55 protein-coding genes (2 of these 55 running past the window's edge) are annotated in these 55,565 nt (G+C 70.9%); 29 read left to right on the top strand and 26 right to left on the bottom strand.

Features of this window, described 5'->3' with window-relative positions:
• Nucleotides 1–14, bottom strand: the beginning of a protein-coding gene (locus AC1Z4A_RS07715) for a hypothetical protein (RefSeq protein WP_483677104.1). 172 nt of this gene lie to the left of the window's left edge; only the first 14 of its 186 coding nucleotides appear in the window; it begins with the start codon at nt 12–14; its stop codon lies beyond the left edge, outside the window.
• Between the two features lie 351 nt (nt 15–365).
• On the opposite strand from AC1Z4A_RS07715, the gene AC1Z4A_RS07710 reads away from it, so the two are divergent.
• The 4 genes from AC1Z4A_RS07710 to AC1Z4A_RS07695 all read left to right on the top strand — a co-directional run bounded on the left by AC1Z4A_RS07710 (nt 366) and on the right by AC1Z4A_RS07695 (nt 3,586).
• A complete protein-coding gene (locus tag AC1Z4A_RS07710) occupies nt 366–1,532 on the top strand; it encodes a helix-turn-helix domain-containing protein (RefSeq protein ID WP_483677103.1) in 1,167 nt (388 codons plus the stop codon).
• Between the two features lie 19 nt (nt 1,533–1,551).
• Complete coding sequence (locus AC1Z4A_RS07705; protein WP_483677102.1) at nt 1,552–2,277, top strand: 5-formyltetrahydrofolate cyclo-ligase; 726 nt, start codon at nt 1,552–1,554, stop codon at nt 2,275–2,277.
• Nucleotides 2,274–2,558 (top strand): AAA family ATPase, encoded by a 285-nt coding sequence (locus AC1Z4A_RS07700; protein ID WP_483677101.1) that lies wholly within the window; start codon nt 2,274–2,276, stop codon nt 2,556–2,558. Before AC1Z4A_RS07705 ends, AC1Z4A_RS07700 begins: the two co-directional genes overlap by 4 nt.
• Nucleotides 2,559–3,244: 686 nt before the next feature.
• The gene (locus tag AC1Z4A_RS07695; protein WP_483677100.1) at nt 3,245–3,586 is read left to right on the top strand and encodes a hypothetical protein; all 342 of its coding nucleotides are present in this window, start codon (nt 3,245–3,247) and stop codon (nt 3,584–3,586) included.
• A 604-nt stretch (nt 3,587–4,190) separates the two neighbouring features.
• On the opposite strand, the gene AC1Z4A_RS07690 is transcribed toward AC1Z4A_RS07695, so the two are convergent.
• Nucleotides 4,191–4,889 (bottom strand): HAD family hydrolase, encoded by a 699-nt coding sequence (locus AC1Z4A_RS07690; RefSeq protein ID WP_483677099.1) that lies wholly within the window; start codon nt 4,887–4,889, stop codon nt 4,191–4,193.
• A complete protein-coding gene (locus AC1Z4A_RS07685) occupies nt 4,879–5,745 on the bottom strand; it encodes a GntR family transcriptional regulator (protein ID WP_483677098.1) in 867 nt (288 codons plus the stop codon). The genes AC1Z4A_RS07690 and AC1Z4A_RS07685 overlap by 11 nt, the downstream gene beginning before the upstream one ends.
• Nucleotides 5,746–6,098: 353 nt before the next feature.
• Between AC1Z4A_RS07685 and AC1Z4A_RS07680 the strand changes: the two genes are divergently transcribed.
• Genes AC1Z4A_RS07680 through AC1Z4A_RS07665 form a run of 4 tightly spaced genes read left to right on the top strand, consistent with a single transcriptional unit; the run spans nt 6,099 to nt 9,287 of the window.
• Nucleotides 6,099–6,461 carry an XRE family transcriptional regulator gene (locus AC1Z4A_RS07680; protein WP_483677097.1) on the top strand — a complete coding sequence of 121 codons (363 nt, stop codon included), beginning with the start codon at nt 6,099–6,101 and terminating at the stop codon, nt 6,459–6,461.
• A complete protein-coding gene (gene repSA / locus AC1Z4A_RS07675; RefSeq protein ID WP_483677095.1) occupies nt 6,458–7,873 on the top strand; it encodes a replication initiator protein RepSA in 1,416 nt (471 codons plus the stop codon). Before AC1Z4A_RS07680 ends, repSA begins: the two co-directional genes overlap by 4 nt.
• On the top strand, nt 7,870–8,064 hold the full coding sequence (locus AC1Z4A_RS07670; RefSeq protein WP_483677094.1) for a helix-turn-helix transcriptional regulator: 195 nt from the start codon (nt 7,870–7,872) through the stop codon (nt 8,062–8,064). The genes repSA and AC1Z4A_RS07670 overlap by 4 nt, the downstream gene beginning before the upstream one ends.
• Nucleotides 8,064–9,287: a tyrosine-type recombinase/integrase gene (locus AC1Z4A_RS07665; RefSeq protein ID WP_483677093.1), complete on the top strand. Its 1,224-nt coding sequence runs from the start codon at nt 8,064–8,066 to the stop codon at nt 9,285–9,287. The genes AC1Z4A_RS07670 and AC1Z4A_RS07665 overlap by 1 nt, the downstream gene beginning before the upstream one ends.
• Before the next feature lie 123 nt (nt 9,288–9,410).
• Here the strand turns inward: AC1Z4A_RS07665 and glnA are convergent, their stop codons facing one another.
• Nucleotides 9,411–10,820 (bottom strand): type I glutamate--ammonia ligase, encoded by a 1,410-nt coding sequence (gene glnA / locus AC1Z4A_RS07660; protein ID WP_483677092.1) that lies wholly within the window; start codon nt 10,818–10,820, stop codon nt 9,411–9,413.
• Nucleotides 10,821–11,079: 259 nt separating this feature from the next.
• Here glnA and AC1Z4A_RS07655 point away from each other — a divergent pair, with 259 nt between their 5' ends.
• A complete protein-coding gene (locus AC1Z4A_RS07655; RefSeq protein WP_483677091.1) occupies nt 11,080–11,547 on the top strand; it encodes an RDD family protein in 468 nt (155 codons plus the stop codon).
• Between the two features lie 107 nt (nt 11,548–11,654).
• Here the strand turns inward: AC1Z4A_RS07655 and AC1Z4A_RS07650 are convergent, their stop codons facing one another.
• The 4 genes from AC1Z4A_RS07650 to lipB form a co-directional block, all read right to left on the bottom strand.
• Entirely contained in the window at nt 11,655–12,338 is a 684-nt protein-coding gene (locus AC1Z4A_RS07650) for a DUF4191 domain-containing protein (protein WP_483677090.1), read from the bottom strand.
• Between the two features lie 10 nt (nt 12,339–12,348).
• Nucleotides 12,349–12,609 carry an SCO2195 family GlnR-regulated protein gene (locus tag AC1Z4A_RS07645; RefSeq protein ID WP_483677089.1) on the bottom strand — a complete coding sequence of 87 codons (261 nt, stop codon included), beginning with the start codon at nt 12,607–12,609 and terminating at the stop codon, nt 12,349–12,351.
• A gap of 216 nt (nt 12,610–12,825) precedes the next feature.
• Nucleotides 12,826–13,779, bottom strand: coding sequence for a lipoyl synthase (gene lipA, locus AC1Z4A_RS07640; protein WP_483677088.1), 954 nt, complete (start codon nt 13,777–13,779; stop codon nt 12,826–12,828).
• Between the two features lie 155 nt (nt 13,780–13,934).
• The gene (gene lipB / locus AC1Z4A_RS07635; protein ID WP_483677087.1) at nt 13,935–14,732 is read right to left on the bottom strand and encodes a lipoyl(octanoyl) transferase LipB; all 798 of its coding nucleotides are present in this window, start codon (nt 14,730–14,732) and stop codon (nt 13,935–13,937) included.
• 272 nt (nt 14,733–15,004) lie between these two features.
• Here lipB and AC1Z4A_RS07630 point away from each other — a divergent pair, with 272 nt between their 5' ends.
• Nucleotides 15,005–16,465 (top strand): NsdA family TPR-like regulatory protein, encoded by a 1,461-nt coding sequence (locus AC1Z4A_RS07630; protein ID WP_483677086.1) that lies wholly within the window; start codon nt 15,005–15,007, stop codon nt 16,463–16,465.
• 294 nt (nt 16,466–16,759) lie between these two features.
• Here the strand turns inward: AC1Z4A_RS07630 and AC1Z4A_RS07625 are convergent, their stop codons facing one another.
• Nucleotides 16,760–17,677 carry an SDR family oxidoreductase gene (locus tag AC1Z4A_RS07625; protein ID WP_483677085.1) on the bottom strand — a complete coding sequence of 306 codons (918 nt, stop codon included), beginning with the start codon at nt 17,675–17,677 and terminating at the stop codon, nt 16,760–16,762.
• A 134-nt stretch (nt 17,678–17,811) separates the two neighbouring features.
• Here AC1Z4A_RS07625 and AC1Z4A_RS07620 point away from each other — a divergent pair, with 134 nt between their 5' ends.
• The 3 genes from AC1Z4A_RS07620 (at nt 17,812) to AC1Z4A_RS07610 (ending at nt 20,748) form a co-directional block, all read left to right on the top strand.
• On the top strand, nt 17,812–18,330 hold the full coding sequence (locus tag AC1Z4A_RS07620; protein ID WP_483683533.1) for a DUF4240 domain-containing protein: 519 nt from the start codon (nt 17,812–17,814) through the stop codon (nt 18,328–18,330).
• Between the two features lie 19 nt (nt 18,331–18,349).
• The gene (locus AC1Z4A_RS07615; protein WP_483677084.1) at nt 18,350–19,246 is read left to right on the top strand and encodes a TIGR01777 family oxidoreductase; all 897 of its coding nucleotides are present in this window, start codon (nt 18,350–18,352) and stop codon (nt 19,244–19,246) included.
• A gap of 179 nt (nt 19,247–19,425) precedes the next feature.
• Nucleotides 19,426–20,748, top strand: a complete 1,323-nt coding sequence (locus AC1Z4A_RS07610; RefSeq protein WP_483677083.1) for an NAD(P)/FAD-dependent oxidoreductase — start codon at nt 19,426–19,428, stop codon at nt 20,746–20,748.
• A gap of 61 nt (nt 20,749–20,809) precedes the next feature.
• Here AC1Z4A_RS07610 and AC1Z4A_RS07605 read toward each other — a convergent pair whose 3' ends face one another.
• From AC1Z4A_RS07605 to AC1Z4A_RS07580, 6 genes are all read right to left on the bottom strand, one after another.
• Nucleotides 20,810–21,775, bottom strand: coding sequence for a helix-turn-helix transcriptional regulator (locus AC1Z4A_RS07605; RefSeq protein WP_483677082.1), 966 nt, complete (start codon nt 21,773–21,775; stop codon nt 20,810–20,812).
• 234 nt (nt 21,776–22,009) lie between these two features.
• The gene (locus AC1Z4A_RS07600; protein WP_483677081.1) at nt 22,010–22,633 is read right to left on the bottom strand and encodes a GntR family transcriptional regulator; all 624 of its coding nucleotides are present in this window, start codon (nt 22,631–22,633) and stop codon (nt 22,010–22,012) included.
• A gap of 146 nt (nt 22,634–22,779) precedes the next feature.
• A complete protein-coding gene (gene sucB, locus AC1Z4A_RS07595; RefSeq protein ID WP_483677080.1) occupies nt 22,780–24,573 on the bottom strand; it encodes a 2-oxoglutarate dehydrogenase, E2 component, dihydrolipoamide succinyltransferase in 1,794 nt (597 codons plus the stop codon).
• A 49-nt stretch (nt 24,574–24,622) separates the two neighbouring features.
• Nucleotides 24,623–26,011, bottom strand: coding sequence for a dihydrolipoyl dehydrogenase (gene lpdA / locus AC1Z4A_RS07590; protein WP_483677079.1), 1,389 nt, complete (start codon nt 26,009–26,011; stop codon nt 24,623–24,625).
• A gap of 292 nt (nt 26,012–26,303) precedes the next feature.
• Entirely contained in the window at nt 26,304–27,833 is a 1,530-nt protein-coding gene (locus tag AC1Z4A_RS07585; RefSeq protein WP_483677078.1) for a leucyl aminopeptidase, read from the bottom strand.
• A 144-nt stretch (nt 27,834–27,977) separates the two neighbouring features.
• Nucleotides 27,978–28,775 (bottom strand): adenosylcobinamide-GDP ribazoletransferase, encoded by a 798-nt coding sequence (locus AC1Z4A_RS07580; protein WP_483677077.1) that lies wholly within the window; start codon nt 28,773–28,775, stop codon nt 27,978–27,980.
• Nucleotides 28,776–28,844: 69 nt separating this feature from the next.
• Here AC1Z4A_RS07580 and AC1Z4A_RS07575 point away from each other — a divergent pair, with 69 nt between their 5' ends.
• Nucleotides 28,845–29,582, top strand: coding sequence for a hypothetical protein (locus AC1Z4A_RS07575; RefSeq protein ID WP_483677076.1), 738 nt, complete (start codon nt 28,845–28,847; stop codon nt 29,580–29,582).
• On the opposite strand, the gene AC1Z4A_RS07570 is transcribed toward AC1Z4A_RS07575, so the two are convergent.
• The 4 genes from AC1Z4A_RS07570 to AC1Z4A_RS07555 form a co-directional block, all read right to left on the bottom strand.
• Nucleotides 29,549–30,268: a hypothetical protein gene (locus AC1Z4A_RS07570; protein ID WP_483677075.1), complete on the bottom strand. Its 720-nt coding sequence runs from the start codon at nt 30,266–30,268 to the stop codon at nt 29,549–29,551. The genes AC1Z4A_RS07575 and AC1Z4A_RS07570 overlap by 34 nt on opposite strands.
• Complete coding sequence (locus AC1Z4A_RS07565) at nt 30,265–32,031, bottom strand: phosphatidylglycerol lysyltransferase domain-containing protein (RefSeq protein WP_483677074.1); 1,767 nt, start codon at nt 32,029–32,031, stop codon at nt 30,265–30,267. Before AC1Z4A_RS07565 ends, AC1Z4A_RS07570 begins: the two co-directional genes overlap by 4 nt.
• A gap of 84 nt (nt 32,032–32,115) precedes the next feature.
• Entirely contained in the window at nt 32,116–33,162 is a 1,047-nt protein-coding gene (locus AC1Z4A_RS07560; protein ID WP_483677073.1) for a nicotinate-nucleotide--dimethylbenzimidazole phosphoribosyltransferase, read from the bottom strand.
• Nucleotides 33,163–33,644: 482 nt separating this feature from the next.
• Nucleotides 33,645–34,844 (bottom strand): bifunctional adenosylcobinamide kinase/adenosylcobinamide-phosphate guanylyltransferase, encoded by a 1,200-nt coding sequence (locus tag AC1Z4A_RS07555; RefSeq protein ID WP_483677072.1) that lies wholly within the window; start codon nt 34,842–34,844, stop codon nt 33,645–33,647.
• A gap of 103 nt (nt 34,845–34,947) precedes the next feature.
• Between AC1Z4A_RS07555 and AC1Z4A_RS07550 the strand changes: the two genes are divergently transcribed.
• A complete protein-coding gene (locus AC1Z4A_RS07550; RefSeq protein WP_483677071.1) occupies nt 34,948–35,163 on the top strand; it encodes a hypothetical protein in 216 nt (71 codons plus the stop codon).
• Nucleotides 35,164–35,351: 188 nt separating this feature from the next.
• On the opposite strand, the gene AC1Z4A_RS07545 is transcribed toward AC1Z4A_RS07550, so the two are convergent.
• Together AC1Z4A_RS07545 and AC1Z4A_RS07540 are read right to left on the bottom strand one after the other, a co-directional pair.
• Entirely contained in the window at nt 35,352–36,059 is a 708-nt protein-coding gene (locus tag AC1Z4A_RS07545; protein WP_483677070.1) for a methyltransferase domain-containing protein, read from the bottom strand.
• 86 nt (nt 36,060–36,145) lie between these two features.
• Complete coding sequence (locus AC1Z4A_RS07540) at nt 36,146–36,748, bottom strand: DUF3043 domain-containing protein (protein WP_483677068.1); 603 nt, start codon at nt 36,746–36,748, stop codon at nt 36,146–36,148.
• Nucleotides 36,749–37,035: 287 nt separating this feature from the next.
• On the opposite strand from AC1Z4A_RS07540, the gene AC1Z4A_RS07535 reads away from it, so the two are divergent.
• The 4 genes from AC1Z4A_RS07535 to AC1Z4A_RS07520 all read left to right on the top strand — a co-directional run bounded on the left by AC1Z4A_RS07535 (nt 37,036) and on the right by AC1Z4A_RS07520 (nt 40,489).
• On the top strand, nt 37,036–37,833 hold the full coding sequence (locus AC1Z4A_RS07535) for a PspA/IM30 family protein (protein ID WP_483677067.1): 798 nt from the start codon (nt 37,036–37,038) through the stop codon (nt 37,831–37,833).
• A 43-nt stretch (nt 37,834–37,876) separates the two neighbouring features.
• Nucleotides 37,877–38,155: a PspA-associated protein PspAA gene (pspAA, locus tag AC1Z4A_RS07530; protein ID WP_483677065.1), complete on the top strand. Its 279-nt coding sequence runs from the start codon at nt 37,877–37,879 to the stop codon at nt 38,153–38,155.
• A 328-nt stretch (nt 38,156–38,483) separates the two neighbouring features.
• Nucleotides 38,484–39,803 carry a sensor histidine kinase gene (locus AC1Z4A_RS07525; protein WP_483677064.1) on the top strand — a complete coding sequence of 440 codons (1,320 nt, stop codon included), beginning with the start codon at nt 38,484–38,486 and terminating at the stop codon, nt 39,801–39,803.
• Nucleotides 39,800–40,489 (top strand): response regulator, encoded by a 690-nt coding sequence (locus AC1Z4A_RS07520; protein WP_483677063.1) that lies wholly within the window; start codon nt 39,800–39,802, stop codon nt 40,487–40,489. The genes AC1Z4A_RS07525 and AC1Z4A_RS07520 overlap by 4 nt, the downstream gene beginning before the upstream one ends.
• Before the next feature lie 300 nt (nt 40,490–40,789).
• Here AC1Z4A_RS07520 and nadA read toward each other — a convergent pair whose 3' ends face one another.
• The gene (nadA, locus tag AC1Z4A_RS07515; RefSeq protein ID WP_483677062.1) at nt 40,790–41,980 is read right to left on the bottom strand and encodes a quinolinate synthase NadA; all 1,191 of its coding nucleotides are present in this window, start codon (nt 41,978–41,980) and stop codon (nt 40,790–40,792) included.
• 254 nt (nt 41,981–42,234) lie between these two features.
• Here nadA and erpA point away from each other — a divergent pair, with 254 nt between their 5' ends.
• Nucleotides 42,235–42,591, top strand: a complete 357-nt coding sequence (erpA, locus tag AC1Z4A_RS07510; protein ID WP_004946545.1) for an iron-sulfur cluster insertion protein ErpA — start codon at nt 42,235–42,237, stop codon at nt 42,589–42,591.
• A 90-nt stretch (nt 42,592–42,681) separates the two neighbouring features.
• Here erpA and AC1Z4A_RS07505 read toward each other — a convergent pair whose 3' ends face one another.
• Nucleotides 42,682–44,241, bottom strand: a complete 1,560-nt coding sequence (locus AC1Z4A_RS07505) for a hypothetical protein (protein ID WP_483677061.1) — start codon at nt 44,239–44,241, stop codon at nt 42,682–42,684.
• 141 nt (nt 44,242–44,382) lie between these two features.
• Complete coding sequence (locus AC1Z4A_RS07500) at nt 44,383–44,619, bottom strand: hypothetical protein (protein ID WP_483677060.1); 237 nt, start codon at nt 44,617–44,619, stop codon at nt 44,383–44,385.
• Nucleotides 44,620–44,805: 186 nt separating this feature from the next.
• On the opposite strand from AC1Z4A_RS07500, the gene AC1Z4A_RS07495 reads away from it, so the two are divergent.
• The gene (locus AC1Z4A_RS07495; RefSeq protein WP_483677059.1) at nt 44,806–45,780 is read left to right on the top strand and encodes a carbohydrate kinase family protein; all 975 of its coding nucleotides are present in this window, start codon (nt 44,806–44,808) and stop codon (nt 45,778–45,780) included.
• A gap of 33 nt (nt 45,781–45,813) precedes the next feature.
• On the opposite strand, the gene AC1Z4A_RS07490 is transcribed toward AC1Z4A_RS07495, so the two are convergent.
• Nucleotides 45,814–47,199 carry an aminotransferase class V-fold PLP-dependent enzyme gene (locus AC1Z4A_RS07490; RefSeq protein WP_483677058.1) on the bottom strand — a complete coding sequence of 462 codons (1,386 nt, stop codon included), beginning with the start codon at nt 47,197–47,199 and terminating at the stop codon, nt 45,814–45,816.
• A gap of 305 nt (nt 47,200–47,504) precedes the next feature.
• Between AC1Z4A_RS07490 and ctaC the strand changes: the two genes are divergently transcribed.
• The 4 genes from ctaC (at nt 47,505) to AC1Z4A_RS07470 (ending at nt 51,960) form a co-directional block, all read left to right on the top strand.
• Entirely contained in the window at nt 47,505–48,476 is a 972-nt protein-coding gene (gene ctaC / locus AC1Z4A_RS07485) for an aa3-type cytochrome oxidase subunit II (protein WP_483677057.1), read from the top strand.
• Complete coding sequence (gene ctaD, locus AC1Z4A_RS07480) at nt 48,473–50,203, top strand: aa3-type cytochrome oxidase subunit I (protein ID WP_483677056.1); 1,731 nt, start codon at nt 48,473–48,475, stop codon at nt 50,201–50,203. The genes ctaC and ctaD overlap by 4 nt, the downstream gene beginning before the upstream one ends.
• Nucleotides 50,200–50,598 carry a cytochrome c oxidase subunit 4 gene (locus AC1Z4A_RS07475; protein ID WP_483677055.1) on the top strand — a complete coding sequence of 133 codons (399 nt, stop codon included), beginning with the start codon at nt 50,200–50,202 and terminating at the stop codon, nt 50,596–50,598. The genes ctaD and AC1Z4A_RS07475 overlap by 4 nt, the downstream gene beginning before the upstream one ends.
• A gap of 117 nt (nt 50,599–50,715) precedes the next feature.
• Nucleotides 50,716–51,960, top strand: a complete 1,245-nt coding sequence (locus tag AC1Z4A_RS07470) for a L,D-transpeptidase (RefSeq protein ID WP_483677054.1) — start codon at nt 50,716–50,718, stop codon at nt 51,958–51,960.
• Between the two features lie 25 nt (nt 51,961–51,985).
• On the opposite strand, the gene AC1Z4A_RS07465 is transcribed toward AC1Z4A_RS07470, so the two are convergent.
• Nucleotides 51,986–52,387, bottom strand: coding sequence for a hypothetical protein (locus tag AC1Z4A_RS07465; RefSeq protein WP_483677053.1), 402 nt, complete (start codon nt 52,385–52,387; stop codon nt 51,986–51,988).
• A gap of 256 nt (nt 52,388–52,643) precedes the next feature.
• On the opposite strand from AC1Z4A_RS07465, the gene ctaE reads away from it, so the two are divergent.
• The 4 genes from ctaE to qcrB all read left to right on the top strand — a co-directional run.
• Nucleotides 52,644–53,264, top strand: a complete 621-nt coding sequence (ctaE, locus tag AC1Z4A_RS07460; protein ID WP_099197454.1) for an aa3-type cytochrome oxidase subunit III — start codon at nt 52,644–52,646, stop codon at nt 53,262–53,264.
• Between the two features lie 68 nt (nt 53,265–53,332).
• On the top strand, nt 53,333–54,142 hold the full coding sequence (qcrC, locus tag AC1Z4A_RS07455; RefSeq protein WP_483677052.1) for a cytochrome bc1 complex diheme cytochrome c subunit: 810 nt from the start codon (nt 53,333–53,335) through the stop codon (nt 54,140–54,142).
• Entirely contained in the window at nt 54,139–55,191 is a 1,053-nt protein-coding gene (qcrA, locus tag AC1Z4A_RS07450; RefSeq protein WP_483677051.1) for a cytochrome bc1 complex Rieske iron-sulfur subunit, read from the top strand. The genes qcrC and qcrA overlap by 4 nt, the downstream gene beginning before the upstream one ends.
• Nucleotides 55,188–55,565, top strand: partial view of a cytochrome bc1 complex cytochrome b subunit gene (gene qcrB / locus AC1Z4A_RS07445; protein WP_483677050.1) — the 5' end (the start) only. 1,248 nt of this gene lie beyond the right edge of the window; only the first 378 of its 1,626 coding nucleotides appear in the window; the start codon lies at nt 55,188–55,190; the stop codon falls past the right edge of the window. The genes qcrA and qcrB overlap by 4 nt, the downstream gene beginning before the upstream one ends.

Raw genomic sequence — 55,565 nt, 5'->3', positions numbered from 1 at the left:
GACGTGTCACGCACAGGTGTGCCCAGGGTGAGCCACCTACTCGGGGTGCTGCCGGGTGGCGCGGCTTTCGCACTCACCGCAGATCACCGCCAGTACACCTGCCGACGTGGAACCGTGCATGTCTCCGGCGTCCAGAAATAATCAAGATGAAGGGGCCTTCCAGATCGAGACCGAGGCTCGTAGAGGGGCAGGAGCCGTCACCCGTGGATCCCTATGCGGATCACGACCGGGTGCTCGTCTCCACAGAACTCCTTACCTGCGCACAGAACCAGGGCAGAATTGACGCGCTTGTGCGGCATCCGTGTGGCACAGCTGGGCATGACCTGGGGAGATCCCCTCACGCGCGAGGGCGGGGAGATGACGTCATGGGGCTGAAGCGGCACCGGTTCGTCCAGCAGCGGGAGTCCAGGGGGTTCACCCAGGAGTCCCTGGCGGAAGCCCTGGGCGTGGACCGCTCCACTGTCGTGCGGTGGGAGGGGGGCCGTGGGGCCCCGCAACCGTGGATGCGCCCTCGCCTCGCCCAGACCTTAGGAGTCACCACCGACGAGTTGCGAGATCTGCTGGGTGCCCCGACAACCGGCGCCTCCCTTCGCGACGAGCGTCACGATTACGCTCTCCGGTATCCGGAGAAGTCCGACCTCGGAACCTGCGCGATGCTCCGTACCGACTTCCAGGAGCTGAGCGAGCGCTACGACCGGGAACCGTCCGCCGGCCTCCTCGCCGACGCCGGGCGTCAGCTCAGCCAGGTCGTTCTCCTGGCGAACGAAGCTTGCCGAGGCCGGGTGCAACGCGAACTACGGACCCTTCAGTCCGACCTCGCCACGTTCATGGGCCAGCTCGTGTGGGACGCCTCCCAACGCCGTGACCACGAAACCGCGAAGTCCTTCTACGCACAGAGCCTCAGCGTCGCCCGCTACCTGCATGACCGCATCCTCGAAGGCCATGTCCTTCTGCGCACCGGATACATCGCCCTCTACGGTGCCCAGACCCCACGAGCTGGGCTCGATCTCTTCCTCCAAGCAGCAGCGACAGCCAGGGGTACCAGTCACGCCCTCGCCGGACTCGCCATGCTGCATGCGGGAGAAGCCCATGCCAGGCTCGGAGAGGCCGACGACTGCGAACGTGCCCTCGCGAAGGCGGACGACCATCTGTCGAGGGCCGATGCCACCGACGCGGCGACGGAACTGATCTCGCCCAGCCAGCCTGGCCGGCTCACCGGAGCCTGCTATCTCTCCCTGGGGCAGTATGCGCGTGCTGAGAAGGTCCTTACGACCACAGCGGCCCTGTTGACGGAGCGGAGGAAGTCGCGTGCGATCGTGCTGGGAAACCTCACCCTCGCCCTCATCCGACAAGGGGAAGTCGACGCTGCAGTCGACACCCTCCACGAAGCCGTCGGAGATCTTGAGCTGACACGCGGCGGCGGAGGTATGAACATCGTCTTCGGTGCGGCCCGCGACCTCCGCCCCTGGCGCCAGCAGCCTCGTGTTCAAGACGTCCATGACCGGATGCTGGCCCTCATGGCAGCGACGTAACGGCAAGGAGAACCACCCGGTGTCCATTGCGCACGATGAGGCCAAGCGACAGGTACGACAGGCAGTCTGGGACGCCCTTGACGCCGCCTCCGCCACCTACGATGACACTGCCCACGGGCGCATCCCGAACTTCAAGGGAGCCGACCGGGCAGCGGAGCGCCTGGCTGCCCTACCCGCTTGGCAGAGAGCCACCACTGTCAAAGCAGTACCGGACAAAGCCCAGCTCCCCGTTCGGGCCCGCGCGCTGGAGGAGGGTAAGACGGTCTACATGGCAGCCCCCAAGCTCGCCACGTCGCGCCCGTTCTATCTGCTGGATCCCGCCGCCCTGACCGTCCCGCCGGTCGAGGCGGCGACCAGCCGCGTCGCGGCCATGGTTGCGCCCACCGTCGATGTAGACGGGCTCCGCCCTATCCAGGTCGTGGTGCTGGGCAGCGTCGCGGTCAACAGAGATGGCATCCGGATAGGCAAGGGCGCAGGCTACTCGGACCTGGAGTACGCCCTCTTGACCGAAGCCGGGCTGATCAGTCCCGAGACCCTCGTCGTCACCACCGTTCACCAGCTCCAGGTGATCGACGACACCATCCCTGCCATTGAGCATGACGTCAGCGTCGACCTGATTATCACTCCCGATGAGATCATCACCTGCCCGGCCCCGCACCGCCCGAAGGGCATCCTCTGGGATCACCTGGATGCCGCCAAGGTCGCGGCCATCCCTGCGCTTCAGCGCAGACAGTCGGCTCGATGATGTCCGGACCAACTTTCGAAGAGATAACGTCCTTTATCGGCCCGAACGGTGCTGGGAAGTCCACTGTTCTTCGAGCGCTTGACTGGTTCTTCCATGGTGAGAAAGAGGTTGGGCTCAGCTCCGACGACCTGCACTCGGCAATGGTTGGTGAGCGCATCTCCGTGGAGGTCGAGTTCGATGGCCTGACCACATCCGACTACAAGGCACTCGGCCGCTATGCCCCTGAGAGAGCCGGAAGCGTAAGCGTCTGGCGTACTTGGGAGAAGGAGCGACCTCGGTGACTGCCTGGCCCTCAACCGTGGCCGAGGCCACGTATGCGGTTTTCCGTGACGACCTAGAGACGTATCTCGGCGACGGTCGAATTCACCCGCCGCCGACAACGTACCTTCAGGCCGAGTGGCCCGGATGGGGAATGCGCAACCGGGAGTTGATCAGCTCGGGCGACGGTGTAGCCGGCAAGGACCCGACAACCTACAGGGAGGCAACAGTGACGGCTACTTCTGAGCCGCCGTACCACCTGGTCGCCATGTTGGATGGTGTGCGGAGCATGGCGAGAAGAGGAGTTGTACCGAGCTATTTGTAGCTCGATCGTCGATCCAATGGGACCTGTGATCAGGCCCCCTGCAGACATACTGAGCCCCGTCGGCGCCCAATGGCGCCGACGGGGCTGACAGGAACTCGTTGCAGGCCAGAGGGGCTTACGAGCCCTCAAATCATCCGGTCGCCGGGCTTAGATGTCGAAGAACTGATGCGGCGGCTTCCTGGCCTGCGGTCATGTAATCGATCAACCTGCTGACTTGCGGCTTGACTGTCGACGGTTGTCAGCGTTGGTCGTCGTCGAGCACCCTTCGACGGCCCCAAGACGGCCCCGGCGTGGGCGCGGATGGACTGGTCAGCCGTCTGGGGGAGCCGTGTAGTAGTTTCCGCGAGTTAGGACCGCACGCATAGGTTCTCGCTGGTACGTGTAATGCCCATGGCGAACGGTGATGACCCCATCCAAGAGAGTGTTGAGCAGGCGTTGGCTGGCGTGCAGGGGCAGCCGACAGAAGTCAAAGTGGCTGTAGCGGCCGGTGCTGCCGCCGGAGCGGCCGCCGGAGCGATGATCCCGCCTCCGGCCCCGGCGACAGCGAGTCAGCTATGGCTGGCACTGGTGATCACGCTTTGCGTGATTCTCACTCTCGACCTGGTGGGCATCGTTTACGCGCTGGCCACGCAAAGGAATACTGATGTCCTCTTTGGGATCTTCACGACGGTGCTGTCCGGCCTGCTCGGTCTATTCGTTCGCCCGCCTGCACCCGCAACGCAGTGATCTGGCCTCATTAGGAGATCACGTGCCCACGGGGTCGGTGGAGCCTCGGTGGCGAGTAGAAGTGCTCCACCGACCTATCCTCTCGATGCGAACTATGGGCCTCACGGTCGCTGGGGTCTCCCGCCCTGGTGAGTAGAACGTTGGCGGGGGCTTGGGGTCGCCTACGGTCGGTGCGGTTGCTGTACTTCGCTGCTGTACCGCGACGTGTCGCCGGAGTCCTGCGCGAGGGCGGCTCCGAGGCTTTGGCCGGTGTCCTGCCCGGTCTGGGGTCGGGCATGGCCAGGGGGCCGTACGCTGGTTGGCAACTCGGGCAGGCTTCACCCCTGCCCGCAATGTGCACGAGTGGCCCCCTGGTCTTGCTCGACGCGGGACCCGGACCGGGGAGGTGGGTAAAGCCTCGGAGCCGCCCGGACCCCCCACCGGCTGGCGCTTCTCTTCTCTGGCCCCGGCTTGGTCGTCCGAGGGCGCGCAGTGGCGCAGGCGCGCGGAGCGGGCCGGAGGCAGGAGCGGCAGCGCGGCCGGAGCCGCAGCGCGCCCGGCGGAGCGACAGCGGAGCCGGGTGCCTTGATGAGGTAGAGAAACCCGTAACAGGTCCCAGGGGTGCCTAGCGGCTTTCGAGTGGCCGCAGCGCATCCCCGATGGCGTTCATGGACTCGATGACGGACTCAGCTCCAGCTTGGGCAAAAGCTTGCCGCTTGCCAGGCTTGTTGGCGTAGCCAATCGCGGCGCTGCCGACAGCATGAGCGGCCTGAATGTCGGTCAATGAATCGCCAACTAAGGCACAGGTAGTGACATCAACACCGAGCAGCCGGGCAGCCATTGTGAGCGAATACGGGTTCGGCTTCATAAGGTCTGGTCGTTGCCTAGGTCGCCCCACGATTTCCTCTACATGCTGACCAATCCCATGCTGGTCGAGGAAAGAACGCACACACTCGGCCGAGTTATTACTTACAACCGCGACTCTCCGCCCTGTCGCCCGCGCTAGCTCCAGAGCAGAAGTTGCCCCCGGCGTAGGACTACCCGCCAGCTTGACAGCATCCATCTCAGCTTCGATCAGGGCCCGTTCTACCGTGTGCCCCAAATCGCAGTTAGCAGCGTGCGTGAGGCGCAGCACTTCGAGGGGATCATCAGTGCCGGATAGCTTTGCCGTAAGTGCCAGATCCTCGCCATCAGCAAGCTGCGCCAACTCCCTCGCAACCTGGGGAGCGGGGTGCCCAGCGAACACATCACACAGGGGGCCATCGAAGTCGAATAGAACGGCGGAAGCGTTGGCCAAGACGGAGGCTAGGTTGTCAGTTCCCATCGAGATCGAATTCCCTCGCAATGGTCTCCCAAACGCTGTCAAACCACATGCGGGCTTGCTCAACCTGCTGCACACCGCTGGACGGTTCACTGTCGTTGACCGAGTGATGGAAAAGCACAGTATCCTTGCCTACGAGGTCGTAGATGTCGACAGATTCCCCCTGAGCTACAACCTTGTTGGGCTTAATCGGGTAATAGCCGAAGAAGACGTCTTCATTATTGATCACGTACAGCTTGAAGAACTGCGTACCGCCATGAACTCGCACTTCAACGCGGGTCTCCGGAACTAGACCCAAGTGGCATAGCTCGGCCATGGAGTCACGAATACTGCGAGCGTAGCCGACCATCATGTCGTGCATACGCCTACGAAGTCGTTCGTCGTCGCCACAATCTTCGCGACGCACCGGAGCGGCTTGCGGCACAGACATATCTGGGACAAGTATCCGAACCTTGATGCTCGACGGCGTGAGCCGACCGACCCGGATTTTATCCAACGGCTCCTGTAGAGCACCGTGCAGAGTCTCGCTGGAGAACCCGGCGAAGTCGATAGTGACATCCCTGCTAGAGAATGCCTGTTCAACGTATGGACGCAACCCCGCAGGGCGCTCCGTCCGGTTCCGTACGTAGACACCGCTGCCCTTGCGCGACACCACAAGGCCCTCGTCTTCGAGATCACGCAGTGCGCGTTGGATCGTCGCCCGGGCGAAGCCATAGAGCTCCGTCAGCTCCTTATGGGAGGGCAACTTGTCGCCCGGGCCAAGCTTCCTGGTTCTGATCGCAGCCCCGAGGCTGCTCGCCACCTGCTCGTAGGGCGGGCGGTCGTCGTCTGGGTCCAGCGGGTCCGGAACGAACGTCATGGGTCCGATGGTACGCGGCGGCACCGCCATCAGGACAGCCAAGTTAGTCATGTTATTGACATGGCTAGCCACGTCGCCCTACCTTGAGAGTGTGGCCAACCAGGCTAGCCAGGCTGGTCATCTCGTAGACCATCCGGGGACGGCGTCTACCGCCAAGCAGACCCGCCGCCCCCGGTTCCCTCGAAGGGAGCTTCCATCATGCCCACAACGCTCGATGCCTGTGTAGCCGAGACCGTGAGCGCGGTCGATTTATGTGAGGACTGCGGAGGGTCTGGGGTCGACGTCGACACGGACGGGTCGCACACCGGCACTGTCGGCACTCCCATCGTGTGCCTCTGCGCGGAGCTGAGCCGATGAGCACCGCGACGACTCCTGTGCAGCCTCTCGGCCTGCGGGCTGCGGACACTCCGCTGGGTCGGGCGCGTCTTGCCCATGGCTGGTCGGCCACGAAGACCGTTCGCGTGATGATGGCCCTGGCGGATGAGTGGGGCTGGCGGATCGCTAGCGAAACGTCGCTGAAGACGCAGCTCAGCTACTGGGGGCACGGTGTCCGTGTGCCCGGCGAGACGTACCGGGTACTGCTGTGCGCGATCTACCGGCAGACCCCCGACGCTCTTGAGTTCACGCCCCGGCACCGCTGCCTCGGTGAGCGGATCGCCCAGTTGGAGACCTTCATTGAGGAACTCGTCGCTCAGCGTACGGCGGTGGTCTCGTGACGGCCTTCCCCGTCGACCCCGAGGCCGTGGCGGGTGTCGTGGCCTCGGTGGGCACCGACCCTCTCACTCTCGCTGACATGCTCCGCGTCGCCGGTGATCCCGGGTTCGAACGGTGGCGGGAGCAGATCCGCCGTACCGGGGGCTGTGCCCAGCCGATCCGGCTTCAGGGCTGGTCCACCACGGTCGACCGGGCCACAGGCGAGACCCTGCACACCTACACCACCGCCAACGAGCCCGGGGGCACGCTGCGGATCGCGTGCGGCAACCGCCGCGCCTCCCGCTGCCCGTCCTGCGCCTGGACCTACGCCGGAGACACCTACCACCTCATCCGCGCCGGACTCGTCGGCGGCAAAGGCATCCCCGCCACCGTCGTCGACCACCCGCGCGTCTTCCTCACCCTGACCGCCCCCGGCTTCGGCCCCGTCCACAACCAGCCCGCCACGGGCTCCTGCCGCTGCGGCGCCCACCACACCGACGACGATCCCGCACTCGGCACCGCGCTGGACCTTGGGCGCTACGACTACGCCGGGGCGGTGCTGTGGAACAACCACGCTGGACAGTTATGGCAGCGCTTCACCATCTACCTCCGCCGCGAGATCGCCCGCCGCGCCGGACTCACACAAAGCTCGTTACCGGATCACTGCCGCGTCTCCTACGGCAAGGTCGCCGAGTTCCAGCGCCGGGGCGCCGTCCACTTCCACGCGATCGTCCGCCTCGACGGACCCGAAGGACCTGACGACGTACCGCCCCGCTGGGCCACCCCCGCACTCCTGACGGACTCCATCCGCGCCGCTGCCGCACGCGTCAGCGTCCGAATCCCGGCCGCCGGCGCCTACCCGGCACGCGACCTCACCTGGGGCAAACAGGTCGACGTCCAGACCATCACCATCGGCGCGGACACCGAGCTGAGCGAACAGGCGGTCGCGGCCTACGTCGCCAAGTACGCCACCAAAGCGGCTGAGACCACCGGCACCCTCGACCACCGCATCGGCGAACTCGCCGAACTCGACCACCACGCCACCCTGCCCGACCACACCCGCCGCCTGATCGAAGCCTGCTGGCACCTCGATGACGCCTACCCCGAACGCAAGCTCGCCCACTGGGCCCACATGCTCGGCTTCCGAGGCCACTTCTCCACCAAAAGCCTGCGCTACTCCACCACCCTGGGTGCCCTCCGTCAGGCCCGCGCCGACTACCGCGCACGCGAAGAACGCCAGGTTCGAAACCTGCCCGAGCCCGTGGACGACGGGGAGGGCACCACGCTCGTCCTCGCCCACTGGACCTACGCCGGACAAGGCCACACTCCCGGCGAATCCTGGCTCGCCACGACCATCGCCCACGACATCCGGCACAACCGCGAAACCGCCCGCGAAGCACTCGCTGACCTGGACGACGGGGAGGCGTGCGCATGAGCCGCCCTCTGCCGATCCGCTACCTGACCCCCATCGACGTAGCTGACCTGCTCGGAGTCCCCGCCGAGACGGTCTACCAGTGGCGCCGTAAGCGCACCGGCCCCCGTGGCTTCCGCGTCGGCCGCCACCTGCGCTACGACCCTGAAGACGTTCGAGCCTGGGTTGCGTCCCTGATGGAAGGGGCGGCGTAGTGGCCGGACACATCCAAGACCGCTGGTACAAGACCGAAACCGGCCCCGATGGCAAGCTCATCAAGGTTAAGACCGACCGCTACGGCATCGGCCTGCGGTACCGCGCCCGCTACATCGGCCCCGACGGCACCGAGAAGTCCAAGAGCTTCCCCGACAAGCAGAAGCGGCGGGCCGAGACGTGGTTGTCCACGATCGAGGCTGACATGGCGCGCGGGCAGTACACCGACCCCACTGCTGGCCGGATCACCTTCCGGAACTTCGCTGCGGACTGGATGGCCTCGCAGACGACGGATCCGGCCACTCGTCAGGCGGTGGAACTTCGGCTCCGGCTTCACGCCTTCCCGCACCTGGGCTCCCGCTCCATGTCCGCGTTCACCCCAGGCCACATCCGGGCATGGGCGCGTGCGCTCCAGGACTCGGGCATGGCCCCGACGTATCAGCGGGTCGTTTTCGCCAATGTCTCGTCGGTGTTCACGGCGGCGGTCGACGATGGACTGATCGTCCGAAATCCGTGTCGTGCGCGCTCCGTTCGCGCCCCCAAGGTAGAGCGTCGCAAGGTGCAGCCTTGGTCGCATGAACGTGTCCGCACGGTCCGCCTCGGGCTGCTCGAGCAGTACCGCTTGACTGTAGACCTCGGCGCTGGCTGTGGCCTACGTCAAGGGGAGGTCTTCGGCCTCGCCGTTGATGACGTGGACTTCTTGGATGGTGTTGTTCATATCGTGCGACAGGTCAAGATGATCGGCGCGGAACTCGTCTTCGCTCCACCCAAGGGCGGCAAGGTCCGTGACGTGCCGCTCGCCGACGTGACGTCGATCGCCCTCACGCAGCACATCACCCGGCGCCCACCGCTGGAAGTGACGTTGCCCTGGAAGACTCCCGACGGACCGCCGGTCACTGCCTCGCTGCTGCTCTATACCCGCGAGCGTAAGGCGCTGAACAGGAACTACTTCAACATGTATCTGTGGAAGCCCGCTCTGGTCTCCGCAGGGGTCATCCCGGAGCGACAACCGGGGGAGCGCTTCAAGGAGTCCCGCGAGCACGGGATGCACGCGCTACGCCACTACTACGCCTCGGTGCTTCTCGACGCGGGCGAGAACATCAAGGCCCTGGCTGAGTACCTGGGCCACTCGGACCCGGGCTTCACGCTCCGCACGTACACGCACCTGATGCCCAACAGTAGTGAGCGCACCCGCCGTGCCATAGACGCCGCCTTGGCTGCATAGCTGATCGGGCAACCGCACATTCAACGACCGTGGGCCGTGCCCTCCTCCCGAGTGGGGAAGGGCACGGCCCACGGCCCATGCGCGGCCCAGAGCTTCACAAAGTGGCTCTGACCTGTGGGTTTTCTAGATGTCGAAGTACAGCTCGAACTCGTGCGGGTGCGGACGCAGCTGCATCGGCGCGATCTCGTTCGTGCGCTTGTAGTCGATCCAGGTCTCGATCAGGTCGGACGTGAAGACGCCGCCGGCCTGGAGGTACTCGTTGTCCTGCTCGAGGGCCTCGAGGACCGCCGGGAGGGAGGTCGGGACCTGGGGGACGTTGGCGTGCTCGTCGGGGGCGAGCTCGTAGAGGTCCTTGTCGATCGGCTCGGCCGGCTCGATCTTGTTCTTGACGCCGTCGAGGCCGGCCAGGAGGAGAGCCGAGAAGGCGAGGTAGGGGTTCGAGGACGGGTCCGGGGCGCGGAACTCGACGCGCTTGGCCTTGGGGTTGGCGCCCGTGATCGGGATGCGCATGGCGGCCGAGCGGTTGCGCTGCGAGTAGACCAGGTTGACCGGGGCCTCGAAGCCGGGGACCAGGCGGTGGTAGGAGTTCACCGTCGGGTTGGTGAAGGCCAGCAGCGACGGGGCGTGCTTGAGGATGCCGCCGATGTAGTAGCGGGCGGTGTCCGACAGGCCCGCGTAGCCCTGCTCGTCGTAGAAGAGGGGCTCGCCGTTGCTCCACAGCGACTGGTGGACGTGCATGCCCGAGCCGTTGTCGCCGAAGATCGGCTTCGGCATGAAGGTGGCGGTCTTGCCGTTGCGCCAGGCGACGTTCTTCACGATGTACTTGAAGAGCATCAGGTCGTCGGCGGCGGCCAGGAGGGTGTTGAACTTGTAGTTGATCTCGGCCTGGCCGGCGGTGCCGACCTCGTGGTGCTGGCGCTCGACCTGGAGGCCGGACTTGTTCAGCTCCAGGGAGATCTCCGCGCGCAGGTCGGCGAAGTGGTCGACCGGCGGGGCCGGGAAGTAGCCGCCCTTGTAGCGGACCTTGTAGCCGCGGTTGTCCTGCATCGCGCCCGTGTTCCAGGCGCCGGCCTCGGAGTCGATCTCGTAGACCGAGCGGTTCGCCGTGGTCTCGAAGCGCACGCTGTCGAAGACGTAGAACTCCGCCTCCGGGCCGAAGAACGCGGTGTCCGCGATGCCGGTGGAGGCGAGGTACGCCTCGGCCTTCTTCGCCACGTTCCGCGGGTCGCGGCTGTACTGCTCGCCGGTGATCGGGTCGTGGATGAAGAAGTTGATGTTGAGGGTCTTGTCACGGCGGAACGGGTCCATGCGGGCCGTGGACAGGTCGGCGCGCAGGGCCATGTCGGACTCGTGGATGGCCTGGAAGCCACGGATCGACGAGCCGTCGAACGCCAGCTCCTCGGCCGGGTCGAACGCCTCCGCCGGGACCGTGAAGTGCTGCATCACACCAGGCAGGTCGCAGAAGCGGACGTCGACGAACTTGACGTCCTCGTCCGAGATGAACTTCTTGACCTCGTCGGCGTTCTGGAACATCCAACCCTCCTAGCCCGGCCGCACGCGGTCGGGGATTGCTTCGGTGGCACGGCCGTGTCGCATTGGGCGCGCGCTGGGGCCGACACTAGAGAGACGGGATTTCCCGGGCATGACCCGTTTGTTTCGCAGAGGTTAACCGGAGTGAAGTGCCGGAGCGGCTGTTCTGTAGTGATCTTTGGTGATCGTGTCGCCGTGGAGAGCGGGCGCGCTCGGCGACCCGGGAGGCCGGGGACGAATGCGGGCGCAGTACCGTGGACGGGTGGACAACAGGCAAGCAATCGGCTCATGGCTCTCCGGCCCCCGCGCGGCGGCGGAGGACATGGGCGTCGAATTCGGCCACCGGGGCCAGCGGCTGGGGCTTCCGGAGAGCGGGCCGGGGTCCGTCGCAACGGTCGGGCGGCGCTTCGCGGCGCTCCTCGTCGACTGGGCGCTCTGCATGCTCATCGCATACGGCTTCCTCGCCCACGGTGACCCCCAGCGGGCGGGTAGGTGGGCCCTGGCGATCTTCTTCGTGTTGAGCGTGCTCACCGTCGGCACGGTCGGCTGCACCCCTGGCAAGCGGCTCCTCGGGATGCGTGTCGTCTCCGCCGGCGGCGGGCGGCTCTCGCTGCCGCGCGTCCTCCTCCGCAGCCTGCTCATCGTGATCGTCATTCCCGCCGTCGTGTGGGACCGCGATACGCGAGGGCTGCACGATCGGTTTGCCGGGGCCGTTCAGGTGCGGATCTGAGCTGCGGATCTGAGTTTCGGAGCGATCCCGGGTACGTGAATCCCGGGTATGTGAAAGGGCGGGGCGGAACCTTTCGGTTCCGCCCCGCCCTTTGCGTTCGTTTACCCTCAGCGGCCCTTCGGCGTCCGCATGCCCTTCGGCATCGGCCCCTTCGGGATCGGCATGTTGCTCATCAGGTCGCCCAGCGCCCGCAGGCGGTCGTTCACGGCCGTCACCTGTGCGCCCGGCAGGACCCGGGGCAGCTTCAGCAGGGTGGTGTGCAGCTTCTTCAGCGGCACCTGGCCCTCGCCCTCACCCACGACGATGTCGTGCACCGGCACGTCCGCGACGATGCGCGACATGCGCTTCTTCTCGGCCGCCAGCAGGGCCTTGACCCGGTTCGGGTTGCCCTCGCCGACCAGCACGATGCCCGCCTTGCCGACGGCTCGGTGGACGACGTCCTGGTTGCGGTTCATCGCGACCGCCGGCGTCGTCGTCCAGCCACCGCGCCGGATGTTGTCCAGCACCGCGGCGGCCGCTCCCGGCTGGCCCTCCATCTGCCCGTAGGCAGCGCGCTCGGCACGGCGTCCGAAGACGATCGCCATGCCGAGGAACGCCAGCAGGAAGCCCAGGATGCCCAGGTAGATCGGGTGATCGATCCAGAAGCCGATGGCAAGGAGTACACCGAAGGTGACAATGCCCACAGCCGCGACGACAAGACCGACCTTCGAGTCGACCTTCTTGGTCATCTTGTAGGTCAGGGCGATCTGCTGCAGTCGCCCGGGGTTCTCGGATGTTTCCTTCCTCGCCATACGGCGAAGTTTACGTGGCCTGCGGACCGGGGGCCGCCACGGCCTCCAGCACGTGCTGCGCCTCGCGCCGGTCCTTGGCCCGGCGGCGGTCCTCCAGCACGGCCGTCCAGGCGTTCCGGCGGGCCGTGCGCTGGCCGCGGCGCATCAGCAGTTCCTCCAGCGCGCGCAGGGCCCCGGTGACGGACGGGGGCCGTACGGAGAGTGTGGACGGCAGAGCGGTAGACGCGCGTGTTGCGGTCGCCAGGGCTGCGTTACCGGGCGCGGCCTGCATGTCGTATCCCCTCGAGAGCGGAAAGAATTCGGTTGCGTGGAGGGTGTCGCACTGCTGTGCGTGGTCCCATCGTCACCGAACGGTGTTACCAACGGATGACCTCTTGGTCAAACACCTATGAAACGTTGACGCGGCCCGTACCATCCGCCGCCATTCGGGTGAGGCGGGGCGGTACGGGCCGCGTCGAGTTGCGGTGCCGCGGGGCGCTTACGCGTCTTACACGTTCGCCCGGTTCCGGCGGTCCATCGCCTGCTGGTGCAGCCGGCCGGCCCGGTACGAGGAGCGGACCAGGGGGCCGGACATGACGCCCGCGAAGCCGATCTCCTCGGCCTCCTCCTTCAGCTCCACGAACTCCTGCGGCTTCACCCAGCGCTCCACCGGGTGGTGGCGCACCGACGGGCGCAGGTACTGGGTGATCGTGATCAGGTCGCAGCCCGCGTCGTGCAGGTCCTGCAGCGCCTCGCTGATCTCCTCGCGGGTCTCGCCCATGCCGAGGATCAGGTTCGACTTCGTCACCAGGCCGAACTCACGGGCGCGGGTGATGACCTCGAGCGAGCGCTCGTAGCGGAAGCCGGGGCGGATGCGGCGGAAGATCCGGGGGACCGTCTCCACGTTGTGGGCGAAGACCTCCGGGCGGGACTCGAAGACCTCCTCGAGGTGCTCGGGCACCGCGTTGAAGTCGGGGGCCAGCAGCTCGACCTTGGTGTGCCCGCCCTCGCGGCCGGCGGTCTGCCGGTGGATCTCGCGCACGGTCTCGGCGTACAGCCAGGCGCCGCCGTCCGGCAGGTCGTCGCGGGCGACGCCGGTGATCGTGGCGTAGTTCAGGTCCATCGCGACGACGGACTCGCCGACGCGGCGCGGCTCGTCGCGGTCGAGCGCCTCGGGCTTGCCGGTGTCGATCTGGCAGAAGTCGCAGCGCCGGGTGCACTGGTCACCGCCGATGAGGAACGTGGCCTCACGGTCCTCCCAGCACTCGTAGATGTTGGGGCAGCCCGCCTCCTGGCACACCGTGTGCAGGCCCTCGCGCTTCACCAGGCCGTGGAGTTCCTTGTACTCGGGGCCCATCTTGGCGCGGGTCTTGATCCACTCGGGCTTCCGCTCGATGGGGGTCTGGGCGTTCCGGACCTCCAAGCGCAGCATCTTGCGTCCGTCGGGTGCGACTGCGGACACGACCGGCTCCCTATGACTTCGATTCCTCGGCGGACCCCAGGGTACGCCCGTTATTTCCTATGCTCCTACTGCGTCCAGAGCAACCCATGGGGCTCGGGCCGCATTCCCGGCGTGCGGCAGGGTCCTCGCGGCCCGCCCGGCCGGGGCTCCGGGCGCTACCCCGCCTGGCTCTCCACCGCCCGGGGGAGCGGCTCCGTCGACTCCAGGACCTCCCGCAGGTGCTTCTCCACCAGCGGCAGCACCTCGGCCACCGGCACCCGGCGGCCCAGCTCGTTCGAGAGCGAGGTCACGCCCGCGTCGCGGATCCCGCAGGGGACGATGCGGTCGAACCAGGTGTTGTCGGGATCACAGTTCAGCGAGAAGCCGTGCATCGTGACGCCCTTGGCGATCCGGATGCCGATCGCCGCCAGCTTGCGGTCCTCGCGGCGCTGGCCCGCGTTCGACGGGGCGTACTCCGGGCCGTTCAGGCGGGGGTCGAACTCCTCGTCCGTCAGCCGCGGGTCGAAGTCCAGGCTCAGGCCGGGGATCGTCGGGCGTTCCTCGACGGGGTCCCCCAGGACCCACACCCCGCTGCGGCCCTCCACGCGCGTCGTCTCCAGGCCGAGTTCGGCGCAGGTGCGGATGAGGGCGTCCTCCAGGCGGCGGACGTGCGCGATGACGTCCACCGGGCGGGGGAGCTTGAGGATCGGGTAGCCGACGAGCTGACCGGGGCCGTGCCAGGTGATCTTGCCGCCGCGGTCGACGTCGATGACCGGGGTGCCGTCCAGGGGGCGCTCGCTGTCCTCCGTGCGCCGCCCGGCCGTGTAGACCGCCGGGTGCTCCAGCAGCAGGACCGTGTCCGGGATCTCGTCCGCGAAGCGCGCCGCGTGGACTGTGCGCTGCTCCTGCCACGCCTCCTGGTACTCGACGGCGTCCGCCCCGAAGCCCAGGTGGACAAAGCGCAGCTCACTCACGGCAGCTCAGCTCCTCTTCGTGCCGGTCCCGCACGGTTGCGGACCGGCTCGGCGTTCCTTGGGCGCGCACTCGCCGGATGCACGCCTCCGCCCACTGTACGGCGGCGCTCCGGCGACCCCGCAGGCGGCCGTGGACCGGAGCGATCTTCGCGGGCCATTTGATCTGTCCTCACACGATCGGATGAATGCGGGGCGAAGGTGGCGATCGGGGCGGCGGGGGCCGTTAAATTCACGCCGTTCCAGAACAGAGATCAGGGAGACCGGGCAGGCTGATGACGGAACGACCCCCACAGCGCATTCCCAACCGTCAGCTCGCAGCGCTCATCGCGGAGGCCGGGTTTTCCAACGCGGGCCTCGCCCGCCGCGTCGATCAACTGGGGCTCGAGCACGGGCTCGACCTGCGGTACGACAAGACCTCGGTGACGCGGTGGCTACGCGGCCAGCAGCCGCGCGGCACGACGCCCGCCCTGATCGCCGAGGTCTTCACCCGGCGCCTGGGGCGTCGGCTGTCCGCGCAGGACCTGGGGCTGGACGCATGTGCCCCCGTCTATGCGGGGCTCGAATTCGCCGCCTCTCCAGAAGAGGCCATTGACATCGTCAGCGGGCTGTGGCGAAAGGACTCCGGCAGCCACACCGAGCTACGGAAGATCGCCTTCACCCCGGCCGGGCTGGTGGTGCCGAGCCGGGACTGGCTCATCGGGCGCGCGGACGAACGGGTGGCGCGCGGCGCCGGGCCCGCGCCCTCCGGGGAAGGCGCGCGCCTCCCCCTCCAGGCGCGCGGCGGCGGCCAGGCTCCGCTGCCGCGGCAGCGCCTCGCCGAGCGTGCACCGGGCAGCCGGGTCTCCATGGGCGATATCGCGGCACTGCGGTCCGTCGGCGAGCTGTTCCGCACCATCGACCACGCCTACGGGGGCGGGCACGCCCGCCAGGCACTCGTGCGCTACCTGGAGCACGAGACCGAGCCGATGCTGCGCGGCACCTACGGCGAGACCACCGGGCGGCGGCTGTTCGCGGCCGCGGCCGATCTGACCCGGCTGGCCGGCTGGACGTCCTTCGACATCGCCGCGCACGGGCTGGCCCAGCGGTACTACGTGCAGGCCCTGCGCCTCGCCCAGGCCGCCGGGGACCGGGCCTACGGCAGCTATGTGCTCGTCACGATGAGCCGCCAGGCGGTCTACCTGGGCCACGGGCGGGAGGCCGTGCAGCTGGCCCGGGTGGCCCAGCAGGGGATCGGCTCCGGCGCGCCGCCCGTCGTGCAGTCCCTGCTGCACGCCGTGGAGGCCCGGGGGCACGGGGTGCTGGGGGAGGTGCGGGCCTGCTCCGCCTCGCTGGCCCGCGCCGAGCGGGCCCTGGAGACGGCGCGGAGCGGTGACGACGTGCCGTACTGGGCCCGGTTCTTCGACGAGGCCGAGCTGGCCGACGAGTTCGCCCACTGCCACCGGGACCTCCAGCAGTACCGGGCTGCCGCACAGCACGCCGAGCGCTCGCTCCAGCTGCGCCCGCAGGCCTATGCGCGGAGCCGGCTGTTCTGCCGGGTGGTGCTGGCGGCGGCGCGGCTGGGGCTGGGGGAGCTGGAGCAGGCGTGCGCCCTGGGAGTGGAGGCGGCGCAGCAGGCCGGGGAGATGCGGTCGGTCCGGGCGCTCGAGTACGTACGGGACTTCGAGCGGCGGCTGGAGCCTTACCGGGATGCGGCGGCGGTGCGGGCGTATCGGGAGAAGGTGGCTGCGTTGTAGGTGGCCGCGGTGCGGGTTCTGTGGTGCGGGTGCGGGTGCGTGGTTCCGTGCGGGGCCGGTGCGGGTCTGTGGTGCGGGTCCGTGGTTTCGTGCGGGGCCGGGGTGGGACGCGTGGGTCCTTCTGGGGCTGCAATTTCGTGGGGTGAACGGTGTTGCTTTGGGTTCCCCGCATTACCCACGAAACCGCTTGACGCCCCTGCCAGGACCCACCCGTCCCACCCCGGCCCCTCCCGCCCGTGGGTCCCCCGGGGAGCTACCCCCCCGTGGGTGCGGCCCCTCCCGCCGGTGGGCTTCCTAGCGGTACTCCTCCGCGCTTGCCTTCTTGCCGCCGAACACGACCTCCTTGAAGTACGTGAAGCAGTCCGGGCGCGAGCCGTCCGTGTCCGTGAAGCCGTATGCCTGCGCCAGCTCTCCGCTCGACACCGAGCAGCCGTTCCAGCGGGCGCGGTCCGGGTCGGTCGCCAGGGCCGCGACGGCCCGGCCGATGAAGGCTGGGGACTCCGCGATCGCGAAGTGCGGGTCCTTCTGCACTGCATCCCGCCAGTTGGTCTCCGTGACGCCGAAGTGGTCCAGCATCTCCTCGGAGCGGAGGAAGCCCGGCGTGAGCGAGACCGCCGTGCCGTCGTACTCCTTCAGTTCCTGGGCGAGTCCGAAGGCCATCCGGATCGGTCCGTACTTCGCGAGGTCGAAGAAGAGGTTTCCGCGGTAGCTGCGGTTGAACTCCTCCGTGCCGTCCGTGATCTCCACGACCAGCCCGCCCGGGCGACGGATCAGCAGCGGCAGCGCGTAGTGGCTGGTGATGGCGTGGGTGTCGATGGACAGCCGGAGCATTCGCAGGCCTTTCGCAAGGTCGGCGTCCCATGCCTTGGTGTCGAACTCGATCAGGTGGTCTCCGCCCCATACGTCGTTGACCAGTACGTCCAGGCGTCCGTGCTCCCGGTCGATCCGCTCGGTGAGGGCCTGCACCTGACGGGGCTCCAGGTGGTCGGTGGGGACGGCGATGCCGGTGCCGCCCGCGGCGGTCACCAGCTCGGCCGTCTCCTCGATCGTCTCGGGACGGCCGACCTCGCTGCGCCTCTCGCGTGTGGTGCGGCCGGTCACGTAGACGACGGCGCCGTTCGCGCCCAGTTCCACGGCCATGGCCCGGCCGGCGCCCCGTGTCGCGCCCGCGACGAGGGCGATCTTGTTCGCTAGTGCCTTGTCGTTTTTCACGGGGGTGAGCCTGGCACTGATACCTGACAACTTCTGTCGTGTATTACGGGTCACAGCCTCACCGGTAACAACACGGCTGCATCCGGCCTCCTCCGGGTGCGTGGCCCCGCGCCAGGAACGATGCTTGTGCCGTGATGGACGAGACGGAGTTCTGGGAGCTGATCGACAGCGCACGTGACGCCGCAGAGGGAGACCCCGAGGACCAGGCGGACGCACTGGTCGAGAGCCTGGTGCAGCTCGAACCGGACGAGGTGGTGGACTTCGCCCGGCACTTCGAGTCGCGCTACAACCGCGCCTACCTCTGGGACTTGTGGGGCGCTGCGGCCGTGCTGCTGGACGGCGCCAGTGACGACGCGTTCGACTACTTCCGGTGCTGGCTCATCGGGCAGGGCAGAGAGGTCTTCGAGGGCGCGGTGCACGAACCGGACAGCCTCGCCGATCTCCTGGACGACTTCGACGAAGAGGTGGATGGGGACGCCGAGGACCTCGGCTACGCGGCGGACGAGGCCTACGAGCAGCTGACGGGGGCGGAGACCCCCGACCTGGGGCTGCCGCCGCAGCCGGGCGAGCCGCTGGGCACGGCGTTCGACCTGGAGGACGAGCAGGTGCTGGCGGAGCGTTTCCCCAGGCTCTGGGACCGTTTCAAATCCTGACACCGGCGGGAGGCCGAACATGCGGATCGCCGTCACCGGCTCGTCGGGGCTCATCGGCACGGCGCTCGTGCGGTCCCTGGAGGCCGACGGGCACGAGGTCGTACGCCTTGTGCGCCGACCGCCCCGGGACGCGCGCGAGGTGGAGTGGGACCCCCTGCGGGGGCAGCTCGACCGGGACGCCCTGGCGGGCTGCACAGGCGTCGTCCACCTGGCAGGGGCCGGCATCGGCGACCACCGCTGGACCGCCGCCTACAAGAAGGAGATCCGGGACAGCCGGGTGCACGGCACGGGCGCCCTCGCCGAGGCCCTGGCAGGCCTCACCACGCCGCCGCGCGTTCTGGTCAGCGCCAGCGCGATCGGCATCTACCCGGAGGCCGGGGACCGGGTGATCGACGAGGACACGCCGCCCGGGCGGGGCTTCCTCGCGGACGTCTGCCGGGACTGGGAGGAGGCGACGGGCGCGGCCGCCGAGGCGGGCGTGCGGACCGTGCTGCTGCGCACCGGTCTCGTCACCACCCGCCGGGGCGGCGCACTGGGGCGGCTGCTGCCCCTGTTCCGGCTGGGGCTGGGCGGCCGGCTCGGCGGCGGGGAGCAGTACTGGAGCTTCATCGCCCTGCGGGACCACATCGCCGCCGTGCGCCACCTGCTGGACTCCCCGGGCCTCTCCGGCCCGTTCAACCTCACTGCACCGCATCCCGCCACCAATCGCGAGGTGACCGAGGCACTGGGGCGCGCACTGAGGCGTCCGACGCCGTTCCCCGCGCCCGCTCCGGCGCTCAGGCTGGCCCTGGGCGAGATGGCCTCGGAAGTCCTGGCCAGCAGGCGCGTGGTGCCCCGGCGGCTGCTGGACTCGGGCTTCTCGTTCTCGTTCCCGGACGCCGAGAGCGCCGTACGCGCGGCGCTGACGGACAGCTGACGGGGTACGGACCGGGCGCCGCGGCCCCGATGGTGCGACCACTGTGCGACCGTGCTCTGTTCGTGCGCGACTGTTATTGACCGGATTTCTCTCTACGGTCAAGGCGAACTCGCGCATCGCCGCATCCCGTTGAGGGCATCAGGCCCCCGAGCGAGAGCGGACCGACCCCGGGAGGGCACGTGCTCAGCAGCGCACGCGACACCGCACACCACGCTGACGTCGTCATCGTGGGGGCCGGCCTGGCCGGCCTCTCGGCGGCTCACCACCTCACCGGCGCCGGGGTGAACGTCACCGTCCTGGAGGCGGCCTCCCGCCCGGGCGGCCGCATGACGACCGACGAGGTCGACGGCTTCCACCTCGACTGCACCGGACAGCTGCTCAACACCTCCTTCCCGGAGCTGTTCCGCACCCCCGGCCTCGAGGACCTCAAGCTGCGCCCCTTCACCCCCGGGGTGCTGGTCCACGCCGACGGCCGCAACCAGCGCACCGGCGAACTGCGCGGCGCCAAGCGCGCGTTCACCACGGCGCGTGCCTTCGCCGCCGCCCGCGCCTCGCGGAGCGCCGGCCTCGATCAAGCGCGGCTCGGCGCGGCACTGGCCCGCCTCGCCGCGCTGCCCATCGACCGGATGCTGGCCCGCCCGGACCGGCCCACGGCCGCGACCCTGGGCGCCCGCGGCCTGCCGTCCCGCACGGTGGAGGGGTTCCTGCGCCCCCTTCTGGCCTCGCTGCTCTCCGACCCGGACCTCACCACGTCCAGCCGCTGCGCCGACCTGGTGCTGCGGGGCTACGCGCGTGGCCGCCTCTGCCTGCCCGCGGGCGGCGCGGGCACCCTCGCGGAGCTGCTGGCCGACGGGCTGCCGCCGGGCACGGTCCACACGGGCGTACAGGCCAAGTGCGTCGGCACGACCTCCGTGGGCACGGCCGAGCACGGCGACATCACCTGCCGGTCCGTCGTCGTGGCCACCGGGGCCCGGGCCGCCGCCGAGCTGATCCCGGGCCTGCGGATGCCGGACTTCCATCCCGTGACCGTCCTGCACCACACCACCGACGACCCGCCGCTGCGGGACGCCTCGCTCATCCTTACGGGGGGCCGGCGGGGGCCGGTGGCCCACACCACGGTCGCCAGCGAGGTGGACCCGGACCGGGCGCCCGTGGGCCGGGCGCTCATCACCTCGACCGTGCTGGGGGCGGCGGCTGGGCTTCCGGTGGCCGAGCTGGACCGCGCGGCACGGGCGCAGCTGGCGCGCGTGTACGGGACGTCCGCCGCCGGGTGGCGGCTGCTCGGGGCCTACCACGACGCCGATGCGGTGCCTGCGATGCCGCCGCCGCACGATGTGCGCCGGCCGGTGCGGCTGCTCTCGGGGCTGTACGTGTGCGGTGATCACCGGGATACGAGCACGGTGCAGGGGGCGCTCTTCTCCGGGCGGCGGGCGGCGCTGGCCGTGCTGCGGGATCTGGGGGTGCGGCCGGAGTACGGGGCGCAGGCGCTGCGGGCGGCGTAATTTCCCTTTCCGGGTACTCGGTGTGCCCACCCCGGCAACCCCGGTACCGGGCAATCTGTACCTACTCGTACAGCCCCGCCGCGCGGCGTGCCGCCTCCGCGAAGCGGGCCCTCAGCTCCGGCGGGGCCAGTACCTCTGCCTCCGGGCCGAGGGAGAGGAGCTGCTCGTAGGCCACTTCCAGGGATTCCACCGGCAGCGTCACCGTGACGCGCTCCCGCGCGTCCGGTGGCGGGGCCGCCGCCAGGGACTCCTGGGCCGCCGTGCGGTCCGTCACATGCGGGAGGCGGCGCGCGCCCTCCGGGCTCAGCCGCAGCTCCACCGTCTCGCGGAGGATCGAGCGGGCGAACTGCGCCGCGCGCTCCTCCCAGAACGCGGGCAGGTCGAAGTCGGCCACGCGGCCGAAGTGCTCCTCGCGCGGTACGGCCGCGGCGAAGCGGTCCAGGCGGTAGACGCGGAAGCGGCCGTCCACCCGGGCCGCCAGGTACCAGACGCCCGCCTTGAGGACGAGCCCGTACGGCTCCAGTTCGCGCTCGACCTCGCCGTCCCGCCTGCGGTAGACGACGCCCAGGCGGCGGTCGGCCCAGACCGCCTCGGCGACGGCGGGCAGCAGGGGCGGTGGCTCGGCCGGCTGCCACCAGCCGGGGGCGTCGAGGTGGAAGCGCCGGGCCGCGCTCGCGGGGGCGTCGCTCAGCTCCGGCAGCAGGGCGGCGGAGACCTTGAGGCGGGCCGCCGAGGCGGCGTCCGCGAGGCCCATCTCGCGCAGCGCGGACGGCACTCCGGAGAGGAAGAGGGTTTCGGCCTCGGTGCGGTCGAGGCCGGTGAGGCGGGTGCGGTAGCCGCCGACGAGGCGGTAGCCGCCCGTCCTGCCGCGGTCGGCGTAGACCGGCACACCGGCTTCGGACAGGGCGAGCACGTCCCGGGCGACGGTGCGCTCCGAGACCTCCAGCCGCCGTGCCAGCTCGGGGCCCGTCATGGACGCCCGGGTCTGGAGCAGCAGGACCAGTTTGATCAGACGGGCCGCGCGCATGCCCCCATGATGCGGGGACCCACTGACAGTGGGGCGTGACGACAGGAGCCCGCGTGCCAGCCAGGGCAATGGATTGAGCGCGCGGGGTCCTGTCGTCACCCCTGAACCGCTCCGCGACACAGGACAGGGCGCGCGGGCGGCTCCGGCGGAGACGATACGCCTTTGATCGATGATCGATCAATCCCGCGCGGTGAAGGATGTGTGGAGAAGGTCCGTGCTGCGGGGGACCGCCGGTCAGATCCGGGGAGCGCAGCTCAGCACATGGGTCTTGAGGATCTCGCCGATGTGCGGGTCGCGCCGCAGGAAGGCCGCCACGATCTCGGCATGGTCCTCGGCGTGGGCGCGCGGCTCGGGGCTCAGCCAGCGGATGGACAGCGCCGTCCACACCTCGATGCCCAGCGACTCCCAGGTGTGCAGCAGGACGGAGTTGCCCGCCGCCCGGACGATCTCCCGGTGGAAGGCGACCGTGTGGCGCGCCTGCGCCTCGCTGTCGCCCGCCCGGTCGGCGACCCGCAGCGCGGCCACCTCGCTCTCCAGCGCCGACACGTCCTCGGCCAGGGTGCCGGCCGCCAGCTCGGCGGCCACCTGCTCCAGGCCCGCCCGCACCGGGTAGCTCTCCTTGAGGTCGGCGGCGGTCAGCTCGCGGACCCGTACGCCCTTGTTGGGCGCCGACTCGATCAGCCGGAGCGACTCCAGCTCGCGCAGCGCCTCGCGCACCGGGGTCTGGCTCACCAGCAGCTCGGCGGCGATCCGCCGCTCCACGATCCGCTCGCCCGGCTGCCAGCGCCCGCTCACGATCCCCTCCAGGATGTGCTCGCGGATCTGGTCGCGCAGCGAGTGGACGACGGGCGGTGCCATGGGGACTCCTTGAACGGGTGTACCGGCTGACGGGCGAGCCGGTGACCGCAGCCATTATCGCGGCAGGCCGGGAAGGGCCGAAGGGCGCGGCCCCGGCCCGTACGGATACGGAACCGGGGCCGCGCCCTTCGGAACGCTCGGCGCGCTTACAGACCGATCTCGGCCTCGAACTCGCCGGCCTCCAGCAGCTGCTTGACCGTCGTCAGGTAGCGGGCCGCGTCGGCACCGTCCACCAGGCGGTGGTCGTAGGACAGCGTCAGGTAGGTCATGTCCCGGACACCGATGGTCGTGCCTTCGGCGGTCTCGATGACGACCGGGCGCTTGACCGTGGCGCCGATGCCCAGGATCGCGACCTGGTTCGGCGGCACGATGACCGTGTCGAACAGCGCACCGCGCGAGCCGGTGTTGCTGATCGTGAAGGTCGCGCCGGACATCTCGTCCGGGCTGATCTTGCTGGTGCGGACCTTGCCGGCCAGCTCCGCCGTCTTCTTGGCGATGCCCGCGATGTTGAGGTCACCCGCACCCTTGATGACCGGGGTCATCAGGCCCTTCTCCGAGTCGACGGCGATGCCGACGTTCTCGGAGTCGAAGTAGGTGATGGTGCCCTCGTCCTCGTTGATCCGGGCGTTGATGACCGGGTGGGCCTTCAGCGCCTGGACGGCGGCCTTGACGAAGAACGGCATCGGGGAGAGCTTGACGCCCTCGCGCTGGGCGAAGGAGTCCTTCGCCTTGCCGCGCATCCGCATGATCTTGGTGATGTCCACCTCGACCACGGAGCTGAGCTGCGCCTGGCCGTGCAGCGCCTTCATCATGTTGTCGGCGATGACCTTGCGCATGCGCGGCATCTTGACCGTCTGACCGCGCAGCGGCGACGCCTCGACGGCCGGGGCCTTCGGGGCGGCGGCAACCGGAGCGGCAGCGGCGGCCGGGGCCGGAGCAGCGGCCTTGGCGGCCTCGGCGGCGGCGATGACGTCCTGCTTGCGGATGCGGCCGCCGACGCCGGTGCCCGCGACGGTGGTCAGGTCGACGCCGGACTCGGCGGCGAGCTTGCGCACCAGCGGGGTGACGTAGGCGCCGTCAGCCGCGGGGGTGACGGCGGCCGGGGCGGCCGGGGTCACCGGCGCGGGGGCCGGAGCGGCCGGAGCCGGGGCGGGGGCAGCGGCGACCGGAGCCGGGGCAGCCGGAGCGGCGGGGGCCGGAGCCGGAGCCGCAGGCGCGGCCGGAGCCGCGGGGGCCTCGGCGACGGGGGCCGGAGCCGGGGCGGCGGCGGTGGCCGGGGCGGCCGGAGCGGCGGCAGCGGCCGGAGCGGCGCCGGCGGCACCGATCACGGCGAGCTTGGCGCCGACCTCGGCGACCTCGTCCTCACCGACGTGGATCTCCAGCAGCACACCGGCGGCGGGGGCCGGGATCTCGGTGTCGACCTTGTCGGTCGAGACCTCGAGCAGCGGCTCGTCCTCGGCGACCTCCTCGCCGACCTGCTTCAGCCAGCGGGTGACGGTGCCCTCGGTGACCGACTCGCCCAGCGCGGGCAGCACGACGTCGGTGCCGGCGGCAGCGGCGGCCGGGGCGGCGGCCGGAGCCGCGGGGGCCTCGGCGACGGGGGCCGGGGCGGCAGGGGCCTCGGCGACCGGGGCCTCGGCAACCGGGGCCGGAGCCTCGGCGGCAGCGGCGGCAGGGGCCTCGGCGGCGGCCGGGGCGCCCGTGCCGTCGTCGATGACGGCCAGCTCGGCGCCGACCTCGATCGTCTCGTCCTCGGCCACCTTGATGGAGGCGAGGATGCCCGACGCGGGGGCCGGGATCTCGGTGTCGACCTTGTCGGTGGAGACCTCGAGCAGCGGCTCGTCGGCCTCCACGCGCTCACCCTCGGCCTTGAGCCAACGGGTGACGGTGCCCTCGGTCACGCTCTCGCCGAGCGCCGGCAGGGTTACGGAAACCGCCATGATTGCGGTTGCTCCTTACGAGTAGTGCGGATGGTGGTGCGCTCGGGACTCAGTCGTGCGAGTGCAGCGGCTTGCCGGCCAGGGCCAGGTGGGCCTCGCCCAGAGCCTCGTTCTGCGTCGGGTGCGCGTGGATGAGCTGCGCGACCTCGGCGGGCAGCGCCTCCCAGTTGTAGATCAGCTGGGCTTCGCCGACCTGCTCACCCATACGGTCGCCGACCATGTGGACGCCGACCACAGCGCCGTCCTTGACCTGGACGAGCTTGATCTCGCCCGCGGTCTTGAGGATCTTGCTCTTGCCGTTGCCCGCGAGGTTGTACTTCAGGGTGACGACCTTGTCGGCGCCGTACAGCTCCTTGGCCTTCGCCTCGGTGATACCGACCGAAGCGACCTCGGGGTGGCAGTACGTGACGCGCGGCACGCCGTCGTAGTCGACCGGCACGGGGTTCAGACCGGCCAGACGCTCCGCTACCAGGATGCCCTCGGCGAAGCCGACGTGCGCGAGCTGGAGGGTCGGGACGAGGTCACCGACGGCCGAGACGGTCGGCACGTTGGTCTGCATGTACTCGTCGACGAGGACGTAGCCGCGGTCCATGGCGACCCCGGCCTCCTCGTAGCCCAGGCCCTGGGAGACCGGGCCGCGGCCGACGGCGACGAGCAGCAGCTCGGCCTCGAAGGTCTTGCCGTTCTCCAGCGAGACCTTCACACCGTCGGCGGTGTACTCCACACCGGCGAAGCGGGAACCGAGGGAGAAGTTGATGCCGCGCTTGCGGAAGGCGCGCTCCAGCAGCTTGGAGCTGTTCTCGTCCTCGACCGGGACGAGGTGGGGGAGCGCCTCGACGATGGTGACGTCGACGCCGAAGGACTTCCACGCGGAGGCGAACTCGACGCCGATGACGCCGCCGCCCAGCACGATCGCGGACTTCGGCACGCGGTCCAGGACCAGCGCGTGGTCGGAGGAGATGACGCGGTTGCCGTCGATGGTCAGGCCCGGCAGCGACTTCGGCACGGAGCCGGTCGCCAGCAGGACGTGGCGGCCGGTGATGCGCTCGCCGTTGACGTCCACGGAGGTCGGGGAGGACAGGCGGCCCTCACCGGTGATGTAGGTGACCTTGCGGGAGGCCACCAGGCCCTGCAGGCCCTTGTACAGGCCCGAGATCACGTCGTCCTTGTACTTGTGGACGCCCGCGATGTCGATGCCCTCCAGGGAGGCCTTGACACCGAACTGCTCGGCCTCACGGGCCTGGTCGGCGACCTCGCCGGCGTGCAGCAGAGCCTTGGTGGGGATGCAGCCGCGGTGCAGGCAGGTGCCGCCCAGCTTGTCCTTCTCGATCAGAGCGACGTTGAGACCCAGCTGGGCTCCGCGCAGGGCAGCGGCGTAACCACCACTACCGCCTCCGAGGATCACTAGGTCGAAAACGGTGCTGGCGTCGTTCGCCACGTCACGTCCTCCATGCATGGGTACGCCGGAGCCGGTCGTCGGTGACCGGGCGGCGGCTGTCTTTCGGCCGCATTTCGACGGCCCTGTGAACAAGGGGGCCCTGTCCTGCCGAGACAACATCTTCGCACTTGTTGACGGACGGCGGGACGCCGGGCCGGGCTCAGGGGCGGCCGGAGGACCGCCTGCAAGGGTTACTCGCGCGTACGAATATGCGTTTTCGTTGCTGTTTCGTCGAGAGCGAACGCGGGACGGCCCCGGGGCATTCCCGGGGCCGCGCCGAGCCGTCCGGAGGTCAGCCCAGCTCGCCCTCGGCGGTGCGCTCGGCCAGTCGCACAAGGGTGCGCACCGCGGAGCCGGTGCCGCCCTTCGGGGTGTAGCCGTACGGGGCGCTCTCGTGGAAGGCCGGGCCCGCGATGTCCAGGTGGCCCCAGGTGATGCCCTCGCCCACGAACTCCTTCAGGAAGATGCCGGCGATCAGGCCGCCACCGTACCGCTGGCCCATGTTGGCGATGTCGGCGGTGGCCGAGTCCATGGTCTTGCGCAGCTCGGCGGGCATCGGCATCGGCCAGGCCGGCTCGCCGGCCTCCTCGGCGATCTCGTACAGGGAGGTGCGGAACGCGTCGTCGTTGGCCATCACGCCGATGGTGCGCTCGCCCAGCGCCATGACCATGGCGCCGGTCAGGGTGGCGACGTCCACGATCGCGTCCGGGTTCTCCTCCGAGGCGCGGGTGAGGGCGTCGGCCAGCACCAGGCGGCCCTCGGCGTCGGTGTTGAGGACCTCGACGGTCTTGCCGTTGTACATGCGCAGCACGTCGCCCGGACGGGTGGCGTTGCCGGAGGGCATGTTCTCCGCAAGGGCCAGCCAGCCCGTGACGTTGACCTCCAGGCCCAGCTTGGCCACGGCGACGACCGCGGCGAACACGGCGGCGGCGCCGCTCATGTCGCACTTCATGGTCTCGTTGTGGCCGGCCGGCTTCAGCGAGATGCCGCCGGAGTCGTAGGTGATGCCCTTGCCGACCAGGGCGAGGGTGCGCTCCGCCTTGGGGTGGGTGTAGGCGATGCGGACCAGGCGCGGCGGGGTCTCCGAGCCCTGGCCGACGCCCACGATGCCGCCGTAGCCGCCCTTGACGAGCGCCTTCTCGTCCAGCACCTCGATCTTGAGGCCGAACTCCTTGGCCGCGGCCTGGGCCTCGGCCGCGAAGGTCTTCGGGTTGAGGTCGTTGGAGGGCGTGTTGATCAGGTCGCGGGCGCGGTTGACCTCGGCGCCGACGGCCAGGGCGCGCTCGATCGCGGCCTTGAACGCCTTGTCGCGGGGCTTGCCGCCCAGGATCGCGGCCTCGGCGAGCGGGGCGGACTTGTCCGCCTCCTTCTTCGCCTTGCCGTTGGTGCTGCGGTAGGCGGTGAAGGCGTACGCGCCCATGATGGCGCCCTCGCCGATGGCCGCGGCGGACTCCGCGTCCTCGACGGGCAGCGCGAACGCGGCCTTCTTGGCGCCGGCCAGCGCACGGGCGGCCACGCCGGCGGCGCGGCGCAGCGTCTCCTCGCCGTAACCGTCGCCGTCGGCGGGCTGGTCGCCGAGGCCGACCGCCAGCACCACCGGGGCCTTGAGGCCGGCCGGGGCGGGCAGCTTGACGGCCTCGCCCTCGCCGCCGGAGGCGCCGAGCGTCTCCAGGACGGCGGCCAGCTTCCCGTCGAAGGCAGTGTCGACGGCATCGGCGCCGGGCGCGACGACGGGCCCCTTCGGGCCCTTCGCCACACCGACGACAACGGCGTCCGCGCGCAGCGTCGCCGCACTGGAAGTGCTGAGAGTCAGAGCAGTCACGGTGGTGGGTGTCCCTACTTCCGTCGAGTTCCTCGGCCGCTGGGGGTGATGGGCCGGCCGCACCCTGCGCCATCGTATGTGCCGTGCAACGGCCGCCACGGCTGGGGCCGTCCGGCACGCGAGAGCGTATCCCCGCGGGGGACGTCAGCCCAGAGTCAGGACGAGCAGGGCGGCGGTGCCCGCGGTCTCCGCGAGGGCGCCGAAGACGTCCCCGGTGACCCCGCCGAACCGGCGCCGGCAGCGCCGCAGCAGCAGCTCGGCGCAGGCGGGGGCGAGCAGGGCGGCCAGGGCCGTGTGCAGGGCTGCTGACGGGCCGTGGAGCGCGCCCGCGGCGGCGGCCGCCCCGGCCGTCAGCGCGGTCACCGCCAGCGCGGCCGGTACGGGCACCACGCCGGCCACCGCGGCGCCCAGCCCCTCCGGGCGGGCGGCCGGGACCCCGGCGCGGGCGGCGAGGGTCAGGGCGCAGCGCGCGGCGAGGGCGGCCACGACGACGGCCACGGCCCCGGTCGCGGGCCCGGCCGCGTACAGCCGGGCGAGGGCGGCGACCTGGCCGAGCAGGGTCAGCAGGAGGGTGACGACGCCGAACGGGCCGATGTCGGACTGCTTCATGATGCGCAGCGCGTCCTCGGCGGGCCTGCCGCTGCCCAGCCCGTCGGCCACGTCGGCCAGGCCGTCCAGGTGCAGCCCCCGGGTCAGCACCGCCGGTACGGCCACCGTGGCGACGGCGGCCAGCAGCGGCCCGGAGCCCAGCAGCAGGAACAGCAGGCCGGCCGCGGCGGCGCAGCCGCCCACGACGAGCCCGGCCAGCGGCGCGGCGAGCATCCCGCCGCGCGCGGCCGCCCGGTCCCAGCGGGTGAGGGGCACCGGGAGCACGGTGAGGGTGCCGAAGGCGAAGCGCAGGGCGTCCCCGGGGGTGGCCCGGGCGGGCGTCGTGTCGGTCATCGCGGGCAGGGTATCCCGGCGGTTCCGGCAGTAACTTGGCCGGTAGGCGCGATGCGGGAGCGGGAAGTCATGGGTCACTGGCTGGCACGGAACATCGTCGACCCGGGAAAGCTGCCGCTGCTGCTCTCACTGGCCGCGTTCGTCCTGACGTTCCTGGTCACGCGGGTCATCACCCGGCTGATCCGGGCCGGGAAGGGGCCGTTCCGGAACATCCGGCCGGGCGGGCTGCACGTCCACCACGTGGTGCCCGGGGTGGTGCTGATGGTGGTCGGCGGCTTCGGCGCGGTCGCCGAGGGGCGGCACGGGTTCGGGGCGTCGGTGGCGGCCGTGCTGTTCGGCACGGGCGCCGGGCTGGTGCTCGACGAGTTCGCGCTGGTCCTGCACCTGGACGACGTGTACTGGACCGAGCAGGGCCGCAAGAGCGTCGAGGTCGTGGTGCTGACGGCGGCTCTGGTGACGCTGGTGCTGGCCGGCTTCCTGCCGTTCGGGGTGAACGAGCTGACCCCGCAGGAGCTGCACGACCGCGGCCTGGTGGTGGCGAACGTGTCGGTCAACTTCCTGATCGCGCTGTTCGCCCTGGCCAAGGGCAAGCCCCGGATTGCGGTGATCGGTGCGGTGGTGCCGTTCGTGGCGCTGTTCGGCGCGGTGCGGCTGGCCCGGCCGGGCTCGCCGTGGGCGCGGCGCTTCTACAGGAACCGGCCGCGGGCCCGGCGCCGGGCGCGGGTGCGCGCGTACCAGCATGATGCGCGGTGGGCGGCGGTGCGGCACCGGCTTCACGATCTGGTGGCGGGCGCTCCGGACCGCTGATCCCGCTCCCGGTGGGCGTCGCGGCGGGGCTTGCGGCGCCGCCGCAGCTCGTCCGCGCCGCACACCACCAGCATCACCGCGACCGCGGCGATGTGCTCCTTGCCCGCCAGGTTGGGCTTGATGAGCACCTCGCCCACCATGGCCAGCACCACCAGGCCGCAGGTGAGCCAGGCGCGGAAGCGCCAGGAGACGTACACCGCCAGGCCGACGACCGCCGCCGAGGGCCCGGTGTCGACGACCTGGGCGGCCTCCGGCGGCAGCCCGAAGGGGGAGTCGGGGCCGATGGCGACGGCCAGCCGGGCGTACATGGTGCCCGCCAGCGTGGCGAGGTAGGAGATGGCCAGGGTGCGGCGCATGCCCAGGCAGGCCTCGGCGATGCCGAAGACGAGCAGGATCTGGGCGAGCGCGCCCCACACGGGCAGGTCCAGGGCCGGGACGAACAGCGACAGCGGCGTCCGCAGCAGCGCCAGCCACCAGGGCAGCCGGGCCTGGACGGAGCCGAGCCGCTGGACCGGCTCGAAGCCCCAGGGCTGGTTCTGGACGATCTGGAAGACGGCGGTGAGGGCGACGGCGGTCAGCGTCATCGGGACGGCTCGGAAGCGCTTGGCGGCGAACGTCCCCCGCACGGCCGCATACAGCGGACCCCACTCGGTGCGCGCGGCGCGGAGCAGCGCCGCGCGGTTCATCGCCGGCTCTCCAGGTGTTTGCGGTTGAGCCACTTGGGCAGGCCGGGCGCCTCCAGGAAGCCCTCGGCCCGGGCGCTGGCGATGCCGATCCTCAGCAGGTCACTGCTCTTCTCGAACAGCATGAAACGAGGCTCCCAGATGGGGCGGTATTTCGCATTTGCTCGGTAGAGGGACTCGATCTGCCACCAGCGGGAGAAGAAGCTGAGCAGCGAGCGCCACATCCGCAGCACCGGCCCGGCGCCCAGCCGCGAGCCGCGCTCGAAGACCGACCGGAACATCGCGAAGTTGAGCGACACCTGGGTGATGCCGAAGGACTTCGCCCGCTGGAGCAGCTCGATGACCATGAACTCCATCAGGCCGTTCTCGGAGTCCCGGTCACGGCGCATCAGATCCAGCGACAGCCCCTTGGGGCCCCAGGGCACGAAGCTGAGCAGGGCGCGCAGCTCCCCCTCGGCGTCATGGCACTCGAGCATCACGCAGCGCCCGTCGTCCGGATCCCCCAGCCGGCCCAGCGCCATGGAGAAGCCGCGCTCGGTGGCGCCGTCGCGCCAGTCGTCGGCCCGGCGCAGCAGCTCGGCCATCTCCTCCTCGGGGATGTCCTCGTGCCGCCGGACGGTGACCGTGTACCCGGCGCGCTTGACGCGGTTGAACGCCTGCCGCACGGTGCGCATCGCGCGTCCCTCGAGCGTGAACTCGGCGGTGTCCACGATCGCTTCGTCGCCCAGCTCCAGGGCGTCCAGGCCGTGCCGGGCGTAGATGGTGCCGCCCTCCTCGCCGGCGCCCATCACGGCGGGGATCCAGCCGTGCTCGCGGGCCTCCGCCAGCCACGGCTCGATGGCGCCGGGCCAGGCCTCGGGGTCGCCGATGGGGTCGCCGGAGGCGAGTGAGACGCCGCCGATGGCGCGGTAGGTGACGGCGGCCTTGCCGGAGGGGGACCAGATGACGCTCTTCTCGCGGCGCAGCGCGAAGTAGCCCAGCGAGTCGCGGTCGCCCCACTTGTCCAGCAGCTCGCGCAGCCGGGTCTCGTCCTCGGCGGTGAGCGGGTCGGCGGCGCGGCGGGAGCGGAAGGCGGCGAACGCCACGAGGATCAGCAGGGCGGCGCTCATCACGTTGATGACGACGTTGACCCAGCCCGGGGGAGCGATGCCCGCGTAGCGGGAGTCGTCGGCGGCGATGGAGACGAGCCGCATCACGCCGTAGTGCCAGCGGTCCAGGAAGGTGGACCGCTGCTCGTCGGTGGCCTCGTTGGTGATGGTCACCAGCCCGGCCGCGATCAGCGAGGTGACGAGCAGACCGCCCACCGCGACCGCCGAGGCGAGCTTGGGGTTGGAGCGGTCGCCCTTGGCGTAGAACTCCTTGCGGCCCACCAGCAGTGCCGCCACGAAGAGGCCGGTGACGATCAGTGAGAACCAGTTGAGGCCGTGCTTCCGGAACTCCGGGAAGGCCATCACGAACGCGAGCAGCAGCAGGAGCAGTCCGGCCAGCACCAGGTTGAGGATCCACGCCGCGCGCTTGCGGCGGCGCAGCGTGATCGCCATGAAGGCGGACACCACCGCCGGGGCGAAGCCGGCCGTCAGCAGGTACGGGGTGAAGTACTCCTCGACGTTGTGCCGCCGGATGTCCGCGCCGAAGGACACCCAGACCGCGCCGAGCAGATTGACGAACGTGACGGCACGCAAGTACCACACCGCGAAGCCCGCGGCGCGTCGCTGCCTGATGCCACCGTGGGCGCCCTCATCCGGAGTCAAGCGGACATCTCCCATGAAAAGTGATCATATGGGGCCCCTGTGCGGCGGGATTCCGAGCGCTTGACGGCAACAGCCCGGCCATGGGCCGGGCTGTCGCTGTCAGGTGCGCTCGGGCAGCTCCGCCGCCAGGGCCGCGGCCGCCTGCACCAGTGGCAGGGCCAGCAGCGCCCCTGTCCCCTCGCCCACAGTGACGCCGTGATCGAGGAGAGGGTTGAGCGCCATCCGGTCGAGTGCCTTCGCCTGGGCCGGGTCGCCCGTCGCCTGCCCCGCCAGCCACCAGTCCGGCGCCCGGAACGCGACGCGCTGGCCGACCAGCGCGCACGCGGCGGAGACCAGCCCGTCCAGGACGACCGGGGTGCGCCGCACCGCGCTCTGGAGCAGGAAGCCGGTCATCGCGGCGAGGTCCGCGCCGCCGCTCGTCGCCAGCAGCTGGAGCTGGTCGCCGAGGACCGGGCGGGCCCGGCGCAGCGCGTCGCGGATTGCGGCGCACTTGCGCATCCAGGTCAGGTCGTCGATGCCGAAGCCGCCGCGGCCGGTGACCACGGACGCGTCCGTGCCGCACAGGGCGCCGACCAGGGCGCCCGCCGCCGTGGTGCCGCCGACGCTCAGGTCGCCCAGCACGACGAGGTCCGTGCCGGAGTCGGCCTCCTCGTCGGCGACGGCCATGCCCGCGCGGAACGCCTGCTCCGCCTCCTCGAGGGTCAGCGCGTCCTCGACGTCGATGCGCCCGGAGCCGCGGCGCACGCGGTGCCGGGTGACGTCCGCGGGCAGCTCGGCCGGGTCGCAGTCCACGGACATGTCCACGACGCGCACGTCCGCGCCGAGGCGGCGGGCCAGGATCGCACCGGTGCTCGCGCCGTCCAGGACCGCGCGTACGAGCGTCTGCGCGCCGCCCGCCGGGCCGCCCGAGACGCCCAGTCCGGCCACGCCGTGGTCGCCCGCGAAGAGGACGACCTTGGGGCGCTCGATCGGCTTGACCGGCACCACGCCCTGTGCCCCGGCGAGCCACTCGCCCAGCTCGTCCAGCCGCCCCAGCGCGCCGGGCCGGGGCCCGACCCGCTCGCGCCGTTCCTCGGCGTCGCGGCGCACGCCGGGATCGGGGCGCTCGATCAGCGTGGCGAAGTCATCAAGGTTGAGAGCGCTCATTCGCGACACATTACCGGTGCGGGGGGTGCCGGTTGGGGTGGTGGCGGTTCGGGGGGCGGGTGGCTGGGCGCCGCGGCGGTTGCGGGATGTGGGCGGTGGGGCACCGCCGGGCTCTCCGGTGGGGGTTGCGCGCCGTGGCGGCGGGCTTTCTTTCCCCAGTCCCGCCCCTTCCCGAAACTGGGGGCTGCGCCCCCAGACCCCCGGGGGAGGAGGGCCGGGGCTGCGCCCCTGGACCCCGGGGCGGGTGGGGTCGGCCGGGGCTGCGCCCCTGGACCCCGGGGCGGGTGGGACCCGGGCGGGTGGGGCCGGGGCTGCGCCCCTGGGCTCCCGGGTGGGCGGGGGAGACCGGGGCTGCGCCCCTGGGCCCCTGGGCGGGTGGGGTTGGGGCTGCGTCCCGGGGCTGCATCCCCGGCCCCCGGCCCCCCGGCCCCCCGCCCTCGCGGCCCCCCCGGCCCCCCGGCCCCCCCGGGCCAGGGGGCGCCCTACCCCCGCAAAGTCAGTGCTTGGCCTGCCACCACCAGCACCACGTGTTCGCACTCGTCGCCCACCGCCGCGTTCAGGCGGCCCAGTTCGTCGCGGAAGCGGCGGCCCGAGGACGTTGCCGGGACCACGCCCGAGCCCACCTCGTTGCTCACCGTCACCACCGTCCGCCGGGTCGCGCGTATCGCCGCGACCAGGTCCGTGACGCGCCGGGCCAGGGCCTCCGAGCCGCTGTTCGTCCACGTCTCGTCGTCCCACGCCCCGACCGAGTCCATGGCGTCCGTCAGCCACAGCGCCAGGCAGTCGATCAGCAGCGGCGGGCCGTCCTCGGCCAGCAGCGGGACCAGGTCGCACGTCTCGACCGTGCGCCAGGAGCCGGGGCGCCGCTCCCGGTGCCGGGCGACCCGCAGCGCCCAGTCCCGGTCGTCCTTGCGGGAGCCGCTCGTGGCCACGTACAGGACGTCGGGGAAGGACTCCAGGCGCCGCTCCGCCTCCACCGACTTGCCGGACCGGGCCCCGCCCACCACCAGCGTCCGCCGCGGCACGTCCGGCACCGCGTGGTAGTCGCCGACGGTCAGCGTCGTCCCGTCCGGCACCGCACGGGCGCCCGCCGCCGCCAGCCGGCGGTGCAGCTCCCGGCCCGGGGGGACGTCGTGGCCCATGTGCACCGCCAGCACGTCCGTCGTCGGGCCGACCGCGCCCGCCTCCCGGAGCCGGGCCAGTGCATCCGGCCGCCCCACCACGTCGAGCAGCACCATGCCGTACGGGCCCGGCACCCCGGACAGCCCGGCCGGTGCGCCGCCGGGCGGCAGGTAGAGCAGCTGCTCACCGTCCGGGCCGGTCACCTCGTAGCCGGTGCCCGGCGAGTCCAGCGCCACCGCCCGCACCCGGTGCCCGCTGATCACCGACAGCTCGCGCCCGTCGGGCACCCGCACCGGGGTGGGCAGCCCGGCCGGGAACTCCACGGCGGGCCCGTCGTGCGGGTGCGAGAGCAGCACCTGCCGCACCCCGGCGATCGAGCGCCCCGCACGGGCAGCGGTGAAGGCCGGGCCGGGGGTGAGGTCCAGCAGCAGCGCGTCGTCCACCAGCAGGGCGGTCGCGGCCCGCGCCTCGTCGCCGACGGCGGTGGCACAGGCCGCGCAGGGGCAGCCGGGGCGCGGCAGCCCGTCGGGGGCTCCGGTGCCGAGGAGAGTCAGTTCCACCCCCTGATCGTCTCGCGTCGCCGCGCGACGGGCGCGCGGGGCTCACCCTTTCTCGTAGGCTTCGGACGCACGACCCAGGACCCAGCAGCCCCAGGAGGCGGACATGGTGTGGACGTGGCGGTTCGAGAAGGCCGACGGCACGGAGACGGCTCCGGCGGTGGAACCGGAGGAGTTCACCACGCAGGGGGACGCGGAGTCCTGGATCGGCGAGACGTGGAAGGAACTGCTGGAGGGCGGGGTGGACCAGGTCCGCCTGTTCGAGGACGGCGAAGAGATCTACGAAGGCCCGATGAGCCTGCACGCGGCAGCGGAGAGCTGACGAGCGGACGTACCCGCGCCCGACCACGGGCGGGAGGGGCCGGGGTGGGACGGGTGGGTCCTGGCAGGGGCGTAAAGCGGTTTCGTGGGTAATGCGGGGAACCCAAAGCAACACCGTTCACCCCACGAAATTGCAGCCCCAGAAGGACCCACGCGTCCCACCCCGGCCCCGCACCGGAGTGAACAACGTCAGCCCCGAACCCCGCACAAGTGCAGCAGCGCCGCCACCGCCCGGTACGGATCGGTGCGCCCGGCCCGGTCCTCGGCGACCAGCAGCTGCTCCAGCTCCGCCCCGCCCGGCGGCACCGAGCCGTCGGCGGCCAGGTCGGAGAAGACCCGCACCCCGTACCAGGTGTGCAGCGGCGCCCCGATCCCGGCCAGGGTCGCCGTCAGGGTCTCCAGCCGGTCGGCGCGCACGTCGAGGCCCAGCCGGTTGGTGTAGGCGGGGGAGTCGAAGGCGGCCAGGGCGGTGGCCCAGTCACCGGACAGCCCCGGCCGCATGGCCAGGGCGTCGGCGTTGCGCACCAGGATCGACAGCAGCCCGCCCGGCGCGAGCACCCGGGCCAGCCCGGCGAGCATGGGGTCCGGCTCCGGCACGTACATCAGCACACCGTGGCAGAGCACGATGTCGAAGGCGCCCGGCAGGAAGTGCGCGCCGGTGTCCCGGCCGTCGCCCTCTATCAGCCGGACCCGCTCCCGGATGCCCTCGGGCTCGGCGGTCAGCGCCGCGCGCACGGCGGCCACCATCTGCGGATCGGACTCCAGGCCCGTCACCTCGTGCCCGGCCCGGGCCAGCCGCAGCGCCTGGGTGCCCTGGCCGAGGCCGACGTCGAGGACGCGCAGCCGCCGCCCGACCGGGAAGCGCGCCGCTATCTGCTCGTCTATCTGGCGTGCCACCAGCTCCTGACGAACGGTGTTCCGCAGCCCCCCGAGCCCGCTCAGCCACCCCTCGGCGCCGCCCCCGAAGCCCGGTGCGAAGGCGCTCAGGGCTTCTCCCCGCGCTGCACCTTCGGCTTGGGCAGGCGCAGACGGCGGACCTGGAGGGTGCGCATCAGGCCGTACGGGACGGCGCCGCGCAGGTTCTCGTTCGGGAAGCGCTGCTTGAGGGCACGCTTGAGGGTGATGCCCGTGATCACGGAGTTGATGACGATCGCGACGATCACGACCAGCCAGGCCAGCAGCACGTACGACTGGAACGAGCCACGGTTGATCATGCTCAGGATGAGGATCAGCACGGCCAGCGGCAGGAAGAACTCCGCCACCGAGTACCGGGCGTCCACGTAGTCGCGGACGAAGGAGCGCACCGGGCCCTTGTCACGGACCGGGAGGTACCGCTCGTCCCCGCTGGCCAGGGCCTCGCGCTGCTTGGCGAGGTCGGCGCGGCGGGCCTCGCGGGCGCGCTTGGCCGCCTCCTTGCGGTCGGCGGGCGCTGCGGACACGGAGCGGCGCTGGGCGTTGGCCTCGCTGCGCTTGGGGGTGGGGCGGCCCTTGGGGGCCTGCGGGTCACGGGGCTGCTTGGGCTGGTCCGCGGTCACGTTTTCGGTGGCCTTGGCGGACTGCTCTTCCTTCGAACGGCTTCGGAACACGGAACCCAAGGGTACGGGGTTCCGGGGCCCGACCCCAGCCCGGCCGAACACGATCCGGCAACGGCGCCCCGTGCCGCACCCGGGCTGCCCCCGCCTTCCCGCGGAACCCCTGATCACTCCTCTACTCCTTGCGCCGGAGAAGACCACCCCGTGATCGTCCTGCAGGATGAGCGCATCGGGGCCCGAACAGTGCGGTAATGGAAGCAGGGCCCGTACTGTGGGTTCTGATAGTTGTGATGGAGCCTGGAGCCCGATCCAGTCGGTTCAGAAGGGGGCGCGCGAGGCCCATGAGCGGTGTCATGAAGCGGATGGGGATGATCTTCCGCGCGAAGGCCAACAAGGCCCTGGACCGGGCCGAGGATCCGCGCGAGACCCTCGACTACTCGTACCAGAAGCAGCTCGAGCTGCTGCAGAAGGTGCGCCGCGGCGTCGCCGACGTGGCGACGTCCCGCAAGCGCCTGGAGCTGCAGCTGAACCAGCTGCAGAGCCAGTCGGCCAAGCTGGAGGACCAGGGTCGCAAGGCGCTCGCGCTCGGCCGGGAGGACCTGGCGCGCGAGGCGCTCACCCGGCGTGCCGCGCTCCAGCAGCAGGTCAGCGACCTGGAGACGCAGCACCAGACCCTCCAGGGCGAGGAGGAGAAGCTGACGCTCGCCTCCCAGCGCCTGCAGGCGAAGGTCGACGCGTTCCGCACCAAGAAGGAGACGATCAAGGCCACCTACACGGCGGCCCAGGCCCAGACCCGGATCGGCGAGGCGTTCTCCGGCATCTCCGAGGAGATGGGCGACGTCGGCATGGCCATTCAGCGTGCCGAGGACAAGACCGCGCAGCTCCAGGCCCGCGCCGGGGCCATCGACGAGCTGCTGGCCTCGGGTGCGCTCGACGACCCGACGGGCATGGCCAAGGACGACATCACGGCCGAGCTGGACCGCCTCTCCGGCGGTGCGGACGTGGAGCTGGAGCTCCAGCGGATGAAGACGGAGCTGGCGGGCGGTGGCCAGAAGCAGGCCATTGAGGGCGGCTCCGCAGGCCAGTCCGCGACCGGCCAGCACAACCAGCAGAACCAGACCCGCTTCGACAAGAGCTGACAAGAGCCGACTGAGAGCTGATCAGAACCGACCGGGAGACGTCATGATCGTACGGATCATGGGGGAGGGGCAGGTGAAGCTGGCCGACAGCCACTTCGCCGAGCTCAACACGCTGGACGACGAACTGCTCGAGGAGATGGAGAGCGGTGACGAGGAGGGCTTCCGCCGCACGCTGGGCGCGCTCCTCGACGCCGTGCGCCGGCTGGGCACGCCGCTGCCCGACGACGCCCTGGAACCCTCGGAGCTGATCCTGCCCGCGCCCGACGCCTCCCTGGCGGAAGTCCGCGAGATGCTCAGCGACGACGGCCTGATCCCCGGCTGATCCCCAGGCTCCCGGCCGCCCCCGGCCGGCCCGGTGCTCCGGCACGCACCGCGCCCCCGTCCCCGCCCGGGGCCGGGGGCGCGGCCGCCTTACGGCGCCCGTACCCCGTCGGCCGGAGCGGACGATCGGCGCACCCCGGGCGAACCGGACAGACAGCCCTCGAAGCCCTGCCGGAGGCCGCCCCGGCCGTCCCCGCCGGGGCGGACAGACCTGATCAGCCCCGCCGGGGCAGAGCCGGCCACCCGCCCGGCCGTCCCCGCCGCGGCTCCGCCGCGCCCCGCACGAGCCTCCCGATCCCTCCCGAGCCGGACCGTCCGATCGGATCGCGATGACCTCCCTCGCCGCCACGGGCCTCGCCCGCCCGCACCGCTGGCTGCGCGTGCACCCGCTCGCCGCCGACGCCCTGCTCGCCGCGCTCGTCCTGGTGCTCGTCGTCACCAGCGCCTGCATCAGCCCGCGCGGCTTCCGGCATCCGCCGGGCGCGGCCTTCCTCCTCTCGGCCGTCGTCTCCTGCGCCTGCCTGGCGGCGCGCCGCCGGGCGCCGCGCGCGGTCCTCGGGCTCACCTGCGCCGCGAGCCTGCTGGCGACCGTGGTCAGCCGGGGCGGGCCGCCCCGCACCCAGATCGCGATGACCGCCGTGGTGGCCCTCTACACCGTCGCCGCCCGGACGGGACGCCCCACCGCCTGGCGCATCGTCGCCGTGACCGTCGCCGGGCTCACCGGCACGGCCATGCTGCTCGGCCCGCCGCCCTGGTACGCCCAGGAGTACCTGGCCCTGTTCGCCTGGACCGGCATGGCGGGGGCGGCCGGGGACGCCGTCCGCAGCCGCCGGGCCTATGTCGCCGCGATCGAGGAGCGGGCCGTGCGGGCGGAGCGCACGCGGGAGGAGGAGGCGCGGCGGCGGGTGGCCGAGGAGCGGCTGCGCATCGCCCGCGAGCTGCACGACGTGGTGGCCCATCACATCGCGCTGGTCAACGTCCAGGCGGGGGTGGCGGCGCACATCATGGACAGCCGCCCCGGCCAGGCCAAGGAGGCGCTGGCCCACGTCCGGGAGGCCGGCCGCTCGGCCCTGGAGGAGCTGCGCGCCACGGTCGGCCTGCTGCGGCAGTACGGCGATCCCGAGGCCCCCACGGAGCCGGCCCCCGGGCTCGGGGTGCTGGACCAGCTCGTCGAGGGCTTCGCCCGGGTGGGGCTGCGCGTGGAGGTGTCGGTGTCCTCGACGCTGCCGGGCCGCTGCCGGGACGCCACGAGGCGGGCCGCCGAGGCCGCGGAGGTGGTGGGGCCGCTGCCGGGTGCGGTCGACCTGACCGCCTACCGGGTGCTCCAGGAGGCGCTCACCAACGTCCACAAGCACGCGGGCCCCGGCGCGGGGGCCGAGGTCTCGCTGCTGCGCGGCCGGGACAGCCTGGTCCTGACGGTCCTGGACGACGGCGCCGGGCGGGCCGCCGCGGCCCCGGGCCCGGCCACGCCGTTCGGCGGGCATGGGCTGGTCGGCATGCGGGAGCGCGCGGTCGCGCTGGGCGGCAGCTGCGAGGCGGGCCCGCGCGGCCCGGACACACCGGGCTTCCGGGTGCGGGCGGTGCTGCCGCTCCAGGCCCGTGGAACGGGGCCGGGGGCGGCCACGGCCGACCCTAGGCTGGGTCCATGACTGAGCCGATCACCGTTCTCCTGGCCGACGACCAGGCGCTGTTACGCAGCGCGTTCAAGGTGCTGGTCGACTCGGAGCCGGACATGCGGGTCGTGGGGGAGGCGGCGGACGGCGCCGAGGCCGTGCAACTGGCCCGTGCGCACGTGCCCGACGTGGTGCTGATGGACATCCGGATGCCGGGCACGGACGGTCTCGCCGCGACCCGGGCGATCTGCTCGGACCCGGCGCTGGCGGAGGTGCGGGTGGTGATGCTGACGACGTTCGAGATCGACGAGTACGTGGTCGGCGCGCTGCGCGCGGGCGCCTCGGGCTTCCTGGGCAAGGGGGCGGAGCCGGAGGAGCTGCTGGCGGCGATCCGGATCGCGGCGGCGGGGGAGGCGCTGCTGTCGCCCGCGGCGACGAAGGGACTGATCGCCAGATTCCTGGCACAGGGCGGCGGCACCGCCGCCGACGGGGACCGCGCGGCGGTCAGCCTGGAGGCGCTGACGGTGCGGGAGCGGGAGGTGCTGGTGCAGGTGGCCGGGGGCCTGTCCAACGACGAGATCGGGGAGCGGTTGGCGGTGAGTCCGCTGACGGTGAAGACGCACGTGAACCGGGCGATGGCGAAGCTGGGGGCGCGGGACCGGGCGCAACTGGTGGTGGCGGCGTACGAGTCGGGCCTGGTGCGGCCGAGGACGGCGGGTTAGCTTTCCCCACCCCACCCCACCCCACCCCGCCCCTTCCCGTAACCGGGGGCGAAGCCCCCGGACCCCCCGGGGGTGGGGAGCGGGGGCTGTGCCCCCTGCCCCCTGGGCCCCTCGCGCTGCGCGCGGGGGCAAGGCTCGGGCGCTGTGCCCCCGGACCCCCGGGTCCTCAAACGCCGGACGGGCTGGATTTGCCCCCGCTCCAGGGGGCCTGGGTGCGAAGCCCCCATGTTCTCTACCTGGAGTCTGGGGCGAAGCCCCAGTTTCGGGAAGGGGCGGGGTGGGGAAAAGCCCCCGAACCCCCTACGGCAGCGCCAGCATCCGCTCCAGCGCCAGCTTGGAGAAGCTCGCGACCTCCGGGTCGACCTGGATGCGGTTGACCGTCTTGCCCTCCGCGAGCGACTCCAGCGCCCACACCAGGTGCGGCAGATCGATCCGGTTCATCGTCGAGCAGAAGCACACCGTCTTGTCCAGGAAGACAATCTCCTTGCCCTCCCCGGCGAATCGATTCGCCAGCCGCCGCACGAGGTTCAGCTCCGTGCCGATGGCCCACTTGGAGCCGGCCGGGGCCGCCTCCAGCGTCTTGATGATGTACTCCGTCGAGCCGACGTAGTCCGCCGCGGCCACGACCTCGTGGCGGCACTCCGGGTGCACCAGCACGTTGACGCCCGGGATGCGCTCGCGCACGTCGTCGACCGAGTCGAGCGAGAAGCGGCCGTGCACGGAGCAGTGCCCGCGCCACAGGATCATCTTCGCGGCGCGCAGCTCCTCGGCGGTCAGGCCGCCGTTCGGCTTGTGCGGGTTGTAGACGACGCAGTCCTCGAGGGACATCCCCATGTCGCGGACGGCGGTGTTGCGGCCCAGGTGCTGGTCCGGCAGGAAGAGGACCTTGCTTGTTTGAGGTTCCCCCTGCTCGAAGGCCCACTTCAGCGCCCGCTCGGCGTTCGACGACGTGCAGATCGTGCCGCCGTGCTTGCCGGTGAAGGCCTTGATGTCGGCCGACGAGTTCATGTACGAGACGGGGACGGTCACCTCGGCTATGCCGGCCTCGGTCAGCACGTCCCAGCACTCGGCGACCTGCTCGGCGGTGGCCATGTCGGCCATCGAGCAGCCGGCGGCCAGGTCCGGCAGGACGACCTGCTGGTCGTCCGTGGTCAGGATGTCCGCGGACTCGGCCATGAAGTGCACACCGCAGAAGACGATGTACTCGGCGTCGGGCCGGGCCGCGGCGTCGCGGGCCAGCTTGAAGGAGTCGCCGGTCACGTCCGCGAACTGGATGACCTCGTCCCGCTGGTAGTGGTGGCCGAGGACGAAGACCTTGTCCCCGAGCTTCGCCTTGGCCGCGCGGGCACGCTCCACCAGGTCCGGGTCGGAGGGCGCCGGCAGGTCGCCGGGGCACTCCACGCCGCGCTCGCTGCGGGGGTCGGACTCGCGGCCCAGCAGCAGGAGGGCGAGGGGGGTGGGCTGTACGTCCAAGGGCTGGGCGGTGGTCACGACACGCACCCTTTCTGTTCTGCGGGACGGCCGCTTCGGGCCTTGTCGTCAATTTGACGCTATCTATCATAACTGCTTCACGTCAGTTTGACGATGATGATCGCGTCGATGTGACGCATTCCCGATCGGGCGGGCCGTATGGGAGCATGAAAGCCGGAAGTGACAGTCCAGCGCCCGGAATGAATCCGGGACGACGGCGGTTGCTGGCACCAGGCAAGCAGTCCGCATCCGCACCGACCCCGGGAGTGAAGCAGATGTCCGTTCAGGACGAGAAGACCACTGTGAGCGACGGCATCCTTCTGTCCGACGCCGCGGCCGCCAAGGTCAAGAGCCTGCTGGAGCAGGAGGGCCGCGACGACCTGGCCCTGCGCGTCGCCGTTCAGCCGGGCGGCTGCTCCGGTCTGCGCTACCAGCTCTTCTTCGACGAGCGCTCGCTCGACGGCGACGTCGTCAAGGACTTCGACGGCGTCAAGGTCGTCACCGACCGCATGAGCGCCCCGTACCTGGGCGGCGCCTCCATCGACTTCGTCGACACCATCGAGAAGCAGGGCTTCACGATCGACAACCCCAACGCCACGGGCTCCTGCGCCTGCGGCGACTCGTTCAGCTAAACCGGCCGCGCGCCCGAGCGCACGGACGGAAAAGGAGGGCGGCGCCCCGGCACGGCCGGGGCGCCGCCCTCCCGCGTTTCCGGAATCCGGCTACTTCTGCTGCAGCTCCCGCAGGGTGTCACCCGTCGCCAGGTCCACCACCTTCCGGGAGTCCAGCGGCTTGTCGAGCGTCACCTCCGTGTCGAAGCGCTTGATCATCAGCACGCAGTACCGGCCCGGCTGCTTCTCCGTGCCCGTGACCTTGACCGTCACGGCCGCGTCCGACTCCGTGGCCGACGCCGAGTAGTCGCTGCACACCCCGCCCCAGAAGTGCAGGACGAGCTTCTTGCCGTCGTCGGCCGTGCTGTACGTCTCCACCCGCATCACCGTCGACGCCGGCGAGCCCGAGGGCCTGCCGCTCGGCTGCCCGGACGGCCGCGACGGACCCTGGGCGATGTACTTCGGGTCCACCGCCGGCTGCGCCACCGTCACCGTGCCGCCCTGCTCCCCGGTGCCGGGCAGCCTGACGGAGAACAGCCACGACGGCACCAGCGCCGGCCGCCCGCCCACGGACTGCGCGGACAGCCCGAAGACCGCGCCCGTCACGGTCGCCGGCTCCGGCCCGCCCGGCTTCTCCTTGCAGGAGTCGCCCGCGTCCTCCTTGAAGGGGACCGGCGTCGCACAGCCGCCGATGCCCCCGCGGCCCGGGCCCCCGCCGCCCTTGTTCAGCTCGTCCAGCGCCCGGCCCGCGGTCACCACCGGATAGTCGGCGCCCTTCTCCGGCATGTGCAACTGCCCGCTGCCGCCGACCAGTTGCGCATCCGAACCCACCTGGAGACCGGTCTGCCAGCCGTAGGTGGGCAGCGAGTTCACCACCGGGTCGGCCGTCACGGTGCGCACCGCCCCGTAGTGCCTGCTCGCGTCCACCTTGGCCGAGTCCCGGCCCAGGGCCTTGAGCACCGGCGCGGCGGCGGCCTTCGCCCGGTCCTCCGACACCGGCTGCGCGGCGGCCGGATCCGGGCCCGGGGAGCCGTCCCGGAACGACGGGCAGGTCGGCACGGGGGCGTCCGTGCCCGGGCCGGGAGCAGCACCGGGAGCCACGTCGGCGTCCTTCCGGGGCCCCGCGCCCGGCGGGTGCTCGCAGTGCGCCCCGCCCGGCACACCGTACTTCGAGTACGACCAGTTGCCCGGCCCCTGCCTGCTCACCTGGAGCGTGGGCCCGGCCGCGTCCGGGGCGCCGCCCACCGTCCAGGTGTCCTGGACGAGCCGGGGCGTGCCGCTCACGTCCAGGGCCTTGGCCAGCTTCGCCACCTCGTCGCGCGTGACCTCCGCCCCGGACAGGTACACGGGCGCGCTGCGCGGCCCGTCCGGCAGCTTGCCCTCGGCCCGGTACCGGGTGCCGTGCGGGTCCGGCTCGCCCACCGCGATGCCCTGCGAGGGGCCGTTCGCGCCGCGCCCGTAGCCGTCCAGGGCGAGCGGCGGGGGAGAGCCGCTCCCGTCGGCCGCGCCCGGCCGGCCGCCGTCGTCGCCGCCCGACGCGGTGGCCGCCCAGTAGGCGCCGCCCCCGCCGGCCAGCAGCACCGCCGCCGCCACCGATGCCACCGCCAGCGGCGAGTGCTTCCGCTGCCGTTTGCCGGTGGTGCCGCCCGGAGTGCCGCCCTCGGTGCTCACCGCATCGCTCCTTCGCTCCGCTCAAAATGTGTAGTGCCGCATCCCCCGGGTGGGGGACGCCGCTTGGACGGAGCGCAGGAGCGGGCGGTTCCACTGTGTCGTCCGGTGTGAGACCTCCGGGGGTCGCCGTCGGCCGGTGCGTCAGTCGCCGTCGGTCCCGTACTCCGCCATGCCGTCCAGCAGCCGGGCCGACCGGGCGGGCACCGAGACCCCGTGGATGAGCGACAGCGGCGTCCGCCCGCCCCGGGCCGGACCGGGCCCGGCGGCGGCGGACGGGGTGCCGATCCAGTGCGGTGCCATACGGGCGCAGTCCCTGCGCAGCTCGGCCAGCGACTCCGGATCGTGATCCGGAGTGACGTGCTTCACAGTCTTCGGCATACCCGCACCGTACGCACCGCAGGGCACCCAGTGAAAGACCTACGATTAGGTAGATTTGCCCGCCGAGTGGCGAGATACGGACCTGGCGCGGGGCACCGGAGCCGCTAACGTGGTGTGGCTCTTCTTGTTCTTGTCATTTCATTGGTTCTTGTCGTTTCCACCGTCCCCGCAGGGAGCAGACCCGTCGTGCGTATCGCTGTCACCGGCTCCATCGCCACCGACCATCTGATGACCTTCCCCGGCCGCTTCGCGGACCAGCTCGTGGCCGACCAGCTGCACACGGTCTCCCTCTCCTTCCTCGTCGACGAGCTGGACGTGCGCCGCGGCGGCGTGGGCCCGAACATCTGCTTCGGCATGGGCGTGCTCGGCCTGCGGCCGGTCCTGGTCGGCGCCGCGGGCGGTGACTTCGGCGACTACCGCGCCTGGCTGGACCGGCACGGCGTCGACACCGCCTCCGTGCACATCTCCGAGGTCCTGCACACCGCGCGCTTCGTCTGCACCACGGACACCGACCACAACCAGATCGCCTCCTTCTACACCGGCGCGATGAGCGAGGCCCGGCAGATCGAGCTGCAGCCGGTGGCCGAGCGCGTCGGCGGCCTGGACCTAGTGGTCATCGGCGCCGACGACCCCGAGGCGATGCTGCGCCACACCGAGGAGTGCCGCGCCCGCGCCATCCCCTTCGCGGCCGACCCCTCCCAGCAGCTGGCCCGCATGGACGGCGACGACATCCGCGTGCTGGTCGACGGCGCGACGTACCTGTTCACCAACGAGTACGAGAAGGCGCTCATCGAGTCCAAGACGGGCTGGACGGGCGACGAGATCCTGGCCAAGGTCGGCACCCGCGTCACGACGCTGGGCTCCCGCGGCGTGCGCATCGAGCGCGTCGGCGAGCCCGTGATCGAGGTCGGCTGCCCGCAGGAGGAGGCCAAGGTCGACCCGACCGGCGTCGGCGACGCGTTCCGCGCGGGCTTCCTGGCGGGCCTGACCTGGGAGCTGTCCCTGGAGCGCGCGGCGCAGCTGGGCTGCATGCTCGCGACGCTGGTCATCGAGACGCTGGGCACGCAGGAGTACGAGCTGCGGCGCGGCCACTTCATGGAGCGCTTCACCAAGGCGTACGGCGAGGACGCCGCCGCCGAGATCCGCGCCCACCTGGGCTGACCCCCTGCGGGGGCGGGACCGCGAACGGCGGGACTACGAACTGCGCCGCACGGTGTAGGCGGTCCCGCCCTCCACGGGCTCCTCGCCCACGTACTCCTGCCCCCGCATCCCGCACCACGCCGGGATGTCGAGGCGCGCCGCCTCGTCGTCCGACAGCACGGTGACGAGCCCGCCCACCGGCACCTCGCCGAACACCTTCGCCAGCTCGATCACCGGGATCGGGCACCGCTTCCCCAGCGAGTCGACGACCAGCGCCGGGGCCTCCCCGGCCGCGGCGGCCGGCTCCGCGGGGGGCGCGCCCAGTTGCTCCCGCACCGAGGCCACCACCCCCGGCAGGACGTCGAGGAAGGCGTCCACCTCCACCGCGGTGGTCCCCATCGGCAGGGACACCCGGACGTTTCCCTCCGTCAGCACCCCCATCGCCTTGAGCACATGGCTCGGCTGGAGCGTGCTGGACGTGCACGAGGACCCGGAGGAGACCGAGAAGCCCGCCCGGTCCAGGGCCTGCATCAGCACCTCGCCGTCCACATAGAGACAGGAGAAGGTGACGAGGTGCGGCAGCCGCCGCACCGGGTCGCCCACCACCTCCACGTCCGGCACCAGTTGCGGCACCCGGGCCCGTACCCGCTCCACCAGCTCGCGCAGCCGGGCCGACTCGGCGGCCGCCTCCGCGCGCACCGCCCGCAGCGAGGCAGCGGCCGCCACGATGGCGGGGAGGTTGGGGAAGCCCGGCGCCCGGCCCGACTCCCGCTCGTCCGCCGGGCCCTGGGGCGCGTACCGCACCCCCTTGCGCACGGCCAGCAGGCCCACGCCCGACGGGCCGCCCCACTTGTGGGCGCTCGCCGTCAGCAGCGACCAGCCCTCGGCGACCGGGCCCCAGCCCACCGACTGCGCCGCGTCCACCAGCAGCGGCACCCCCGCCGCCCGGCAGGCCGCGGCCGCCTCGGCCACCGGCTGCTCGGTGCCCACCTCGTGGTTGGCGGACTGCAGCACCGCGAGCGCCGTGTCCGCGCGCAGCGCGCCGGCGTACGCCTCCGGTGCGACCCGGCCCGTGCGGTCCACCGGGACCTCGGTGACGCTGCCGCCGGCCGCGTCGAGCGCGGCGGCCGACTGGAGCACGGCCGAGTGCTCCACGGCGGACACCACCAGATGGCGGCCCACCCGCCGGCGCCCGGCGAGGGCACCCGCGATGCCGTCGTGCAGGGCGCGGGTACCCGATGGAGTGAAGACCAGTTCATCGGGGCGGCAGCCGACCGCCTCCGCCGCGGCCTCGCGCGCGGCGTCCAGCAGCAGCCGGGCCCGGCGGCCCTCCCGGTAGAGGCGGGTGGGGTCGGCCCAGCCCTCGTCGAGGGCGGCGAGCAGCGCCTGGCGGGCTACCGGGTGCAGCGGGGCGGCGGAGGCGGCATCGAAGTAAGGCACGTGAGGAACGCTAGCGCCCGCCTGCGGCCCCGCCCGGCAGCGGCCCTCGAAGGGGCGGAGAGTGCGCAGGCCAGGGGGTGTGCGGCCGCTGTCTGACGGATCGCCGGAAGCCCTGTGGAGCCCTTGATTCCACCCCTTCGGGGAGTGACCCGGCGCGTTGGGCACCCTCCCCGCGCGACCCCAAATAGCGTCCAGTAGGGTTTGGTCCGCATAAACATCCAAACCCCTGCCCGCAGCGGGCCGGCGACCGACCAGCGAGACGGCCGCAGCCGGCCGCACGGGCGAGACTCTCGGGAAGGCGCTACGTGAGTCCCAACGGCTCCGACCGCTCGTCGCGGCGCCCGGTGCGGCGGAAGCTGCTGCAGGCGCTGGCCGCGGGCGCTGTCCTGGCGACCGCCACCGGTTGCACATCGAAGGACTTCCCCCGCCTCGGCATGCCAACGCCCGTCACGGAAGAGGCGCCGCGGATCCTCTCCCTCTGGCAGGGCTCCTGGGCCGCGGCTCTCGCGGTCGGTGTCCTGGTGTGGGGCCTGATCATTTGGAGCGTCATCTTCCACCGGCGCAGCCGGAGCAAGGTGGAGGTCCCCGTCCAGACGCGGTACAACATGCCTCTCGAGGCGCTGTACACCGTGGTCCCGATCATCGCCGTGTCGGTGCTCTTCTACTTCACCGCGCGTGATGAGAACAAGCTTCTGACCAACCCGGAGAAGCCGCAGCACGTCATCAACGTGGTGGGCTTCCAGTGGAGCTGGGCGTTCAACTACATGGAGAACGTCGACGGCAACACCGCCACCCCGGCGAAGCCGCTCCGCGAGAACAAGGAGCTGGAGGCGATCCCGGACCGGTTCCTGAAGAAGGCCCCGGCCGGTGCCGAGGGTGTCTACGAGGTCGGCACGCCCGGCGAGCGGAACCCGCAGACCAACAACCCGGGCCCCACCCTGTGGCTGCCCAAGGGCGAGACGGTCGAGTTCGTCCTCACCTCGCGGGACGTCATCCACTCCTTCTGGGTGGTGCCGTTCCTGATGAAGCAGGACGTCATCCCGGGCCACACCAACAGCTTCACGGTGACCCCGAACAAGGAAGGCACCTTCCTGGGCAAGTGCGCCGAGCTGTGCGGCCAGGACCACTCCCGGATGCTCTTCAACGTCAAGGTCGTCTCTCCTGAGCGGTACCGGGCGCACCTGAAGGAGCTGGCGGACAAGGGCCAGACCGGTTACCAGCCGGCGGGCATCGCGCAGACGGATCACGCGAAGAACGCGGAGACCAAGAACAAGTGAGCATCCTCAACGAACCCCAGGGTGCCGCCGCCGCAACAGCCACGGCAGCACCACCCGTACGCCAGAAGCAGCCCGGGAATCAGGTCATCAAGTGGCTCACCACCACTGACCACAAGACGATCGGCACGCTGTACCTGGTCACGTCGTTCGCGTTCTTCTGCATCGGCGGCCTGATGGCGCTCCTCATGCGCGCCGAGCTGGCCCGTCCCGGCACGCAGATCATGTCGAACGAGCAGTTCAACCAGGCGTTCACGATGCACGGCACGATCATGCTGCTGATGTTCGCAACGCCGCTGTTCGCCGGATTCGCGAACTGGATCATGCCGCTGCAGATCGGTGCGCCCGACGTGGCGTTCCCGCGGCTGAACATGTTCGCCTACTGGCTCTACCTGTTCGGCTCGCTGATCGCGGTGGCCGGCTTCCTCACCCCGCAGGGTGCCGCCGACTTCGGTTGGTTCGCCTACTCCCCGCTGTCGGACGCGGTCCGCTCGCCGGGTGTCGGCGCCGACATGTGGATCATGGGTCTGGCCTTCTCCGGCTTCGGCACGATCCTCGGTTCGGTCAACTTCATCACCACGATCATCTGCATGCGCGCCCCGGGCATGACGATGTTCCGCATGCCGATCTTCACCTGGAACGTCCTGCTGACCGGTGTCCTGGTCCTGCTGGCCTTCCCGGTGCTGGCCGCCGCGCTGTTCGCCCTGGAGGCGGACCGCAAGTTCGGTGCACACGTCTTCGACGCGGCCAATGGCGGCGCATTGCTGTGGCAACACCTCTTCTGGTTCTTCGGCCACCCCGAGGTGTACATCATCGCCCTGCCGTTCTTCGGCATCATTTCCGAGATCATTCCGGTCTTCTCCCGGAAGCCGATGTTCGGTTACATCAGCCTCATTGCGGCGACGATTTCCATCGCCGGTCTGTCGGTGACCGTGTGGGCGCACCACATGTACGTCACGGGCGGTGTGCTGCTGCCGTTCTTCTCCTTCATGACCTTCCTGATCGCGGTCCCGACCGGTGTGAAGTTCTTCAACTGGATCGGCACCATGTGGAAGGGCTCGCTGTCCTTCGAGACCCCGATGCTCTGGGCCGTCGGCTTCCTGATCACCTTCACCTTCGGTGGTCTGACCGGCGTCATCCTGGCCTCGCCCCCGATGGACTTCCACGTCTCCGACTCGTACTTCGTCGTGGCGCACTTCCACTACGTCATCTTCGGTACGGTCGTCTTCGCGATGTTCGCCGGCTTCCACTTCTGGTGGCCGAAGTTCACCGGCAAGATGCTGGACGAGCGCCTGGGCAAGATCACCTTCTGGACGCTGTTCGTGGGCTTCCACGGCACCTTCCTGGTGCAGCACTGGCTGGGTGCCGAGGGCATGCCGCGCCGTTACGCGGACTACCTCGCCGCCGACGGCTTCACCACGCTGAACACCATCTCGACCATCAGCTCCTTCCTGCTGGGCCTGTCGATCCTGCCGTTCATGTACAACGTCTGGAAGACCGCCAAGTACGGCAAGAAGGTCGAGGTCGACGACCCGTGGGGCTACGGCCGCTCGCTCGAGTGGGCGACCTCCTGCCCGCCGCCGCGGCACAACTTCCTCACCCTGCCCCGGATCCGCTCCGAATCCCCGGCGTTCGACCTGCACCACCCCGAGATCGCGGCGCTCGAGCTCGAAGAGAACCCCGAGATGGCGGCCAAGGCCGTTGCGGGCGGCAAGGAGGCCGGCAAGTGAAGGTCCAGGGCAAGATGTTCATCTGGCTCTCCGTCTTCATCCTCGCCATGGCGATCGTCTATGGCGTGTGGGCGAAGGAGCCGGCCGGTGCCACTGCGCTCTTCCTGGCCTTCGGCCTGTGCGTCATGGTCGGTTACTACCTGGCGTTCACCGCGCGCCGGGTGGACACCGGCGCCGGGGACAACAAGAACGCGGACGTCTCCGACGACGCCGGTGAGCTGGGCTTCTTCGCCCCGCACAGCTGGCAGCCGCTGTCCCTGGCCCTCGGTGGCGCCCTGGCGTTCATGAGCATCTGCTTCGGCTGGTGGCTCATGTTCTTCTCGGCCCCGATCATCCTGATCGGCCTGTTCGGCTGGGTGTTCGAGTTCTACCGCGGCGAGAACCAGAACCAGTAGGTTCCGGCATCGCCCCTCGGGCCCCGCACACCGTCCGGTGTGCGGGGCCCGCTGCATGTCCACCCGTTCGTACGCACACCGCAAGCCGTGTCGCCGGAACCTTCCTACGGTGTGACCATGAGTCACTCACCTCGCATCCGCATGGTGCCGCTCTGCTTCCTCACGCTGGTCACCGTGGCGCTGGGGGCCGCCGCGTGCGGCTCGGGGAACCCGCTGGCCGCCCGGCCCTACGACGCCTCGGGGATGGTCGACATCGCCGGCACCCACGAGGGCCACAAGGCGGATCCGAGCAAGCCCCTGGAGGTGCGGGCGACCGGCGGCGACCGGATCACGGACGTCACCGCGACGGACGCCGCCGGGCGGTACATCAAGGGTGAGCTGGCTCCCGACGGCTCCACCTGGCACAGCACCGGCGCGCTCGCCGCCGGGGCCCACTACACCGTGCGGGTGAGCACCGAGGACGAGGACGGGGCCCAGGGCCGCCGCGTGATCGGTTTCGACACCAGCCCGGCCGACCGGCTGCTGAGGGTCGCGTTCGGCCCGCAGAGCGGCAAATACGGCGTCGGACAGCCCATCACCGCCGAGCTGAGCGCCCCCGTCCAGGACCCGGCCGCGCGGACCGTCGTCGAACGCACCCTCAAAGTCGAGTCGCAGCCCGTCGTCGAGGGCGCCTGGCACTGGGTGGACAACCGGACGCTGCACTACCGCCCCAAGGAGTACTGGCCCGCCCACTCCGTCGTCGAGGTGCGCGCCGGACTCGACGGCATCAAGGTGGGCGGCGGCCTCTACGGGGGTCCCTCCAAGCCCGTACGGCTCACCATCGGCGACCGGGTGGAGGCCGTCACCGACGCCGCCGCGCACTACATGACCGTGCTGAAGAACGGCCAGGAGATCCGCTCCATCCCGGTGACCACCGGAAAGCCCGGCTACGCCACCCGCAACGGGGTCAAGGTGATCCTGGGCCAGGAAGCCTTCGTACGCATGCGCGGCACCAGCATCGGCATCTCGGAGGACAGCGCGGACTCCTACGACCTGCCCGTCTACTGGGCCACCCGGGTCACCTGGAGCGGCGAGTACGTCCACGCCGCGCCCTGGTCCGTGGGGTCCCAGGGCGCGGACAACGTCAGCCACGGCTGCACCGGGATGAGCACCGAGAACGCCAAGTGGTTCTTCGACAACGTGCGCGTGGGCGACATCGTCAAGGTCGTGGGCAGCGCGGGCGCCACCATGACGCCCTTCGACAACGGCTTCGGCGACTGGAACATGCCCTGGAAGGAGTGGCGCGAGGGCAGCGCCCTGGCGGCGGGCAAGCGGGAGGGCGCCGACCCGGGCGACGCCGCCCCCCTCCGCCCCAGCGTGTGAACCGGCGGACGAACCGGCGGACGCGTCAGGCGCCGACGGCCGTACGCTGCCTCAGCAGCCCCGCCAGCGCCTCCGCGAAGGCCACCGGGTCCAGCGGGTGGGTCACCGCCGCGTCGGCCCGGCTCCAGGTCGCCAGCCAGGCGTCCTGCGGGCGGCCGATGAGCAGCAGCACGGGCGGGCAGCGGAACACCTCGTCCTTGAGCTGCCGGCACACCCCCATGCCGCCCGCCGGAGCCGTCTCCCCGTCCAGGACGCAGACGTCGACGCGGTAGTCCGCAAGGGTCTTCAGCACGGCGGGCAGGGTCGCGCACTCCAGGTACTCCACCGGCGGCACGTCGGCCGCGGGGCGCCGCCCGCCGGCCAGCCGCACCTGCTCGCGGGTGCTCGCGTCATCGCTGTAGACCAGCACCGTGGCAGTCGGCCGCATCGTTCCTCCAAGCTTGTGGCAGCACAGCTGTGGGTCGGACGTTGCGCGATGCTACTCCGCGGAAGGCCCCCGCGAGGAGGGTTGGACAGGCTCTCCAACTGCCCCGGAAGCAGCGCTTCCCCCCTTTGGGGGACGCTTCCGTCCCCCCTCGGGGTCGCCCGTGTGCAGCAAGGCGGGGGCCGTACGAGCAGTGCATACGGTCTTGACACACCGAACGGCACCCCCCGGAGTGAGCGCGAGATAAGCGACCGACATAATGTCGGTCGTGGCGACAGCAACAGCAACAGATACCGGGCACGCACACCCGTCGGTCAATCGACCGAACCTCACCAGCGTCGGAACCATCATCTGGCTGAGTTCCGAGCTGATGTTCTTCGCGGCCCTCTTCGCGATGTACTTCACCCTGCGATCGGTGATGGGTACCGACCACTGGAAGGAAATGGCGTCCGCGCTGAACCTTCCGTTCTCGGCCACCAACACCACGATCCTGGTGCTCTCCTCCCTCACCTGCCAGCTGGGCGTGTTCGCCGCCGAGCGGGGCGACGTGAAGAAGCTGCGCATGTGGTTCGTGGTCACCTTCGTGATGGGTGCCATCTTCATCGGCGGCCAGGTCTTCGAATACACCGATCTGGTGAAGGAGGAAGGCCTCTCGCTCTCCTCCGACCCGTACGGCTCGGTGTTCTACCTGACCACCGGCTTCCACGGCCTGCATGTGACGGGCGGTCTCATCGCCTTCCTGCTGGTCCTGGGCAGGACGTACGCGGCCAAGAGGTTCACCCACCACCAGGCGACGGCGGCCATCGTCGTGTCCTACTACTGGCACTTCGTCGACGTGGTGTGGATCGGCCTCTTCGCCACGATCTACTTGATCAAGTAATCGGTCCTGTCCCGCACCGGACCATCAGTCCAGCATCGACGCAGAAGATCCTGACACCGGGGTAATCCGTGAAAAAGCTCTCCGCACGACGACGCCATCCGCTGGCGGCGGTCGTCGTCCTACTCTTCGCGCTGGCGGTAACTGGGGGGCTGTACGCCGCGTTCGCGCCCGCGGACACGGCCAAGGCCGATGACACCGCCCAGTCCCTCGCCATCGAGGAGGGCAAGAAGCTCTACTCCGTGGGCTGCGCCAGCTGCCACGGCACCGGCGGTCAGGGCACCTCCGACGGGCCGAGCCTGGTCGGCGTGGGCTCCGCCGCCGTCGACTTCCAGGTCGCCACCGGCCGCATGCCGCTGCAGCAGCAGGGCGCGCAGGCGCCGCGCAAGAAGGCGATCTACTCCCAGGCCGAGATCGACCAGCTCGCGGCCTACATCGCCTCGCTCGGCGCGGGCCCCTCGGTCCCGAACAAGAGCCAGTACAGCCCCGAGGGCGCCGACATCGCCAAGGGTGGCGAGCTGTTCCGTACGAACTGCGCCCAGTGCCACAACTTCGTCGGCAAGGGCGGCGCGCTCTCGAACGGCAAGTACGCCCCGTCGCTCGAGGGCGTCAACCCGAAGCACATCTACGAGGCCATGCAGACGGGCCCGCAGAACATGCCTTCCTTCCCCGACACCACCATGTCGGAGAAGAACAAGAAGGACATCATCGCGTACCTCGACACGGTCAACAGCGACAAGACGAAGAGCCCGGGCGGCCTCGAGCTGGGCGGGCTGGGCCCGGTCAGCGAGGGTCTGTTCGCGTGGATCTTCGGTCTGGGCGCGCTGGTCGCCGTCGCCATCTGGGTCGCCGCCCACACCGCCAAGGCCAAGAAGTCATGAGTAGCCAAGACATTCCAGAAGAGACCCTGCCCAGCGCGCAGGGCGCGCACGAAGGCGCGGTAGCCACCGCGGGCGACCCGTTCGCCGACCCGGGACTGCCGCCGCACGAGCCCCGCATCCAGGACATCGACGAGCGGGCCGCCAAGCGCTCCGAGCGCGTGGTCGCCTTCCTGTTCACGCTCTCGATGCTGGCGACGGTCGGCTTCATCGCCTCCTATGTGACCCTTCCGGTCGACAAGAGCATCTACGTCTTCCCGATCGGTCACGTCAGCGCCCTGAACTTCGCGCTGGGGCTCACCCTCGGCGTGGCGCTGTTCTGCATCGGCGCGGGCGCGGTCCACTGGGCCCGCACCCTGATGTCGGACGTCGAGCACGCCGACGAGCGGCACCCGATCGAGGCCTCCCCGGAGGTCCGGGCCAAGGTGCTGGCCGACTTCAAGCAGGGCGCCGAGGAGTCCGGCTTCGGCCGCCGCAAGCTGCTGCGCAACACCATGTTCGGCGCGATGGCCCTGCTGCCGCTCTCCGCCGTGGTGCTCTTCCGCGACCTGGGCCCGCTGCCGGGCACCAAGCTGCGCAAGACCGCCTGGTCCGAGGGCAAGATGCTCATCAACCAGAACACGATGCAGCCGCTGCGTCCCGAGGACATCCAGGTCGGCTCCCTCACCTTCGCCATGCCCGAGGGCATGTCGGAGGAGGACCACGACTTCCAGCAGCAGATCGCCAAGGCCGCCCTGATGATCGTCCGGCTCCGCCCGGAGAACATCAAGGACAAGCGCTCGCTCGACTGGTCCGCGGACGGCATCGTCGCGTACTCCAAGATCTGCACGCACGTCGGCTGCCCGATCAGCCTCTACGAGCAGCAGACCCACCACGTGCTGTGCCCGTGCCACCAGTCCACCTTCGACCTCTCCGACGGCGGTCGCGTGATCTTCGGCCCGGCCGGCCACGCCCTTCCGCAGCTGCGGATCAAGGTCAATGACAAGGGCTACCTCGAGGCCATGGGCGACTTCGCCGAGCCCGTCGGTCCTGCCTTCTGGGAGCGCGGATGAGCACTGCAACCGATTCACGCCGCAAGGCGCCCGCGGGCGAGCGGGTCGCCGACTGGGCCGACGGCCGGCTGGGCATCTACAGCCTGGCCAAGGTCAACATGCGGAAGATCTTCCCGGACCACTGGTCCTTCATGCTGGGTGAGATCTGCCTCTACAGCTTCGTCATCATCATCCTCACGGGTGTGTACCTGACGATGTTCTTCCACCCCAGCATGAACGAGGTCGTGTACCACGGCTCGTACGAGCCGCTGCAGGGCCTGCAGATGTCGGAGGCGTTCAAGTCGACCGTCGACATCAGCTTCGACGTGCGGGGCGGTCTGCTCATCCGGCAGATCCACCACTGGGCCGCGCTGATCTTCCTGGCCGGCATGTTC

Source organism: Streptomyces sp. 17_S59 (assembly GCF_056930295.1).
The sequence above is the reverse complement of the archived record's forward strand: the minus strand, read 5'-3'. Positions and strand labels throughout refer to the sequence as shown.

Excerpts from the sequence above, each read along its gene's own strand:
- AC1Z4A_RS07710 (WP_483677103.1), top strand. The coding sequence starts at position 366 with ATGGGGCTGAAGCGGCACCGGTTCGTCCAGCAGCGGGAGTCCAGGGGG.
- AC1Z4A_RS07700 (WP_483677101.1), top strand. The coding sequence starts at position 2,274 with ATGATGTCCGGACCAACTTTCGAAGAGATAACGTCCTTTATCGGCCCG.
- AC1Z4A_RS07695 (WP_483677100.1), top strand. The coding sequence starts at position 3,245 with ATGCCCATGGCGAACGGTGATGACCCCATCCAAGAGAGTGTTGAGCAG.
- AC1Z4A_RS07690 (WP_483677099.1), bottom strand. The coding sequence starts at position 4,889 with ATGGGAACTGACAACCTAGCCTCCGTCTTGGCCAACGCTTCCGCCGTT.
- AC1Z4A_RS07685 (WP_483677098.1), bottom strand. The coding sequence starts at position 5,745 with ATGACGTTCGTTCCGGACCCGCTGGACCCAGACGACGACCGCCCGCCC.
- AC1Z4A_RS07680 (WP_483677097.1), top strand. The coding sequence starts at position 6,099 with ATGAGCACCGCGACGACTCCTGTGCAGCCTCTCGGCCTGCGGGCTGCG.
- AC1Z4A_RS07670 (WP_483677094.1), top strand. The coding sequence starts at position 7,870 with ATGAGCCGCCCTCTGCCGATCCGCTACCTGACCCCCATCGACGTAGCT.
- glnA (WP_483677092.1), bottom strand. The coding sequence starts at position 10,820 with ATGTTCCAGAACGCCGACGAGGTCAAGAAGTTCATCTCGGACGAGGAC.
- AC1Z4A_RS07650 (WP_483677090.1), bottom strand. The coding sequence starts at position 12,338 with ATGGCGAGGAAGGAAACATCCGAGAACCCCGGGCGACTGCAGCAGATC.
- AC1Z4A_RS07645 (WP_483677089.1), bottom strand. The coding sequence starts at position 12,609 with ATGCAGGCCGCGCCCGGTAACGCAGCCCTGGCGACCGCAACACGCGCG.
- AC1Z4A_RS07630 (WP_483677086.1), top strand. The coding sequence starts at position 15,005 with ATGACGGAACGACCCCCACAGCGCATTCCCAACCGTCAGCTCGCAGCG.
- AC1Z4A_RS07620 (WP_483683533.1), top strand. The coding sequence starts at position 17,812 with ATGGACGAGACGGAGTTCTGGGAGCTGATCGACAGCGCACGTGACGCC.
- AC1Z4A_RS07615 (WP_483677084.1), top strand. The coding sequence starts at position 18,350 with ATGCGGATCGCCGTCACCGGCTCGTCGGGGCTCATCGGCACGGCGCTC.
- AC1Z4A_RS07605 (WP_483677082.1), bottom strand. The coding sequence starts at position 21,775 with ATGCGCGCGGCCCGTCTGATCAAACTGGTCCTGCTGCTCCAGACCCGG.
- AC1Z4A_RS07600 (WP_483677081.1), bottom strand. The coding sequence starts at position 22,633 with ATGGCACCGCCCGTCGTCCACTCGCTGCGCGACCAGATCCGCGAGCAC.
- sucB (WP_483677080.1), bottom strand. The coding sequence starts at position 24,573 with ATGGCGGTTTCCGTAACCCTGCCGGCGCTCGGCGAGAGCGTGACCGAG.
- AC1Z4A_RS07580 (WP_483677077.1), bottom strand. The coding sequence starts at position 28,775 with ATGACCGACACGACGCCCGCCCGGGCCACCCCCGGGGACGCCCTGCGC.
- AC1Z4A_RS07575 (WP_483677076.1), top strand. The coding sequence starts at position 28,845 with ATGGGTCACTGGCTGGCACGGAACATCGTCGACCCGGGAAAGCTGCCG.
- AC1Z4A_RS07570 (WP_483677075.1), bottom strand. The coding sequence starts at position 30,268 with ATGAACCGCGCGGCGCTGCTCCGCGCCGCGCGCACCGAGTGGGGTCCG.
- AC1Z4A_RS07565 (WP_483677074.1), bottom strand. The coding sequence starts at position 32,031 with ATGGGAGATGTCCGCTTGACTCCGGATGAGGGCGCCCACGGTGGCATC.
- AC1Z4A_RS07560 (WP_483677073.1), bottom strand. The coding sequence starts at position 33,162 with ATGAGCGCTCTCAACCTTGATGACTTCGCCACGCTGATCGAGCGCCCC.
- AC1Z4A_RS07550 (WP_483677071.1), top strand. The coding sequence starts at position 34,948 with ATGGTGTGGACGTGGCGGTTCGAGAAGGCCGACGGCACGGAGACGGCT.
- AC1Z4A_RS07535 (WP_483677067.1), top strand. The coding sequence starts at position 37,036 with ATGAGCGGTGTCATGAAGCGGATGGGGATGATCTTCCGCGCGAAGGCC.
- pspAA (WP_483677065.1), top strand. The coding sequence starts at position 37,877 with ATGATCGTACGGATCATGGGGGAGGGGCAGGTGAAGCTGGCCGACAGC.
- AC1Z4A_RS07525 (WP_483677064.1), top strand. The coding sequence starts at position 38,484 with ATGACCTCCCTCGCCGCCACGGGCCTCGCCCGCCCGCACCGCTGGCTG.
- AC1Z4A_RS07520 (WP_483677063.1), top strand. The coding sequence starts at position 39,800 with ATGACTGAGCCGATCACCGTTCTCCTGGCCGACGACCAGGCGCTGTTA.
- erpA (WP_004946545.1), top strand. The coding sequence starts at position 42,235 with ATGTCCGTTCAGGACGAGAAGACCACTGTGAGCGACGGCATCCTTCTG.
- AC1Z4A_RS07500 (WP_483677060.1), bottom strand. The coding sequence starts at position 44,619 with ATGCCGAAGACTGTGAAGCACGTCACTCCGGATCACGATCCGGAGTCG.
- AC1Z4A_RS07470 (WP_483677054.1), top strand. The coding sequence starts at position 50,716 with ATGAGTCACTCACCTCGCATCCGCATGGTGCCGCTCTGCTTCCTCACG.
- AC1Z4A_RS07465 (WP_483677053.1), bottom strand. The coding sequence starts at position 52,387 with ATGCGGCCGACTGCCACGGTGCTGGTCTACAGCGATGACGCGAGCACC.
- ctaE (WP_099197454.1), top strand. The coding sequence starts at position 52,644 with ATGTCGGTCGTGGCGACAGCAACAGCAACAGATACCGGGCACGCACAC.
- qcrA (WP_483677051.1), top strand. The coding sequence starts at position 54,139 with ATGAGTAGCCAAGACATTCCAGAAGAGACCCTGCCCAGCGCGCAGGGC.